At 42.5% G+C, this 44,124-nt stretch carries 41 protein-coding genes and 1 pseudogene; 24 read left to right on the plus strand and 18 right to left on the minus strand.

Annotation, left to right across the window (positions count from 1 at the left end):
• Positions 1-1,626: Ig-like domain-containing protein (locus HGG78_RS14730; protein ID WP_172533345.1), on the minus strand; the 1,626-nt coding region annotated here is incomplete at its 3' end.
• 422 nt (positions 1,627-2,048) lie between these two features.
• On the opposite strand from HGG78_RS14730, the gene HGG78_RS14735 reads away from it, so the two are divergent.
• From HGG78_RS14735 to HGG78_RS14745, 3 genes are all read left to right on the plus strand, one after another.
• Positions 2,049-3,359: a TolC family outer membrane protein gene (locus tag HGG78_RS14735; RefSeq protein WP_053309852.1), complete on the plus strand. Its 1,311-nt coding sequence runs from the start codon at positions 2,049-2,051 to the stop codon at positions 3,357-3,359.
• A 1-nt stretch (position 3,360) separates the two neighbouring features.
• Positions 3,361-3,975 carry an OmpA family protein gene (locus HGG78_RS14740; protein WP_172533346.1) on the plus strand — a complete coding sequence of 205 codons (615 nt, stop codon included), beginning with the start codon at positions 3,361-3,363 and terminating at the stop codon, positions 3,973-3,975.
• A gap of 118 nt (positions 3,976-4,093) precedes the next feature.
• Positions 4,094-4,444, plus strand: a complete 351-nt coding sequence (locus HGG78_RS14745; RefSeq protein ID WP_053309854.1) for a DUF2750 domain-containing protein — start codon at positions 4,094-4,096, stop codon at positions 4,442-4,444.
• Between the two features lie 206 nt (positions 4,445-4,650).
• Here the strand turns inward: HGG78_RS14745 and queC are convergent, their stop codons facing one another.
• Positions 4,651-5,334 carry a 7-cyano-7-deazaguanine synthase QueC gene (queC, locus tag HGG78_RS14750; protein WP_172533347.1) on the minus strand — a complete coding sequence of 228 codons (684 nt, stop codon included), beginning with the start codon at positions 5,332-5,334 and terminating at the stop codon, positions 4,651-4,653.
• Between the two features lie 10 nt (positions 5,335-5,344).
• The gene (gene queE / locus HGG78_RS14755) at positions 5,345-5,995 is read right to left on the minus strand and encodes a 7-carboxy-7-deazaguanine synthase QueE (protein WP_172533348.1); all 651 of its coding nucleotides are present in this window, start codon (positions 5,993-5,995) and stop codon (positions 5,345-5,347) included.
• 191 nt (positions 5,996-6,186) lie between these two features.
• Between queE and HGG78_RS14760 the strand changes: the two genes are divergently transcribed.
• Positions 6,187-6,993, plus strand: a complete 807-nt coding sequence (locus HGG78_RS14760; RefSeq protein ID WP_172533349.1) for a Cof-type HAD-IIB family hydrolase — start codon at positions 6,187-6,189, stop codon at positions 6,991-6,993.
• 47 nt (positions 6,994-7,040) lie between these two features.
• On the opposite strand, the gene HGG78_RS14765 is transcribed toward HGG78_RS14760, so the two are convergent.
• The 8 genes from HGG78_RS14765 to HGG78_RS14800 all read right to left on the minus strand — a co-directional run bounded on the left by HGG78_RS14765 (position 7,041) and on the right by HGG78_RS14800 (position 18,135).
• Complete coding sequence (locus HGG78_RS14765; RefSeq protein ID WP_172533350.1) at positions 7,041-8,459, minus strand: NUDIX domain-containing protein; 1,419 nt, start codon at positions 8,457-8,459, stop codon at positions 7,041-7,043.
• Positions 8,460-8,488: 29 nt separating this feature from the next.
• Complete coding sequence (locus HGG78_RS14770; protein WP_053309859.1) at positions 8,489-8,971, minus strand: GNAT family N-acetyltransferase; 483 nt, start codon at positions 8,969-8,971, stop codon at positions 8,489-8,491.
• 226 nt (positions 8,972-9,197) lie between these two features.
• Positions 9,198-11,075 carry a propionyl-CoA synthetase gene (locus tag HGG78_RS14775; protein ID WP_172533351.1) on the minus strand — a complete coding sequence of 626 codons (1,878 nt, stop codon included), beginning with the start codon at positions 11,073-11,075 and terminating at the stop codon, positions 9,198-9,200.
• Between the two features lie 29 nt (positions 11,076-11,104).
• Positions 11,105-12,280, minus strand: coding sequence for a 2-methylaconitate cis-trans isomerase PrpF (prpF, locus tag HGG78_RS14780; protein ID WP_172533352.1), 1,176 nt, complete (start codon positions 12,278-12,280; stop codon positions 11,105-11,107).
• A gap of 12 nt (positions 12,281-12,292) precedes the next feature.
• Entirely contained in the window at positions 12,293-14,914 is a 2,622-nt protein-coding gene (gene acnD / locus HGG78_RS14785) for a Fe/S-dependent 2-methylisocitrate dehydratase AcnD (RefSeq protein ID WP_172533353.1), read from the minus strand.
• Between the two features lie 78 nt (positions 14,915-14,992).
• A complete protein-coding gene (prpC, locus tag HGG78_RS14790) occupies positions 14,993-16,123 on the minus strand; it encodes a bifunctional 2-methylcitrate synthase/citrate synthase (protein ID WP_053309862.1) in 1,131 nt (376 codons plus the stop codon).
• 266 nt (positions 16,124-16,389) lie between these two features.
• A complete protein-coding gene (gene prpB / locus HGG78_RS14795) occupies positions 16,390-17,286 on the minus strand; it encodes a methylisocitrate lyase (protein WP_053309863.1) in 897 nt (298 codons plus the stop codon).
• Positions 17,287-17,403: 117 nt separating this feature from the next.
• Complete coding sequence (locus HGG78_RS14800) at positions 17,404-18,135, minus strand: GntR family transcriptional regulator (RefSeq protein ID WP_168522287.1); 732 nt, start codon at positions 18,133-18,135, stop codon at positions 17,404-17,406.
• Between the two features lie 243 nt (positions 18,136-18,378).
• Here HGG78_RS14800 and HGG78_RS14805 point away from each other — a divergent pair, with 243 nt between their 5' ends.
• From HGG78_RS14805 to HGG78_RS14840, 8 genes are all read left to right on the plus strand, one after another.
• Complete coding sequence (locus HGG78_RS14805) at positions 18,379-19,221, plus strand: hypothetical protein (RefSeq protein ID WP_254068227.1); 843 nt, start codon at positions 18,379-18,381, stop codon at positions 19,219-19,221.
• A gap of 242 nt (positions 19,222-19,463) precedes the next feature.
• Entirely contained in the window at positions 19,464-20,435 is a 972-nt protein-coding gene (locus HGG78_RS14810) for a tripartite tricarboxylate transporter substrate binding protein (RefSeq protein WP_172533354.1), read from the plus strand.
• A gap of 195 nt (positions 20,436-20,630) precedes the next feature.
• Positions 20,631-21,128 (plus strand): tripartite tricarboxylate transporter TctB family protein, encoded by a 498-nt coding sequence (locus tag HGG78_RS14815; protein WP_053309867.1) that lies wholly within the window; start codon positions 20,631-20,633, stop codon positions 21,126-21,128.
• Positions 21,129-21,137: 9 nt separating this feature from the next.
• Positions 21,138-22,664 carry a tripartite tricarboxylate transporter permease gene (locus HGG78_RS14820; protein WP_172533355.1) on the plus strand — a complete coding sequence of 509 codons (1,527 nt, stop codon included), beginning with the start codon at positions 21,138-21,140 and terminating at the stop codon, positions 22,662-22,664.
• A 125-nt stretch (positions 22,665-22,789) separates the two neighbouring features.
• Positions 22,790-23,491, plus strand: a complete 702-nt coding sequence (locus HGG78_RS14825; protein ID WP_053309869.1) for a response regulator — start codon at positions 22,790-22,792, stop codon at positions 23,489-23,491.
• 59 nt (positions 23,492-23,550) lie between these two features.
• Positions 23,551-24,849 (plus strand): ATP-binding protein, encoded by a 1,299-nt coding sequence (locus HGG78_RS14830; protein WP_172533356.1) that lies wholly within the window; start codon positions 23,551-23,553, stop codon positions 24,847-24,849.
• A gap of 235 nt (positions 24,850-25,084) precedes the next feature.
• Positions 25,085-25,441, plus strand: coding sequence for a diacylglycerol kinase (locus HGG78_RS14835; RefSeq protein ID WP_171981066.1), 357 nt, complete (start codon positions 25,085-25,087; stop codon positions 25,439-25,441).
• Positions 25,442-25,444: 3 nt separating this feature from the next.
• Positions 25,445-27,085: a phosphoethanolamine transferase gene (locus tag HGG78_RS14840; protein WP_172533357.1), complete on the plus strand. Its 1,641-nt coding sequence runs from the start codon at positions 25,445-25,447 to the stop codon at positions 27,083-27,085.
• A gap of 113 nt (positions 27,086-27,198) precedes the next feature.
• Here the strand turns inward: HGG78_RS14840 and HGG78_RS14845 are convergent, their stop codons facing one another.
• Positions 27,199-28,290, minus strand: a complete 1,092-nt coding sequence (locus HGG78_RS14845) for an alkene reductase (protein WP_172533358.1) — start codon at positions 28,288-28,290, stop codon at positions 27,199-27,201.
• A 128-nt stretch (positions 28,291-28,418) separates the two neighbouring features.
• On the opposite strand from HGG78_RS14845, the gene HGG78_RS14850 reads away from it, so the two are divergent.
• Positions 28,419-29,348 carry a LysR family transcriptional regulator gene (locus HGG78_RS14850; protein WP_172533359.1) on the plus strand — a complete coding sequence of 310 codons (930 nt, stop codon included), beginning with the start codon at positions 28,419-28,421 and terminating at the stop codon, positions 29,346-29,348.
• A gap of 58 nt (positions 29,349-29,406) precedes the next feature.
• Here HGG78_RS14850 and mglC read toward each other — a convergent pair whose 3' ends face one another.
• The 3 genes from mglC to mglB all read right to left on the minus strand — a co-directional run bounded on the left by mglC (position 29,407) and on the right by mglB (position 33,154).
• On the minus strand, positions 29,407-30,414 hold the full coding sequence (gene mglC / locus HGG78_RS14855; protein WP_053309875.1) for a galactose/methyl galactoside ABC transporter permease MglC: 1,008 nt from the start codon (positions 30,412-30,414) through the stop codon (positions 29,407-29,409).
• Between the two features lie 10 nt (positions 30,415-30,424).
• On the minus strand, positions 30,425-31,933 hold the full coding sequence (mglA, locus tag HGG78_RS14860) for a galactose/methyl galactoside ABC transporter ATP-binding protein MglA (protein WP_053309876.1): 1,509 nt from the start codon (positions 31,931-31,933) through the stop codon (positions 30,425-30,427).
• Between the two features lie 246 nt (positions 31,934-32,179).
• A complete protein-coding gene (mglB, locus tag HGG78_RS14865; protein ID WP_053309877.1) occupies positions 32,180-33,154 on the minus strand; it encodes a galactose/glucose ABC transporter substrate-binding protein MglB in 975 nt (324 codons plus the stop codon).
• A gap of 568 nt (positions 33,155-33,722) precedes the next feature.
• On the opposite strand from mglB, the gene HGG78_RS14870 reads away from it, so the two are divergent.
• Together HGG78_RS14870 and nqrM are read left to right on the plus strand one after the other, a co-directional pair.
• Entirely contained in the window at positions 33,723-34,196 is a 474-nt protein-coding gene (locus tag HGG78_RS14870) for a NifB/NifX family molybdenum-iron cluster-binding protein (protein ID WP_053309878.1), read from the plus strand.
• Complete coding sequence (gene nqrM, locus HGG78_RS14875) at positions 34,193-34,396, plus strand: (Na+)-NQR maturation NqrM (RefSeq protein ID WP_053309879.1); 204 nt, start codon at positions 34,193-34,195, stop codon at positions 34,394-34,396. The genes HGG78_RS14870 and nqrM overlap by 4 nt, the downstream gene beginning before the upstream one ends.
• On the opposite strand, the gene HGG78_RS14880 is transcribed toward nqrM, so the two are convergent.
• The gene (locus HGG78_RS14880; RefSeq protein WP_053309880.1) at positions 34,393-34,671 is read right to left on the minus strand and encodes a DUF134 domain-containing protein; all 279 of its coding nucleotides are present in this window, start codon (positions 34,669-34,671) and stop codon (positions 34,393-34,395) included. The genes nqrM and HGG78_RS14880 overlap by 4 nt on opposite strands.
• A 38-nt stretch (positions 34,672-34,709) precedes the next feature.
• Here HGG78_RS14880 and HGG78_RS14885 point away from each other — a divergent pair, with 38 nt between their 5' ends.
• The 7 genes from HGG78_RS14885 (at position 34,710) to HGG78_RS14915 (ending at position 39,417) form a co-directional block, all read left to right on the plus strand.
• Complete coding sequence (locus HGG78_RS14885) at positions 34,710-35,135, plus strand: PaaI family thioesterase (protein WP_172533360.1); 426 nt, start codon at positions 34,710-34,712, stop codon at positions 35,133-35,135.
• Positions 35,136-35,232: 97 nt separating this feature from the next.
• Positions 35,233-35,886, plus strand: a complete 654-nt coding sequence (gene nfsB / locus HGG78_RS14890; protein ID WP_053309882.1) for an oxygen-insensitive NAD(P)H nitroreductase — start codon at positions 35,233-35,235, stop codon at positions 35,884-35,886.
• Positions 35,886-36,182: a putative quinol monooxygenase gene (locus HGG78_RS14895; protein ID WP_053309883.1), complete on the plus strand. Its 297-nt coding sequence runs from the start codon at positions 35,886-35,888 to the stop codon at positions 36,180-36,182. The genes nfsB and HGG78_RS14895 overlap by 1 nt, the downstream gene beginning before the upstream one ends.
• A 135-nt stretch (positions 36,183-36,317) precedes the next feature.
• The gene (locus HGG78_RS14900; RefSeq protein ID WP_053309884.1) at positions 36,318-37,256 is read left to right on the plus strand and encodes a LysR family transcriptional regulator; all 939 of its coding nucleotides are present in this window, start codon (positions 36,318-36,320) and stop codon (positions 37,254-37,256) included.
• A 112-nt stretch (positions 37,257-37,368) separates the two neighbouring features.
• Entirely contained in the window at positions 37,369-38,145 is a 777-nt protein-coding gene (gene ompV, locus HGG78_RS14905) for an outer membrane protein OmpV (protein ID WP_168780599.1), read from the plus strand.
• Positions 38,146-38,325: 180 nt separating this feature from the next.
• A complete protein-coding gene (locus tag HGG78_RS14910) occupies positions 38,326-38,622 on the plus strand; it encodes a PTS fructose transporter subunit IIB (RefSeq protein ID WP_053310437.1) in 297 nt (98 codons plus the stop codon).
• A 6-nt stretch (positions 38,623-38,628) separates the two neighbouring features.
• On the plus strand, positions 38,629-39,417 hold the full coding sequence (locus HGG78_RS14915) for a PTS sugar transporter subunit IIA (protein WP_168522301.1): 789 nt from the start codon (positions 38,629-38,631) through the stop codon (positions 39,415-39,417).
• On the opposite strand, the pseudogene HGG78_RS14920 reads toward HGG78_RS14915, so the two are convergent.
• A pseudogene (locus HGG78_RS14920) lies at positions 39,414-40,267 on the minus strand (helix-turn-helix transcriptional regulator). The gene HGG78_RS14915 and the pseudogene HGG78_RS14920 overlap by 4 nt on opposite strands.
• Before the next feature lie 319 nt (positions 40,268-40,586).
• On the opposite strand from HGG78_RS14920, the gene HGG78_RS14925 reads away from it, so the two are divergent.
• Both HGG78_RS14925 and manA read left to right on the plus strand, forming a co-directional pair.
• Entirely contained in the window at positions 40,587-42,485 is a 1,899-nt protein-coding gene (locus HGG78_RS14925; RefSeq protein ID WP_053309888.1) for a PTS fructose transporter subunit IIABC, read from the plus strand.
• 153 nt (positions 42,486-42,638) lie between these two features.
• A complete protein-coding gene (manA, locus tag HGG78_RS14930) occupies positions 42,639-43,835 on the plus strand; it encodes a mannose-6-phosphate isomerase, class I (RefSeq protein ID WP_254068228.1) in 1,197 nt (398 codons plus the stop codon).
• Between the two features lie 109 nt (positions 43,836-43,944).
• On the opposite strand, the gene HGG78_RS14935 is transcribed toward manA, so the two are convergent.
• A partial coding sequence (locus tag HGG78_RS14935; protein WP_216835620.1) for a hypothetical protein occupies positions 43,945-44,124 on the minus strand: 180 nt, incomplete at its 5' end.

Raw genomic sequence — 44,124 nt, forward strand, 5'->3', positions numbered from 1 at the left:
TGTCACTTCACCGCCTTCAACCAACTCGGCGTGGTTCACGTCAACCTTCACTTGAACCTGGTCATTACCCAGCTCGTCTTTGTTGATCACGCCATCGTCTGGATTGTTGTCATCCACGATGCTCACGAGCGGTGCGTAGTCACCGTCATTGATGAACACCGTATCAACCGTCGCGTTGTCGCTGCCTTCCTTCGACACGTTGCCGTCGCGGTCGGTCTGCGTCGCATCCACTTTGATGCTCGCACCCTCGGCCACGGTTTCTGTCCAGGTGATGGTGCCATTCTCGTACGTGTATTCTGTGCCAAGCTTGCCTTCGTCGTTCAGGCTCAACGCCACTGTGCTCTCAACGCCACCATTGCTGATGGTCAGGTTCACTGAACCGCCTTCCGCAAGCTCTGCACTGTTCACCGATACGCTCACCTGAACGTTGTCGTTACCCAGCTCGGCTTTGTTGATCACGCCATCGTCTGGATTGTTGTCATCCACGATGCTCACGCTTGGTGCGCCAGCATCTGCGAACATGTCCACTAAATAATCACGGCTAGTACTACCGATAAATTCATTACCAACTCGATCGCTACCGGTAACTGTTGCAGTGATTTGAGTATCTTGAATTAATTCAGAACCTTGAACTTCAACTTCCCATGTTTTGTCACTTAATACACTCGTTTGGTACGAAGTGCCGTTGATGACGACAGTCACCTGATCACCAGGTTCAGCATCACCACCTACAGAGCCAGAAACGCTTACTGTATTCTCACTCTCATTTTTGTTTATTAGGTTGTCTTCAGTAACAGAATTAATAGTGATAGTGCCACGAGAAAATGTATCGACGAGATAAAATTCTGTTGAAGTTGCAGAACCGATATTACCCGCTTGATTAGCTACTTCTACCCTGGCATCTACAACATTATCCGAATCAGCCTGCAGATCTCTTCCATTCACCTCGATGCTGTATCTTCCGTCAACCACACCACCAGAGTATTCAACACCATTGATAATAAGTGTCACCGTTCCAGACGAAAACGATTCGCCAGAGACACTACCAGTCACAATAACCGTCGAGTTTACATCTTGTGCGGTAACGATCGAATCCGATGTGATTGGATCAATATCAATATTGACGTTAATAGGAGTGTTATCAAATGGAGTCGTTTCTATATTCTGTTGATTAAGAAAATATTGCTCTAGTAAGCCTAAACTTTGTGTCTCAGATAAGCCTAATGAAGTCAGTGCTGATGTGTCGAAATTTGTTACAGCGATTATTTCAGCAGCATCACGTGCGATACTGACCGAATCAGTAGGGCTAGATCCATTTGACTCACCAGCTGCGGTTGCAAATTCTTCTCCAAGCTGAGTTGGATCTATCCCTTGCTCTAATGCTGCAAGGATTGCATTTACATCGTCGGTAATATCAGTACCACTACCATCTGGAGCAATTTGACTAATTTGAACATTGGGATTGAGTGTTCCATCATTTTCCCCAAGACTATTCGGGTTCATGATGATCTCACCAGGTAAGGCTTTTTCGCCAGGGTTTAGGATTCGGACATTACCGTTAACATCAACCGCAATGCGTTGGCCAACAGCCAAATTTGAACCCAACAGAAAAGTACTACGTCCCATAGAAAGCCTCATTCAATCCTAGTTATTACAAAAAACCAACAATTTCATACGTCAATCTATTGGCAGTACAATTTGACATTCATAACTTATATAAATTAGCACTTAACACTTAGAAAACAAAGTATGCAGGCTCATACAACATCATTAAAATTGACGGTATAGCGACTCAAGTCACATATTGATATATTGAACTAACATCACATTAAATGATGTTTTTTTGGCATTGCTAGACTAATCTAAATTTTGTTAGTGATTCCTCTCACCTTAATTGAACAAATTTATGTTATATGCTTATGTATTAGTGGCGGATTATTGTTTATTAATGTTATTTTATTTGCGTTTTCGATAAATCGTCTCATTAATGAGACAGCTAATGCCGTAGTATTAGATAACAAAATGTAAGCACCTTGAGGAGCTAGAAAGTGAATTGGACGAAAGTTAAGGTATTAGGCTGTGCTACAGCACTAAGTTTTCCTATTTCTGCGTATAGCCAGACTCTTGAACAGGCAGTATCAATAACGCTTGCAACCAATCCAAATATTAAGAGTTCATTCAACGAGTACGTAAGCAAACGTTACAGCTCTGATGCTTCGTCTGGGGCTTACTTACCAAAGATTGATTTAGATGCTGGCATAGGCTATGAGGCTGTAGATTTAGCATCAGGTATTGATAATGAATTAACTCGCAAAGAGGCGACGATAACATTAACTCAGTTGATCTGGGATGGCTCATCTACATTAAATGATATCGATCGAACAGCTGCAGATGCTGAATCAGTGCGCTTTCAACTACTCGCCGACGCGCAAGACATCGCATTAGAGGTTACCAAGATCTACCTCGACTCAACGAAAGCTTTTGAGATTCTAACGCTTTCCGAAACCAACCTCGCAGTGCATAAAAAAATATATCGTGACATTCAAAAACGCGTTGAGTCAGGAATAGGTTCTACAGCTGACTTATCTCAGGTTGAGGCTCGTTTAGCAAAAGCACACGCAAATTTATTAGCCGCGCAGAATAACTTGTTTGATGTACATACTCAGTTCAAACGTATTGTTGGTCAGACACCTCAAGGGTTAATTTTCCCTCGCGCTGACCAATCAGCTTTGCCTTTTACTATAGATTCAGCGATTGCCAAAGCGTATGAGAATCATCCGGTAATTAAAGTCGCACAGGCCGATGTCGATTCAGCCAAGTTTCAATATAAGCAAACTCAAGGCACAAACTACCCTACGCTCTCTTTTGAAGCAGCTCAGACATGGCGTGATGACGCGGGTGGTATCGAAGGTAGCAGTGATGAATTTTCTGCCATGCTTCGGATGAGATATAACTTGTACAACGGTGGCTCAGATTCAGATCGTACCCAAAGTGCAGCCTATCAAATGAATAAAGCAAAAGATTTAAGAGACAGGACCTATCGCACGGTTGAAGAAGGATTACGTTTGTCTTGGAGCGCACTGGATTTAACTTTACAGCAAAAAGAATTTTTGGCTGATCATGTTGATTCTGCATCCGACACTGTTATCGCATATGAAAAACAATACCGCTTGGGTAAACGTACATTGCTTGATGTATTGAATACCGAGAACGAGCTTTTTGAAGCTCGCAAAGGCTACTTAGATGCGAAATACGATGAACAATATGCAAAATACCGTGTCATGAATGCAACTGGTACACTATTAACAGCATTAAGAGTTGACACTCCGAAAGAATGGCACGAAGCGGTGGAGTATTAAAATGTTAAAATATTTATTGCCGATCATGGCCAGTTCAACACTCATTATTTCTGCAACTTCATACGCTGACGATGAGTATGAGTATATCACCACGCCTTTGGCGACACAGATTGATGATTTACAAGACGACGACAGAGATGGGGTGATTAATGCTCGAGATTTATGCCCTGATACTCCTTTAAGATCAGATATTGATAACGATGGCTGTGGTACCTACATTAAAACCGAAGACCAGCTTCAATTAAGGATCTTGTTTGCTAATGACTCTGCGGATATTAATCCTGTATTTCGTGGACAAATCCGTTCAATGTCAGAGTTTTTAAAACAGTATCCATCGACGTCTATTGAGCTGCAAGGCTATGCAAGTAAAGTAGGAAGCGCTGAGTACAATTTAGCACTGTCGAAAAAGCGAGCTTACAATGTGGAAAATACCTTAATTAGCTATGGTATTAGCCAAAGTAGGATTCGTATCGTTGGCTTTGGTGATACTAACCTTGCCGAAAGTGGCGATGATGAAGTTAGCCATGCTATGAACAGAAAAGTGATTGCAACCGTTGTTGGTCATAAAGGTTCAATTAAGGAAGAATGGTCTATTTTCACTAAACGCGATCAGTAGTCAACAAACGGTATTGATATAAAGGGCATTTTTGCCCTTTTTACTTTCCAAAATTGTAATGTGTTTGACGGCACAAAATGCTATCCTTGCCACGTCGTAACCTTATGAGATAAAGATAATGAGCAAATTAACTGCTGACCTTCAAGCAAACTTAGAACTGTTTGTAGCACAAACAAAAGAAACCCAATTAGTTTGGGGTCTAAAAAACGAAGATGGTTGGCTTGCATGCGACTCTACGGAATTCGAAAACAGTGAAGTGATGCCTTTTTGGTCTGCGAAAGAAGATGCTGAAACTCACAATGTAGAAGAGTGGTCTGATTTTGAAGTGTTAGAAATTCCTTTAGATATTTTTGTTGAAGATTGGCTCATTACGCTGGATGAAGATGGTGTGTTGATCGGTACAAACTGGAATGCAAGCCTAGAAGGTAAAGAGGTTGAGCCTGCTGATCTGGCTAAAATGTACCTTTAACCGTTAGCTGTTATCTTAGATAAATGCTCCGCCTAAGGCGGAGCATTTTCGTTTTATCCTATCAACTATACCTAAACCACTTGAAGTTGCAGGTAGGCGGCAAGTGAGTTCATCCCCATGAGCATAGATACACTATGTGATTGGGGTGAGCGAACGTAGCCAACACCGCTGCAACTTCAAGTCGGAAGGGTATAAGCACTTTCGGTTCACTGCTTGCGTCTGAGTTCATTCATTATTTCAGACTTATTGCTAAGGTAATTATTTAAACCAACCTTGCGTAATTCACATGATGGGCAATCGCCGCATCCATTACCAATAATGCCGTTGTAACAGGTCAACGTTTCATTTCTCACTAGCTCTAGTGCATCGTACTGATCAGCCAGCGCCCACGTTTCTGCTTTATTCAACCACATCAGTGGTGTACTGATCTTAAATTGACGATCCATACCTTGTACTAAAGCACTATTCATTGCTTCAACAAAGTCATTGCGACAGTCCGGATAGCCTGAAAAATCAGTTTCACAAACCCCAGTAATCACAGTATCTGCACCAATTTGGTAGGCGTAAATACCCGCTAAAGTTAGAAATAAAATATTGCGGCCAGGTACGAAGGAGTTTGGTAGACCGTTGTCTTGCAACTCATGCGATACAGGAATATCGTCTCTGGTCAAAGAGCTGATCGCTAATTCATTCAATAGGCCAACATCCATGACTTTATGTGCCGCCACACCTAATTTTGTTGCTAACGCTTTAGCAATCTCAATTTCTAATTTATGACGCTGCCCGTAATCGAAAGTAATTGCATGCACTTCATCAAACTCATTTAAGGCTTGAACCAAACAAGTGGTCGAGTCTTGTCCACCACTAAATACAACAACGGCTTTTTTCATGATTTATCCTTTATGCAATACTGAGATACTTATGAGTTTGGATTGATAAGCGCCAATTTCTCGCAATACATGTATCAATACACAATTGCGTTGCTCTCTCTTTCTGGCTAATCGGTTGCAGAGCGATAATGGTCGATGAAGGTACATTGGCTCTTGAGAGTAACTCATCTAATTGTTCGATATCTTTGGCTGTAGCTACTGGGTGTTTAATTTCATTCGCCCTAAGCAGCGCCGAATCTAAAACGGGTAATTTACCTTTCATGGCCACTTTGGGTGACACCGTAACCCAGGTGCTTTCTGTAGTTTGTATCGGCGATGTTCCACTTGTTTCAATTTGGCACCGGCAGCCTATTGCTTCAAATGCTTGCGCTAGCGGTCGTAAATCATAGATACAGGGCTCGCCACCAGTAATGACAATATGATTAGCTTGATAGCCTTGTTTTTTATAAAGCGAAATAATATCTTCAGCACTGGCTGAACACCAAGTTGGGTTGTCTTGAGTCTTAGCTAAAATGTCATCTGTGGAGCGCTCATCTTGCGGCGTAGCATCCCAAGTTTGTTTCGTGTCGCACCAAGCACACCCTACAGGGCATTGTTGCAGACGAATAAAAACAGAAGGCACACCAGTATAAACACCTTCACCTTGGATGGTTTCGAACATTTCGTTAATTTTGTACAACGTAAACTCAGCCTAACTTGGTATCAAAAATATAGGTCGCTGACCTTAATGGAAGCCTAGCTTCAGGTCAAATTAATCCCCCGCTATTAACTAAAAAATTGCTTAAATCAGTGGCACTGGAATCCTAACTTGAATAAGCTGCACACTTCTTCTTTTTTAAATTTAGGTAAGACATGTACAAACTCATCGCATTAGACATGGATGGCACACTGCTCAATAGCAAAAAGCAAATTACAGAAAGAACCAAGCAAGCTATCGCCAAAGCTCGGGAGCAAGGTATCACCGTGGTACTTGCATCTGGTCGCCCAATAGACGGTATGCGCGATAAATTGGAAGAACTTAATCTGAACTCTAACGATGATTTTGTACTCTATTACAACGGCTCTATGGTGCAAAACATTGGTACTGGTGAAATCATCCACCACCAGATCATCGACGGAAAATCAGCAAAACAAGTAGCAAAACTGGCAAGCCAATTTGGTGTAAATACGCACGCCTTCAGCCAAATACACGGTCTAATTACACCACATATCAGTGAATACACTGAACTGGAAGCAAGAATCAATGGGTTGTCTATCACTGAAATGGACTTTGATGCACTGGAAGATGACCACCCAATTATCAAAGCTATGATCGTCGCCGAACCAAGCCTACTGAGCGATACGGTGGCTAAATTGCCTAAAGAACTGTACCAACAATTTACCATTGTTCAGAGTGCGCCATTCTTTTTAGAGTTTCTCAACACTCAGAGTAATAAAGGTGTTGGCGTTAAAGCGATTGCTGATCACTTAGCAATAGCGGCCGATCAAGTAATATGCATGGGTGATGCAGAGAATGATCACCACATGTTGGAGTTTGCCGGGCTCGGCATAGCAATGGCCAACGCGATGGAGCAAACCAAGAAAATTGCAGATCATATTACGCTAAGTAATGATGAAGATGGTGTTGCTATTGCTATTGAGAAATTTGCGCTCAATTAACGCTGAAGTATTAACCGAATAAACGCCTCATCGTCAATTGGGGCGTTCTATTTATACGCTTTTTTTCTCCATGAGAGAGCAAAAATAACCATCAATACTGGAAAGCGTAGCGTTTCAGCGACTAACGATAGCAAGCCGCTATAGGCAATAAATGTTGCTGCATACGAAATGAGGTAGTTGCCCCCGAGTAACACGATAACGGCTAACCACATTTGCGTCTCCGTCATACGGAACTCTATTTTTTTCATAACCAGCACCAACATTGAAGCAGTGGTCAATATTGCAAGCCACAAAGTGAAAATAGGAAACGGCCATATCACGGTCAAAATCGCGACTGAAATCGTTAAGCCCCACCAAACACCCCGTGAACTCAACAGAGTATTGATATCAACATCAGGCTTCAACTCTAAACGAATGATATGCCATGCTATCAAAAAGCCGAGTAATCCGCCCATTGCCATATCCGTCAAGAATGCTTCACCAATATAAAATTGACTCAACATAAACAGTGACATTATCGCCAAGCATAAGGCAACCCATCGATTCCAATACAACCTTCCATAAGATCTAAGTAAGATAATCCCGACACCAACCCATAACGCCATCGGTAAACTAGGAAATCCATTGCCATAGCCTTGGTGTTGCTCCAAAAAGGGAATATAAGCATGCGGTCTTGGCAAGGTAAAACCTTGCTCTGCAACCAAAGAAAGTATCGATGTCACGGAGACAACAAAAAACATTTTGAAAACGGATTGTTTTCCAAAATAGCCTGCAATCAATGGAAATAAAACAATCAAAAATAAAGGGCTTGCCAATTTTGTCAGCCAATTAGCCATTAGGTTGACACCATTCAACAGTGGTTCTGGCAATAAGGTAACCGCTTGTTGCAGTGACACTATCCAATGTAATTGAATTTGGTGGATCTTAGGCGCTGCCGCCATAAGCTCAGAGACATAATTAACTGGCTGATCCTCAGCTTGAGTAGCCATGTCTATGATAAATTGCCACTGTTCTGGGTAGCGGTACTGGGATGCATTTATTTCATTCGGGTCAACCAACATTGCGCTGGCGACTTCAACTCCGTAATGAGGCGCAAACCAGATCGGTAATTCATGCCCATCGAATACATTCTTGGACTTAAACGCAATAACGTCCGAATCGCTGCGACAGCTATAAATAACCGCACTATCGGTATAGCCTAATACTGCTCCAACCGTCACCACTAAACCGGTTTCTTCCCATGTTTCTCTCTGAGCGGCTAGCTCTGGTGTTTCTCCTGGGGTGATGGTGCCACCAGGTAACGAAATCTGTTTTGTGATGATCTCATTGACCAATACAATCTTGTCATCGGCTTTAACCAAACATAGGGCACCACGAATATTCTTACCCTGTTCTAGCGCAAGACCACTCGTTGAAAACAGCAGTGAAAGTAATATCCCGCTGATCAATAAAAACTGCTTAAACACATTAAAACCTATCAATATCAGCCACCGACCTATTTGTTATCGATTGACTTACGTAACCAATGAATATGATGAGAAAAACCTGACTGCTGATAAAAAGACTGCGCACCCTGATTAAAATCCCACACTTCAACAAAAACTTCGCTTACACCATAGTCTTCAAAAGTTTGTTCTATTTTGTTTAGCAACATCTGCGCGATCTTTTGTTGGCGCTCTTTTGGCTCAACATAAAGCTCATCAATACTTCCCATTTGCACAGGTTGGCTAACTGTCGAGATCAGCTCACAAAAATGCCCCGTAATAAAACCGACAATCGCCCCTTGCTTTTTTGCGACATAAACTAAGCATTCTGGATCATCGAGATAGCGAGCAATGCTTTTCTCTTGTTCTATCTCTTCTGCGGTTTTGAAATATTGCGGGCAAGCGAGATGATGTTCATGGTGAAGGTCATACATTAGTTGGTTCAATGATGCCAAATCGGTATCACCGGCTGGGGCAATCGTTATTTGCGACATATTTTGCACCATGAATGAAGAAAGCTGGGGCACGATTTTATAAGATAGCTCTGAAAAAATACATCTCGACGTAGTCACTTTTCATGCAAACACTTTCTAAAGCTGTCTCATTGTTAAGATATAGAGAACAAAGTACCCTAATAATAATTTAAGTAAATCACTATTTGCTACTCACATTGAAAAACGCCTCACAGCATGTGAGGCGTTAATACCATCGTTAATAAACCTAGTGATGCAGCGCTTTTTCAAGCTCACTAAGGCTAGCTGGATCATCAATTGTTGAAGGTACGGCGTATTCATCGCCATCGGCAATTTGACGAATCACCCGTCGTAGAATTTTACCTGAACGCGTTTTGGGTAAACGTTCGACCACCAAGGCATGCTTAAAGCAAGCGACTGCTCCAATCTCACTACGCACTTTACCAATTAACTCTTTTTCTAATTCCAGCTCATCGAGCTTGATACCATCTTTAAGTACCACCAAACCCAATGGCAACTGCCCTTTCAGTTCATCGTACACACCAACGACTGCACATTCAGCAACAGCAGGATGCGCACCGACAATTTCTTCCATTTCACCCGTCGATAATCGATGCCCAGCGACATTGATCACATCGTCAATTCGCCCCATGATAAACAGATAACCGTCTTCATCGAGATAACCACCATCACCGGAAACATAATAACCTTCAAATTGCGCTAGGTAGCCGGATTCAAAACGATCATGGTTGCGCCACACTGTCGGCAAACAGCTTGGTGGTAGCGGTCGTTTAAGTGCAACAAACCCTTGTTGATTTGCGGGTAATATTTCACCAAATTCATTGAGAATTTCAACCTGATAACCGGGAAGCGGCTTAGTTGCAGAGCCGGCCTTAACTGGCATAAGTTCTAAACCAGTAGGGTTACCCGCTATCGCCCAGCCGGTTTCGGTTTGCCACCAATGGTCAATAACTGGTTTGTTGGTGTGCAGTTCTACCCACTCTAAGGTCGGTGGATCAAGCCTTTCTCCGGCCATAAAAATAGTTTTTAACTTGGACAAATCATAACGCTTCAAACCATCGCCATTAGGATCTTCTTTCTTAATGGCCCGAAAAGCGGTAGGGGCAGAGAATAGCGCTTCGACTTGATACTCTTCACACACTCGCCAAAACGCGGCAGGGTCTGGTGTCCGCACCGGTTTCCCTTCATACAAGATAGTGGTACAACCATGAATAAGCGGCGCATAGACAATATAGGAGTGCCCAACAACCCACCCCACATCCGAAGCTGCCCAGAATACTCCGTTTTGCGGCATGTTATAGATAGTCGACATCGAATACTTCATCGCTACCGCATGACCACCGTTGTCACGCACCACGCCCTTCGGCTTACCTGTCGTACCAGAAGTATAAAGAATATAAAGCGGATCAGTTGCTAACACCGGAACACAACCGTGAGGAAGTGCAGCTTTAACCGCGCTATTCCATTCAATATCTCGCTCATGGTTTAGTTCAGCCACATGCTCGGAGCGTTGCAATACCAACACTTTTTCTGGCTTCCAGTGACTGTCTAAAATCGCGCGATCCACCAGCGGTTTATAAGGCAGAATCTTATCGACTTCGATACCGCACGATGCCGTCATGATCACTTTCGGCTCGGCATCTTCAATTCGCACTGCCAGTTCATTGGGGGCAAAACCACCAAAGACCACAGAATGAATCGCGCCGAGTCTTGCACATGCGAGCATTGCCATCGCAGCTTCAGGGATCATCGGCATGTAGATGATTACCCTATCGCCTTTAGTCACGCCTTGTTCAGCCAGCATGCCAGCGACTTTTGCCACTTGGTTACGTAATTCGGTATATGTATATTGGCGTTTTCTGCCCGTTACAGGAGAATCATAAATCAAGGCGGTTCGTTCACCTCGCCCTTGTTCACAGTGATAATCCAACGCCAGCCAACAGGTATTAAGCACACCATCAGCAAACCAGCGTTCAATACCGTTGCTGTCTTTTTGTAATATGGTTTTCGGAAATTCAAACCAATCAATCTGTTTAGCTTGCGTTTGCCAAAATGATTCTGGTTCGGATTGAGCCCATTGATATTCCTTTAAATATGCAGACATAACATTTTCCTTCACGTCATTTTTCTATTTTAAAGATGGACTCTCACCCAACCTTCCATTAATACTCGCGCACTACGACTCATTACCGCCTTTTCTACCGTCCAATTATTATTGATTCTGGTAGCACTCGCCCCCACTTTCAATGAGCCCGATGGATGACCAAAAGTGACCGACTCTTTTTCGCCGCCACCGGCCATCATATTCACCAAAGTTCCGGGCACACAAGCGGCTGATGCGATGGCGACCGCCGCCGTACCCATCATGGCATGATGCAGTTTGCCCATCGATAAGGCTCTGACCAGAATATCCACTTCGCTTGCAGAAACCGCTTTACCGCTCGATGACAGATAGTTTTGCGCTTTTGCCACAAACGCGACCTTTGGCGTATGTTGACGTTGCTGTGCCTGTTCGAGATGTTCAATCAATCCCATTTTTAATGCGCCATAAGCACGAATCGATTCAAACATCGCCAACGCTTTTTCATCGCTATTGATTTGATCTTGCAGCTCAATACCTTGATAACCAATCGCATTCGCTTCAACAAAAATGGTTGGAATGCCTGCATTAATCATGGTGGCTTTTAAGGTGCCTAAACCGGGTACTTCCAGATCATCAACCAAATTTCCTGTTGGGAACATGGAGCGATTATCATCTGCCGCTGTATCTGCGGGGTTGATAAAATCAACCTGAATTTCGGCAGCAGGGAACGTCACGCCGTCTAATTCAAAATCGCCCATTTCTTGTACTTCACCATTACAAATCGGCACATGCACTAAAATGGTTTTTCCAATATTCACTTGCCACACGCGCACCGTTACCACACCATTATTGGGAATGCGCTCTTCGTCGATAAAGCCACTATGAAGGGCAAACGGGCCTACTGCAGCGGAAAGATTGCCGCAATTTCCACTCCAATCGACAAACGGTTTATCGATAGAAACTTGTCCGAACAGGTAATCAACATCGTGATCGTCTCGCTCGCTTTTACTGACAATGACGGTTTTACTGGTGCTCGATGTAGCCCCCCCCATGCCATCAATCTGCTTAGCATAAGGATCAGGGCTACCAATCACACGTAGCAACAGCTGGTCTCTGATTTCTCCAGCTTGTTGCGCAGCTTGTGGTAAATCTTCTAATCGAAAGAAAACGCCTTTGCTCGTACCACCACGCATATAGGTAGCTGGGATTTTTAATGATTTACTCACTTATCTTTCTCCCTACTGAGCCAGAAAATCTTGCGCGAAACGTTGTAATACACCGCCTGCGTTATAGACATTCACTTCATCAGCCGTGTCTAAACGACACGTCACCGCAACGTCTAGTTTCTCACCGTTTCTTTCGCCTTGAGTACGAGTGATAACCAAAGCTAAATCGACACCCGGTTTGATCTCACCTACAACATCATAAAGTTCAGTACCATCGAGCTCTAATATGTGACGATCAGTCCCTGCTTTAAATTGCAGTGGTAGCACGCCCATACCGACTAAATTGGTGCGATGAATACGTTCAAAACCTTCAGCCACAATCGCTTCAACGCCAGCTAAACGCACTCCTTTAGCCGCCCAGTCACGAGATGAACCCTGACCGTAATCGGCTCCTGCGATAATAATGAGCGGTTGTTTACGATTCATGTAGGTTTCAATGGCTTCCCACATACGTGTTACCTGCCCTTCAGGCTCAATGCGCGCCAGTGATCCTTGCTGAACCTTACCCCGCTGTTGCACCATTTCATTGAATAACTTGGGGTTAGCAAAAGTGGCACGCTGCGCGGTGAGGTGATCGCCTCGGTGGGTTGCATACGAATTAAAATCAGCTTCTGGAACCCCCATCTGGGTCAGGTACTCACCTGCGGCACTAGAAGCTAAAATAGCGTTCGATGGTGATAGGTGGTCGGTAGTGATATTGTCACCCAAAATCGCCAGAGGACGCATACCAGACAAACTTCTCTCACCAGCTAGTGCACCTTGCCAATAAGGAGGACGACGGATGTAGGTACTCATTGGCCGCCAATCATAAAGCGGATTGTTGTTTGCTGCTTCACTCTCTGGCTTAAACATCTGAATATAGATTTGATTGAACTGTGCCGGTTTTACGTGATGATTAACAACAGCATCAATGTCTTCATCGCTCGGCCACAAGTCATTGAGATAGATCGGGTTACCTTGCACATCAGTGCCCAATGCATCTTTTTCAATATCAAAACGAATCGTTCCCGCCAACGCGTAAGCCACCACCAACGGTGGTGAAGCTAAGAATGCTTGTTTGGCATAAGGGTGAATACGACCGTCAAAGTTGCGGTTGCCCGATAACACTGCAGTAGTGTAAAGGTCGCGTTCGATGATTTCATTTTGGATGAGCGGATCCAGCGCACCACTCATACCATTACAGGTGGTACATGCATAGCCGACAATCCCAAAACCAAGCTGCTCTAACTCTGGTAGTAATCCCGCATCTTCTAGGTATAACTTGGCCACTTTTGAACCTGGAGCGAATGACGTTTTCACCCAAGGTTTACGCACCAAACCAAGCTGATTCGCTTTTTTGGCCAACAGCGCTGCTGCAACCACATTACGTGGGTTACTGGTATTGGTACACGACGTAATGGCGGCGATGATCACTGCACCATCTGGCAATTCACCCTCTTTTTCTTGCCATTCACCAGCGATACCGCGCTGAGCGAGTTCGGAGGTGGGTAAGCGACGATGTGGATTAGAAGGTCCTGCAAGATTGCGTTGTACTTGTGATAAGTCAAATTCCAAAACACGCTCATATTCCGCGTGTTGCAAATCATCCGCCCACAACCCCGTTTGCTTTGCATATTGCTCCACTAACGCCACTTGCTCGGCATCTCGTCCCGTTAGCTTTAGGTAATTGATAGTCTGTTCATCAATGTAAAACATCCCTGCGGTTGCGCCGTATTCAGGTGTCATATTAGAGATGGTAGCGCGATCACCGATGGTCAAATTACGCGCCCCTTCACCAAAAAATTCCAGATAACACGAAACCACTCGCTGGTTACGCAGAAATTCTGTTATCGCGAGTACAATATCGGTAGCAGTGATACCGGGCTGACGGTTCCCGGTTAATTTCACCCCAACAATATCGGGTAAACGCATCATTGATGGGCGACCGAGCATCACTGTTTCGGCCTCTAGGCCGCCAACACCAATCGCTATCACACCTAATGCATCGACATGCGGCGTGTGGCTGTCGGTGCCAACACACGTATCTGGAAAGGCAACACCATCTTTGACTTGAACCACAGGCGACATTTTTTCTAGATTAATTTGGTGCATGATGCCGTTACCCGCAGGGATGACGCTGACATTTTCAAACGCGGTTTTACACCATTCGATAAAATGGAAGCGGTCTTCATTGCGACGGTCTTCAATTGCGCGATTTTTCTCAGAGGCATTAGGCTCAAAGCCTGCGTGCTCCACCGCTAAGGAGTGATCGACTATTAATTGCGTCTCCACCACTGGATTAACCTTGGCTGGATCACCACCTTGTTCGGCAATCGCATCTCTTAAACCAGCTAAATCAACCAATGCGGTTTGGCCTAAAATATCGTGACAAACGACACGCGCTGGATACCAAGGAAAATCAAGGTCACGCTTGCGCTCAATCAATTGCTTTAAAGAATCAACCAATGCATGCGGCTCGCAACGACGGACTAAGTTTTCCGCCAAAATTCGCGAGGTGTAAGGGAGTTTTTCGTACGCACCCATTTGAATTTCATCAACCGCTTGGCGCGCATCAAAATAATCCAGTGTTGTACCTGCCAATGGTTTTTTGTATTGGCTACTACTCTGAAATTGGCTAACTGTTTGATTATTCATTACTTCCACCCATCACATTATTCCTCCCCCAAACCATCCCCAAAGTGGGGAACGCTTTATATTTCACACAACTGAGCGTTATTTACGTTGCTCTATCGGTAACCATTGTTGATGCTCTGGGCCATCGTAGTCGGCACTTGGGCGAATGATTCGGTTATTGGCACGTTGTTCAAAAACATGCGCAGCCCAGCCTGTTAAACGACTCATCACAAAAATAGGGGTAAAGAGTTTGGTGGGAATATCCATAAAGTGATAAGCCGAAGCATGGAAGAAATCGGCATTGCAGAATAAGCCTTTTTCGCGCTTCATCACCGCTTCGACTCTCTCTGACACGGCATACAGATGAGTATCGCCGACGGCTTCAGACAGAGTTTTAGACCAGCGTTTGATCAGCGCATTGCGCGGGTCACTTTCACGATAAATTGCATGACCAAACCCCATGATTTTGTCTTTATTAGCGAGCATTTGCAGGATGTTGGACTCTGCTTCTTCAGGTGTTTGCCAATTTTCAATCATTTCCATTGCAGCTTCATTGGCACCACCATGCAACGGGCCACGCAATGTACCAATAGCACCAGTCACGCAAGAGTGGATGTCTGACAAGGTAGATGCACACACTCGCGCTGCAAACGTTGAAGCATTAAATTCATGCTCAGCGTACAAAATTAGTGAGCAATGCATCACTTGCTTATGTAGCTCGCTTGGGGTTTTCCCGGTCAACATTTTCAAAAAGTAACCACCGATGCAATCTTCACTTTGATCTTCGGTATCAATGCGAACGCCATCGTGGCTAAAACGATACCAGTAACAAATAATGGCCGGAAACAGCGCCAACATGCGCTCAGTCGCACTGAGTTGCTCATCAAAGCTGTGTTCAGTTTCAAGATTACCAAGTACAGAACAGCCTGTGCGCATGACATCCATTGGGTGCGCATCCGCAGGGATAAGCTCTAGTGCAGCCTTCAGTGACTGTGGCAAACCACGTAGACCAATTAAACGAGTTTTGTATTGATCCAGTTCGGCTTGGGTAGGTAAATGTCCAACCAATAATAAATGCGCGACTTCTTCAAATTGTGCGTTATTGGCGAGGTCAGTAATATCGTAACCTCGATAAGTTAAGCCAGTTCCGGTTTTTCCTACGGTACACAAAGCAGTAACGCCCGCGCTTTGTCCGCGTAGACCTGCGCCGCCGAGTGGTGCATTTGACATGTTGAACTCCTTTTCTTGCTCTCACGCCCTATCTCGTGTGGATGTGCTTTTATCTTCATCATGTCTTGTCTTTCTAAAAACCTGAAGTTGTAGAAAAACACATAATTAGGTAGCGGGTCGTTCAAGCTATTTCACGTTATTGAATATGCTCATTTAGAGCTTGTTATTTCTATTTATCTTGTTAGTGGCCGATAGTTAATTCAGTCCATGCTGTATTCTGTTGATTTTTATTTGATGCATTGCGCTTTTCATTCAACGCACTTCACTTATTCTTTCTCAGAGAACAGCTGATCGAGTTTGTCTTCATAATCGTGGTAATTGAGATAATCATAAAGTTCGTTGCGGGTTTGCATCGTATCGAGTAAGGCTTCTTGGTTGCCATGTTCGAGTAAATGGCGATACACCATTTCAGCCGCTTTATTCATTGCTCGGAACGCACTGAGTGGATAAAGCACCATGTCAACTTTCGATTTGGCTAAGTCCTGACAGCCATAAAGTGGCGTCTGACCAAACTCAGTGATGTTGGCCAAAATAGGCACGTGTTTGCCACTGGCCGCAGCAAGGGCGGTCGAGAAACGGTCATACTGCTCTAGAGTGGTCATCGCTTCCGGGAAAATCATGTCTGCGCCAGCGTCCACACAAGCAATCGCACGCTCTATTGCGCTATCAATCCCTTCCACCGCTAACGCATCCGTTCGTGCCATGATGACAAATTCAGGATTGATTCGCGCATCGACAGCCGCTTTCACGCGATCCACCATTTCTTGCTGACTGACAATAGCTTTGTTTGGTCGGTGACCACAGCGCTTCTGCGCTACTTGATCTTCCATATGGATCGCGGCTGCACCGGCTTTTTCCATCGCTTTGATCGTGCGGGCAATGTTAAATGCACCACCGAATCCGGTATCTATATCGACCAGCAAAGGCAAATCACACGCATTAGTAATGCGTTCCACATCCACCAGCACATCGTTAAGCGTTGTTATGCCAAGATCCGGCAATCCATAAGACGCATTGGCAATACCGCCACCGGAAAGATAAATCGCTTGGTGACCTAAACGTTTCGCCATCATGGCGCAATAAGGGTTGACGGTGCCGACAATTTGCAGCGGGTCATTACTTTGCACGGCGAGTCTAAATTTCGCCCCCGGACTTAAGCTCATGAGATTCTCCTAATCAGTGCGCTTTAGATTTCGATTCTTTTCGTCTTGAAGTGGTTCTACACTGACACTCAGCCTGTACCACCACTATTTATTTAATAACTTCAAGCCATTGGCTATCTACTGTTCGTTCGCAATCTGCTGCTCAATCAATTTCCGGCTACCGGAGATATGGCGTCGCATTAACATTTCAGCCAATTCTTCATCGCGGTTTTTTATCGCTTGCAGAATGTATTTATGCTCATCTAACGCCTCTTTAGGGCGTGAATGTGAACGCGGTGATTGATAGCGATACATACGTAATAAGTGATAAAGCTCATCGCACAATAAAGTGATGAGTTTCTGATTGCGGCTCGCTTTGATGATGCAGTAATGAAAGTCGAAATCACCATGCTGGTGAAAGTAAGACGCCCCTTCCACTTGGTCGATATGGTGAGAATGTGTCGACAATAACCCTTCAAGTCTAATTAACTCGTCGGTGTTGATATTGCGAGCCGCAAGCCTGGCGGCCATTCCTTCAAGAGCCTCGCGCACCGCGTATAACTCAACTAATTTGTCGGGTGATAGTTGAATAACTCGTGCGCCAATATGTGGGATACGCTCGATCAAGCCTAACCCTTCCACTCGCATAATAGCTTCACGCAGTGGACCTCGGCTGACTTGAAAGTGTTTGGCAAGTTCCGGTTCTGAAATCTTACTGCCGGGTGCGATTTGCCCTTCAACAATCGCTTCAATCAAATACTCAGTGAGATTCTCAGATTTAGTGCTTTCTTTTTCTGGCTTAACCATCAACTCTTTTTGACGCTCAAGAGTGCTTGTTTTTAGCGCTTTATTTTGGACTATTGTATTCATCGTTTCGCCTTACACAGTTCTTCACTAGCCGGTTTACATCACTAAAAAGAAAATGTGTTAACAATTAATCAAACTAAACACAAAATAGACCACCAAAGTGTCGACAATCAAGATAATTGTCGACACTTTAGACTAATGTATAATAAACCGACTCAATGTCTAACCAGAATATAAGGTTAGATAGCAAGGTAACTCTGTGAGCTTGGAAAGGGAAAAACAATCATTGAACCGATAGAATAACAAATGCAAACAATCACCTATGACATGGTAGTCACTATGAGTCTTTGGAAGACAAGCACAACTGCACAATATTTTGCCTCACTACTCACTATTCCTTTGCTATCGGGATGCATTGCTTATTCGTTAGATGAATACCACTCAATGACCTATTCCACTTTAAGTGAGGCTTACTACTCAGAAAACGAACTTACTGTTGCGGATAACCCAAATGTGGTTCGAAGCGCGGTGGAGCAAAATCACTTGGTATGGACAACCGACCTCAAATCTGTCGAAGATGAATTACCTACGCTATTTCCAGAATTAAATTTGCACGAACAAAATAGCCATCCCTTCGATGTACAGATCTTCCATGTTGCATTGAATCACCTGATTGGACGTTTTGGTTGTGAATTATACAGCAGCGTGCAAAACGAAGATTCTGTTCAAACCTGTGACAATCAAGGGACCATCGCTGCAAACAATTTAGGATATTTACCTTTTAACAAAGGGAAATATTTAGGCGAACGACTACAAGTGCATCAACAATCCAACCAGCAGAGATTCGCAATTGATCTTTACTTAAAGAGTACTTTTGAGCGTTCGCTAGACTCTGTGTGGGGAGCCGTCCATACCTTAGGTCATTTTAACCATTCACAACTGTCACCTGATAGCTTGGTGTTAACCGTCTACTTAAACAGTTATACACAAAATAGCGAGAATGCATTGTGGCAACCACTTCACGCAGAGCCATTGATCTTTTTTGTACTGCTACCAAATATTGATTCAATTTTAAGCCAAGAGAATGAAATGGCAGCTTCTGATTTTTCTTACAATAACAGCAAGTTATTGCTCGTAAAAAGTCAATAAGCCCCTTCATATAAAGTTCACATCAAGCCTGCGAAACCGAGCGTGAACTTTATGAACAAAACTTCCTTTATGCTCAATATTGTTTTTATCTACGCATTAGAGACAAAACGGCAACAAGTTATTAACTTAATATTATCCGCAACAAGCTACATTTAGCGGAATAATGATAATAACAATAAGCATCATTGTCGTCAGCCAGCTTACGCTGACGACAATGATGCGCCGACATAAGGAACGTGAATATGTTTAAGCATTTTAAACCAACCCTCGCCGCATCCATTTTGGCTGCAGCCTTTTCTTTCAGTAGCTTGGCGGCTGACATAGAAAAACTGCACATTTTAATTCCTGGTGGTGCCGGTGGTGGTTGGGACATGACGGCTCGTGGTACTGGTGATGTGCTGATGAAAGCCAATATTGTCAGTAATGTTTCGTACCAAAACCTCTCTGGCGGTGGTGGCGGCAAAGCCATTGCACACTTAATTGAAACAGCAGATCGTCAACAAGATACGTTGATGGTCAATTCGACCCCTATTGTGGTGCGTTCTTTATCTGGCGTATTTCCTCAATCATTTCGAGATTTAACCCCCATCGCTGCCACCGTTTCTGATTACGGTGCTATCGTTGCAGCCGGCGATTCAAAATATAATACTTGGGAAGATGCCGTTGCAGACTTCAAAGACAATCCACGAAAAGTAAAAGTAGCTGGTGGTTCCGCGCGCGGTAGTATGGACCATTTGGTCGTTGCAGCAGCATTTAAAGGACAAAACCTCAACCCGAAAGAAGTACGCTATATTGCGTATGATGCGGGCGGCAAAGCCATGGCTGCTCTGCTTTCTGGTGAAACTCAGTTGCTTTCTACTGGCCTAGGTGAAGTACTAGAGATGTCGAAATCTGGTCAAGTGAAAATTCTTGCTATTACCGCACCAAAGCGTCTTGAGGTGGCACCAAACATTCCGACACTGACTGAATATGGCAACCCAACCGTATTTGCTAACTGGCGTGGTTTCTTTGCCGCTCCGGGAACTAGCCAAGAAAAAATCAATGAATGGAATGCCGCTTTGTCGAAAATGTACACCACTGATGAATGGAAAGTTGTCCGTGACCGCAATGGTTGGATAGACAACTACAAGGCAGACAAAGAGTTCTACTCATTCTTGGAAGATCAAGAAAAACAAATGGGTGATCTAATGCGCGAGCTAGGTTTCCTAAAATAGTAACGTTTCGGGGGCGCACGTTGTCCCCGCCTCTAAATCACCTTTTGCCGTACTCCACTATGTTTATACTCCTTTGTTTATTCGGTCAGGTTATTGGTTGCTAATCACGCCCTTTAATTTACCGCTTAGTTAATACATTTATTAACTCGCTGGTGTGCGGTTTTTTCTATCCATTATTTTGCAACGGAGTTGGATATGTCGGATCTGCCAACCAATTATTTCAGTAAGGAGTACCTACTGTGCCGCGATCGTGTTGGTGCATTAGTCTTTCTTGCTCTGAGCCTATGTTACGGCTATCAAACCACCAATATTCCCATGTTTCCCGGTGATGAATACGAACCGTTTAATGCGCAAACACTACCGAACTTACTCACCTACGCCGGTGTGTTTTTATCACTGATGTTATTGGTGATGGGCAAACCGGATAAAGACAGTGGAGCGGTACTCGACTTTAACTGGAAGTTATTAATTGGCTTTTTAGTGTTGATGGCACTTTACGGGCTGGGACTGACATACATTGGTTTTGTACTCGCCACCAGCTTCTTTCTCCTCGCCGGCTTTTTTATCTTGGGTGAAAGACGTAAATCCATTCTTCTTGGTGCGTCTTTCCCGTTTGTGATCGCCTTTTATCTTCTCTTGACTCAAGGCTTGGATATTTACCTTGAGCCAGGGCTTATTTTCACACTTTGGTAGGAACAGATTATGTTAGATGGAATTTTACAAGGGCTTTCTACCGCCATGATGCCAATGAATATCTTCATGGTTATCATTGGTTGTTTTGTTGGTACTTTTATCGGTATGCTACCGGGACTGGGGCCGATTTCGGCTATCGCGCTGATGATCCCCATTACCTATGGTCTTGAACCATCCTCAGGCCTAATTTTAATGGCTGGTGTATACTATGGCGCTATTTTTGGTGGTTCCACCTCATCAATTTTAATCAATGCTCCGGGATGCTCATCCACTGTTGTTACCGCATTCGATGGCTACCCAATGGCGCAAAAAGGCCAAGCAGGTAAAGCGTTAGCCCTTGCAGCTTATGCTTCATTCACTGGCGGCACACTTTCAGCCATTATGTTATTGGTCGCAGCCCCTGCACTGGCGAAAGTCTCACTAAGTTTCCAATCATCTGATTATTTTGCACTGATGCTATTAGGTTTATCGGCCGTTGCAGCTTTTGCAGGCAAAGGACAAGTAATTAAAGCTTGGATGATGACCATTCTTGGCTTAATGCTTTCAACGGTGGGTATCGATAAAGGGGTTGGCGTTGAACGTTTTACTTTCGGCTTAACTGATTTAATGGATGGCTTTAGCTTCTTATTACTCGCGATGGCTACCTTTGCCTTAGGCGAAACGTTGATGGGCATTTTAAAACCAGATGGCGATACACGTTCAGATGAACAAAATAAACTCAGTAATTTAGGTAGCATGAAAATCTCCAAAGAAGAGTTTAAGGAAGCGGCTCCGGTTTCTATTCGTTCTTCTATCCTTGGTTTCTTTACGGGTGTCTTACCTGGTGCTGGTGCAACCATCGCCGCATTTTTGAGCTACGGCATGGAGCGTAACTTAGCGCCAAAAGATAAAAAAGAACAATTTGGCAAAGGTTCAATTCGAGGATTAGTCGCACCAGAGTCTGCCAATAACGCAGCATCCAGTGGCTCATTTGTACCGCTTTTAACTCTGGGCATTCCAGGCTCAGGAACGACGGCAATTATGCTAGGTGCACTTTTGTCATACGGCATTCAACCCGGCCCTCGCTTGTTTGTGGATCACCCCGATGTTTTTTGGTCTGTCATCATTTCAATGTACTTGGGTAATATCGTACTGATTATTTTAAATTTGCCGCTTATTCCCTACATATCAAGATTACTTGCCGTACCAAGAACAGTATTACTACCGATGATTTTGTTTTTCTCAATTACTGGTGTGTACTTGGTGTCCTTCAATACTATGGATGTCTTCATCATGCTGTTGGTCGCCATGGGAGCAATTGCATTGAGGCTGGCTAATTTCCCACTCGCACCTTTGTTACTCGGCTTTATTTTGGGAGGCTTAATGGAAGAAAACTTACGCCGCGCCTTGATGATCAGCGATGGTGAATTAAGTTTCTTGTGGGAACGTCCGATTACCCTTGCTTTTACAGTTCTTGCGGTATTGATTCTCAGTAGCCCATTTGTAGTGGCATTAGCAAATAAACTACGAGCACAACCGACTAAAGCGGCGGAATAGTCACCCATCGAATGATAACTCATCCAACCATAAAAAGGCCTAGCGAAATTGCTAGGCCTTTGCGTTATGATTACCGCAATATTGAAAATTGACAAATATTGTCAGACTAGAGCTCTAAGGTTTTCATGACAGAAAAATATTCCTTGCTCATCGTCGAAGATGACCAAAAATTGAGAGAAATGTTAACGGAATACTTTGAAGATAAAGAGTTTCATGTGACGAGTTTAGCTGAAGGAAGCAATGCGAGTGATGTCATCAACACTCTACAACCCGACTTACTTCTGCTCGACCTTATGCTTCCCGGTGACGATGGCCTGACAATTTGTAGACAGATCCGTTCAATATATAAAGGTAAGATATTGATGTTGACGGCAAGTGATGACGATTTTGACCATGTCGCTGCACTAGAAATTGGGGCGGATGACTTTGTCACCAAACCGATTAAGCCTCGTGTGCTACTAGCACGTATGCGTATGTTACTAAGACGCCAAGAGGTACAAACCAGTCAGCCGATTAAGGGAACACTTGAATATGGTAAATTAACCTTGAATCAATCTCGCCATATCTGTGAACTAAATGGTGAAGCTATTGCAATGACTGACAGTGAGTTCGATTTACTTTGGCTACTTGCTTCAGAACCGGATCAAGTGCTGTCTCGTGATATTCTTACCAAAGCGTTACGTGGAATTGAATATGATGGTATTGATCGAACCGTTGACAATAAAATTGTCCTTTTACGTAAAAAATTGGGGGACGACTCTTCCCCTCCCAAACGTATTATTACAGTCAGAGGAAAAGGTTATCTTTTCGTCCCTGATACGTGGTAAACCGTCTGATTGATAAAAACAGTTCCATTAAAAAACATATTTTTTAAAAGAGCCTTGTTATGCGCCGTATTTATATTGAGTCTTTTGTAGGACTAGTACTGTTTTTTATCGCAAGTTTAGCGACGATTGAGGTCGTCATCTATCAGCTCAATACCGATTATGATTATGTGTTAGCCGATTATCAGGCTGAGGCTTGGCACGACCTCATAGAAGTAATTTATCAACATGAAGGGGATGAATCGGCTGTAGCGGCTGTCGAAAAATATGCACAGAAAACGAGGCAGATACTCACCAAATTTTCAACGCAAGAATTACCTTCGGATATCAGTCAATTTTTTTTTCATGACCACTCTCAAGCTTATACTTTCCATGATAATGATAGAAATCTGTGGTTTCGAGTCCATTTAGGCTCTGATATTTATCAACTCAAACCAGATTTAAATACACCTCTTCGTCAAGCTATCAACTTTAGTGACAATATCACTCTAATTTTTTTGTTGGTTGGCTTCGCACTCTATTGCGTAGTCTTTATTTGGTTCTTAAGTCGTCGTGTACGTGCATTAGAAAAAGTAACGCTCGCCTTTGCAAGTGGGGATCTAACGGCTAGAGCCTCCATTGATAGCAACAAACGGGTTGGTTCCTTAAATCGGAGTTTCAACTTCATGGCAGACAAAATTTCAGATTTAGTTACCAGTAATAAAGCGCTGACCAATGCCATCGCCCATGAACTCAGAACACCAATCTTCCGTATTCAGTGGCAAGCCGAAATGCTTGCGGATTATCAGTTAACGCCCAAACAAGCCACCAAAGTCGCTAGTATCATTGAAGATACAGAAGAAATGGAAACCATGGTAAATGAGCTTCTATACTATGCAAAAGTAGAACGTCCAGAAAGTGAACTGAATATTCAACCCATACCGCTTAATAGTTGGCTTGAACCGTTGCTTGATAAGTGGAGAACCGACTCATCAAATCATATTGAATATACTCAGCCAAAAACCTTGTTCACGCTCACCGCAGACCCGTATCTTCTCAAAAGGGCACTCGACAATTTATTGGGTAATGCACAAAAGTATGCTCAAGGGAAAATTGGCGTTTCTCTCTCGCTCTCTCCCGATAACAAACAACTTCTTATTTGTGTTCATGATGATGGACGAGGCATAGAAGAGAAACATTGGCCTTTTATTTTCGATGCCTTTTATAGTGCAGATTCTTCTCGGGGAGAAAAACACTCAGGGTTTGGTTTGGGACTTGCCATAGTTAAACAGATTGTCCTGCGCCATCACGGTAAGGTTTCCGTTTCAACCAGCCCTCTAGGTGGTGCTTGTTTCACGATTTTCCTACCCTATTCAAAATAAAGGTTAGTGCTAAACGGCAAGCAACAGAGAGCCAATTAAAAGTATGATTGTATTCCCAAAATGACATTTCCTGACGAATCCATACAAACCAACACTACCGACTAACAAAAAAACACTGCACAATTAATCTCACTACACTAAAAGGGTGATTTTTCCTCAACAAATTTTTCACACTTATGGTGCTAGTCTAATTTAATCTTATTTCCCACATAATTATTACTAGGTTGTTTGAACTATGAAACCAGGTCGTACAGGTATCAGTCGTCTCTTTTATGCCACCGGTTATTCAATGAAAGGTCTTCATGCTGCATGGCAGAATGAAGCAGCCTTTAGGCAAGAAGTGGTTGCTTCTCTTTTATTAATCGCGCTTACATTCTTTCTCCCTGTCACGAAAATAGAACAGCTATTAATGATTGGCAGCTTGGTATTGGTCGTGCTTGTTGAATTGATGAACTCCGCCATCGAAGCTGTGGTTGATCGAGTCGGTAGTGAATGGCATGAACTGAGTGGACGGGCAAAAGATATCGGCTCTGCCGCCGTTCTCGTTGCATTAATTTTCGCAGCATTCACATGGTGTTTTATTTTGGTGTAATCAATGCATAGATCATTCAAAGGAATTAACCTCTCTTACGTAGGCATTAGTTTTTGTCTTGCGTTATATTTTGTAGTCATTGTTAACCTTCCAGTTTATTCTGCGCTCAGTGATGTTTTGAGTAAATTAGACGGGGTAAAAATTGGTTTTGTTATTTCAATTCCAATCTTCTTTTTGGCCACATTTAATTTCTTATTTAATCTATTTAGCTGGCCTTGGCTCACCAAACCCTTTTTCGCGCTTTTAATCCTATTGTCAGCTGCCGTCAGTTACGCTGGTTTTAATTATGGCACTCTGTTTGATTCGGACATGATAGCCAACATTGTAGAAACCGATAGCAGTGAAGCGAACTCTTATTTTAGTCTGTACTCTTTGGTATGGATGATCGGCATGGGAATAATTCCAACCCTACTACTAATCATCACTCCGATTCAAAAAAACAAGTCATTCTTCAATCTGATTTTGCGAAAGTTGACCTCCATGGCCATTTCTTTGGTAGTGATTGGCACTGTCGCAATGATGTATTATCAAGACTATGCCTCGGTTGGCCGTAACAACTCTTATTTAAGACAGCTTATTATCCCAACACAGCTTGTATATAGCATTGGGAAATATGTACATCGTACGTATTTAGCGACACCGATTATTTATCGAGAAATAGGGTTAGATGCCAAACAAATGCCACAAGCTCTATCTGCTGCGACAGATAAACCGACCTTAGTGGTATTTGTACTTGGCGAAACGGCTCGTTCACAAAACTATCAGCTCAATGGCTATAATCGACCAACCAATAGCTACACCAAAGCACTCGACGTTATTTCATTTCAAGATGTCAGCTCTTGTGGTACAGCAACAGCGGTATCTGTCCCTTGTATGTTCTCGTCTTTTACTCGTGATAATTACAGTCGCCAAGCCGCGGATAACCAAGATAACTTTTTGGATATATTGAAGCGTGCACAGGTTGGTTTATTCTGGATTGAAAATGATGGTGGTGACAAGAATGTAGCCAAAAACATCGACAAAATCGAAATTGATCGCAGCCGCGTTGATGAGCTGTGTAATGGACAGACCTGCTATGACATGGCTATGCTAGAAAATTTCGAGAAGAATATCGACAAAATGCAGGGTAACCGTATGTTGCTCATGCATTTAATTGGCAGCCATGGCCCAACGTATTTTCAACGTTATCCGCAAGACAAAAAGGTATTTCAACCTGATTGCCCGCGAGCGGATATAGAGAACTGCACTGTTGATCAAATAATCAATACATATGACAACACCATCTTGTATACCGATTACGTTATTGCCCAAACCATCGAAAAACTCAAAACATTAGAAGATAAATACAATACTGCATTGATTTACATTTCTGATCACGGTGAGTCACTCGGTGAAAACGGTTTGTTCTTGCACGGTATGCCTTATGGCTTGGCACCAGCATATCAAACGCAAGTTCCAATGATGTTTTGGACATCCCCTGGTTTTGAGCGAGAAAAATCACTCAATACAACCTGTTTACGGAATAATGCTCAACAAAAAACCTATTCACAAGATAATCTGTTCCATTCAATGCTTGGCATCATGGATATCACCACCGAAGTTTATAATCCACATATGGATCTGTTCGCAAACTGTCGCAGCTAACCCAAGTCAGCATTCAATTGAGACAATAGATGTAAGAGAGGCTCCAAATGGAGCCTCTGCGTTAAATGATTAGGTTCATTAGCGTTCAAAAGATAGAAAAAGGCCAACACGACCTAGCTGCGACTTGGATAATCTGTATACCCTTTAGCATCTCCGCCGAATAGTGTCGTTGGATCAAGCTCAGCTAACGGAACTCCCTCTTTTAGTCGCTCAACTAAATCTGGGTTTGCAATAAATGGGCGCCCAAAAGCGACCAAATCTGCATAGCCAGCATCAAGTATTTCGTTAGCTCTTTTCACATCATATCGTCCAGCAACAATAATAGTGTTGCTAAAAACTTCACGTAAATGGCGGCGAAAATTTTCGGGGATCTTCGGTGCATCATCCCAATCTGCCTCTGAAAGGTGCAGGTAAGCGATATTCAAGGCCTGCAATTGTTCAGCTGCTTGCAAAATGGTTGGTACAATGTCAGGGCAATCCATATCTTTAAATGTAATGTAAGGTGCGAGTCTTACGCCAACTTTATCCGCACCGATAGCATCAATAACCGATGTCACCACCTCTATTAAAAAACGTAAACGATCCTCTCGACTGCCACCATATTGGTCATTTCGTTTATTGGAATTAGTTCGCAAAAACTGATCTATCAGATATCCATTTCCACCATGAATTTCTATACCATCGAATCCCGCATCAATGGCATTTGTAGCAGCGTGAGTGAAATCAGCGATGACACGCTGGATATCTTGGTGGGTCATTTCCCTAGGTTCAATGCAATCAATCATCAGCCCTGCTTCATCTTGATTGGCTATCCACACTTTCGTGTCTATAGGTGCGATAGCAGATGGTGCCATCGGTTTTTCTCCATTTTGAAAAACTGGATGAGATACTCGCCCGACATGCCACAGCTGATTAAAAATTTTAGCGCCTTTTTTTTGGCTAGCTGTGGCTACCATTTTCCAACCAACAACCTGCGCTGGCGTATAAACACCAGGAGTAAATGAGTAACCTTGGCTATCGTCGGAAATTTGCGTCGCTTCAGTGATGATAAGGCCTGCACTTGCGCGTTGTGCGTAATATTCCGCCATCATCTCATTCGGTACATTACCCGGCTGGCTACTTCTTGCTCTCGTCATAGGCGCCATAACAATACGGTTTTGAACGTCAAATGCATTCAAAGATGCGGAAGAAAATAGTTTGCTCATTAATTAGTCTCTATGTCATCAAACTCAGTGTAATAAGGTTAAAACAAAAGAAATGATTAATAATCTAGTAAATTTTAAAAATAGTATTTAGATTTAATAAACAATAAGCATAAAGGGGAGCAGAAAAGATGAATAAATTGGCTAATATGGAATTGTTTGTCGCCATTGTAGAGCACCAAGGGTTAGCTGCAGCAGCCAAGTCCTTAAACATCTCAGCTGCATCTGTCACCGTAAAACTCAAAGAATTAGAACAGTACTACGGTGTAAAACTGCTTCAAAGAACAACGCGTAAAATTGCGCTCACCGAAGCTGGAGAACATTTTTACCAGCTTAGCCAACAAACGCTAGCCAATATTGCTGAGTTAGAATCATCACTATTAACAGAGAAAACACAGTTTGAAGGTAGTATTAGGATCTCTGCACCTAAAGATCTGGGTCGCCAGCATCTATTACCAATAGTAGATAAATTTTTGCTCAAGCATCCTAAAGTTATTCCACATATTACTTTTAGCGATACGATTTTAGGTCTCTATGAATCAAAACTCGATTTAGTACTTCGTTATGGATCACTGAAAGATAGTCAATTAATTTCAAGAAAATTAATCCAAAACCGACGTGTATTATGCGCATCACCTAATTATTTAAAGCAACATGGTATTCCACAGGTTCCGGATGATCTTAAGCATCACCGTTGTTTAGGCATGGTTCGTGGTAACGAATCACTGACTCGCTGGTCATTCTATGACAATAATATACAGCAAGATGTACTTATAAAACCGGCACGACTTTCTAATGATGGTGGCATCATCCGCCAATGGGCGACTGAAGGTGCGGGAATCGCCCTCAAATCCCAACTAGATATCCAAGCTGACTTAACATCAGGAAGACTTGTTACCGTATTAGATAATTACCATCAAAGCTTTCATGCAGCGGATCTCACTTCTGGGTCTGATTTACATTTGATTTACCCAAATAGAGAACATCAACCTTCTCGAATAAAAGCGTTGATTGAAGAAATATTGATTTATTTTGAAACACTCGGTATATCAAAAGATTAAAAGAGAGTTTACATAAGATAGAAAAGAGCGCCACTAACCGTGACGCTCAGGTAGGTAATTATTTTTTATTTGCGTATTTCATTGAATCCAAGGCAACAGCAAAGATGATAATGCCACCTTTAATAATGTACTGCCAGTAAGGGCTTACGCCGATATACGTCATACCATAGTTAATAACAGTAAAAATAAGTACCCCAGTCACAACGCCTGCAATACTACCAACACCACCAGCAAACGAAACACCGCCTACCACACATGCTGCGATCGCATCAAGCTCGTACAAGAAGCCTAAGTTATTCGTGGCACTGCCAATACGGCCAGCTTCTAACATACCACCAAAGGCATAGAACACACCGGACAACGCATACACTTTAAGCAGTGTCATTGGTACGTTAACACCAGAGACTTTCGCCGCTTCTGGGTTACCGCCGACAGCAAAAATGTTTTTGCCGAAAACTGTTTTGTTCCACAAAATCCACATAAAGATAATCGCGATAATGGCGTAAAAGGTTATGTAAGAGAACCTAAAGTCACCAAACCGGATGAACCCTTGGGTAAATGTAGAGAAACGCTCATCAAAACCAGCAATCGGTGAAGCACCTACCGAGTCGTAGTACAATGAGTTCACACCATATACGATAATCATCGTACCCAAGGTCGCGATAAATGGAGTCACTTTTAAATAAGCAACAATAATACCATTGACCAAACCAAGGATTGCACCAATAGCACACACACAAAGTATCACCGCAATAATTGGCACTTCACCAATACTTGGAAATACTTTATTCACGTTATCAATCGACTGTAAAAGTGTGGCTGAAATAACTGCAGCCAAACCAACTTGGCGACCCGCTGAAAGGTCAGTACCTTGTGTAACAATTAAACCAGCTACTCCGAGTGCAATAATAACACGCACAGAAGATTGCGTTAAAATATTACTGAAGTTGCGCAAGCTTAAAAATGAAGGTTCCTGAATAATAATAATAGCAAGAAGAATAAATAGAACCGCATAGATCGCACCTTCCTTAAGGTGCTTCATTGCAAATGTTTTAACCGAATCCATAATAATTTCCCTAGAGGTAACGAGAGGCCAGCTCTAATATTTCATTCTGTGAAGTGTCTTTAGTATTAACGATCCCTGCGGCACGGCCATTACTCATAACCAAAATTCGGTCAGTAATACCTAACAGCTCTGGCATTTCAGAAGAAATAATAACAATACCTTTATTCTTCTTCGCTAATTCCAATATCAACTGGTATATTTCAAATTTAGCACCCACATCAATACCACGAGTAGGCTCATCTAACATTAATATTTCAGGTTGGGTTAATAACCAACGACCAATAATTACTTTTTGTTGGTTACCACCAGACAAGGAACCAATCGATGTTTCATGCGATGGTGTTTTTACACTCATGGAGTCAATCACCCACTGAGTATCGCTTTTCATCTTTTTGTTGCTCAACAATCCCAATTTGGTTTTGTATTCATCAACGTTAGCGACTAAGGAATTAAAAGTGATATCTAGATTGCCGTATATTCCCGTTGATCGACGCTCTTCAGTCACTAAAGCAAAACCGTTATTAATGGCTTCATGAGCATCTCGGTTTTTCATTTCACGACCGTGTAAAACAATATGCCCACCACTGCGCTCACGTACCCCAAAAATCGTTTCGACTATATCAGTCCGCCTTGAACCAACAAGCCCAGCGACACCGAGAATTTCACCTTCTCTTAGTTCAAATGAAACATCTTGAATCGAAGGTTGGTTCAGCGCTGTTAAGTTTTTAACCTCTAAAATCACTTCTTTGGGTACGTTTGTTTTTACAGGGAAGCGTTGAGTAAGTTCTCGACCAACCATCATCGAGATGATTTTGTCCATATCTAGACCTTGCAGTGGTCGAGTGTCTACCCATTGCCCATCACGTAGGATCGTAATCTCATCACAAATGGCGAAAATCTCTTCCATTTTGTGTGAGATATAAACCACGCCACAGCCTTTCTCTTTTAACTTCTTAATAATAGTAAAGAGATGCGATACCTCTTTCTCAGTCAAAGATGAAGTTGGCTCATCCATGATCACGATACGAGCGTTATAAGAAAATGCTTTGGCAATTTCGACCATCTGCATTTGAGAAACTGACAATTTCGCCACTTTAATTTTTGGGTCAATATCAATATCTAATTCATCAAAGATTTCTTTGGTATCACGATACATTTTATCGTGATCAACAAATAACCCTTTTTTTGGATAGCGACCCAACCAAATATTGTCCATAACCGAGCACTGTAATACTTGGTTTAATTCTTGGTGTACCATGGAAACACCAGCTTCCAAAGCTTGTTTAGACGATTGGAAATTAACATGCTCGCCTAGAAATATAATATCACCTTCATTCTTCTCGTAAATTCCAAATAGGCATTTTAATAGTGTCGACTTCCCTGCTCCATTTTCTCCCATTAATGCATGAATAGAGTGTGGTCGAACTTTTAAATTTACTTTATCTAATGCCTTAACCCCAGGAAACTCTTTACTCACTCCTGTCATCTCTAACAGAAATTCATGTTCTTGATTTACCATGGCATCACTTATTTCATTTTAGGTTGTTATTATCAATTACGCTTATTTTACTATAACCAAACAAATTAAACTTTCGATTAAGCAGAGCATAGAATCATTCCCATTAACATAGAAAAACTATGTAATTATGAGCAATGAACGCCACTAACATCTCTGCAGTTTAAAATATGAATGGTCTCTCGATAATTGATTGAATAAACACGCTGCATTGGGATAAAGGGGGAATAACTCCCCCTTTAAATTAGATTACTCAAGCGTAGATCTATCAACACCTACGTAAGGAACGCGGACAATCTTGTCCTTCATTTCCCACTGAGTGCCTTCTGTTACAGGTTTACCGTTCGCTAGGTTACGCGCTAATTCAAATGTCGCTTTCGCTTGTGAATCAGCATCGTTTAATACTGTACCAGCCATATCGCCAGATTTAACCAATGCAAGTGCTTCTGCCAAGGCATCTACACCAAATACTGGAACTGTTGCACCTGCGCCACGTAATGCTTCGATTGCACCCATTGCCATACCATCATTGTTGGCAATAACAACTTCAATTTTGCTACCGTTAGGGCCTGACAACCATGCATCCATTTTGTCTTTTGCCATTGCGGTATCCCACATACCAGTATCCATGTGAAGTTCTTCAGTTTTGATGCCGTTTTCATTGATCATTTTCACTGAGTAAGATGTACGAGCTTCTGCATCTGGATGGCCTGGTTCACCTTTCAACATGACATATTGAAGAACACCATCGCCATTTTTATCCCATGATGGATTTGCCTTCCAATGTTGAGCAATTAAGTCACCTTGGATGATGCCAGACTCTTTAGAATCCGTACCCACATAATACGCTTTGTCATAGGAAGCCAACGCTTTCGCACTTGGTTCTTTGTTGTAGAAAACGATTGGAACATCGTCCATTTTCGCTTTGCTAATGATACTCGGTGCTGCCGCAGGGTCTACAAGGTTGATAGCAAGGGCTTTAACACCGCGTGCGAGCATTACATCTACTTGGTCATTTTGCATGGATTGGCTGTTTTGAGAATCATTCATCAAAACTTTGGTATCACTGTCGCCGTCTGCTTGTTTCTCAATGGCTTGACGCACAACCGACATGAAGTTGTCATCATATTTATAAACAGTAACACCGATTGTTGTATCAGCCATTACTTGAGAACCAAAACTCATACCGGCAGCAAGCATTGCTAAAGTAGTTAACTTTCTCATTGAACAAGTCCTATTTGTTAGTGTTGTTATTACGTTATATGTAGGGGGAAAACGCTATCTAACTGATAAAAAAGGCATCAGTGAAAACGTTTACCTTTCGAAGTATAGTAATAATAAGAACAATTAATGTGAACTGGTTAAAATTTTGATGGCGAACGTGTCAAATTGTAAGTTTTTATGTAAATAATTTGATGAGACCTGCAAAATTAAGTAAGGCTACGTAACGCAATGTAACAGCGAGATCATATTCTCGTTTTCTTAGCCAAATGAACAAACAATTACGTTCAAACTCTCAAATAACCAAATGTTAACGTTTACACTTAATATTATGTATATGCAATCAAGATTCATGGGTTTGTAGCTGACAAAGTGTAGATTAAAATTGTTACATACGTGAAACAATTGAGGAAAACTTGACAAGTAATACTCGGTCTATTTGCTATATCCAAATAATTTTACGCGCTGTTTTCATCCATGAATTCTAATTTTTCACCTCATTGTTATTGGCATATGCCAAAAATAGAGAGTATATTGACTTGAAAACGAAATGCGAATTTTAGGAGTTCTTATGATTTACGCGATCCCTTGCCAGCAAAACGCCCTCTTCAATCACTTTGCTAAAGCACCACAATTGATGATTGTAGATAATGTAAAATCAACTAGTACGTTAATTGATGTACCGCTTTCAAAGGAAAACTGTGGCAAGAAAAAAACATTATTTAATATTCTAAACCATCATCACGTCGATGCCGTCATTGTCCGTAGTATTGGACAAAATATGTTGTCAGCACTCTTCAATAAAAACATTGCTGTATATAAAGCTCCGAGAGGGAGCGTTCTATCTTCACTTAACCCAAATCAGCTGCAACCAGTGACTGATCTTGCTTTTGGCAAACCGTCACCGAATAAAGCAAAAAAAACATGTGCTAGTAAAAAAGAGTGCCATACCAAGAATAGCCTCAATAATAAGCTTTCTCCTCGGACCATGGTTGCATTAAAAAAAGTACTTAAATTGAATGTGATTAGCAGGGAAACAGTATGACTTACCTGTTAGCATTTGTGCTTTTTGTTGGCTTGATTGTATTGATGGCACTGGGCGTTTTATTTCGCAGAAAATCTTTACAAGGTAGCTGTGGTGGACTGGCTAATATTGATATTGAGCGAGAATGCAATTGTGTTGATGTATGCGATGAGCACCAAAAAGTACTCTATCAAATTGAAGAACCTACATCACATGGCTAGTATTGAACAAGCATCAGTGCGCATCCCTCCACTAGGCAAGTAGCGACTTTGCTTCGGGCACGATTAACAATATTACCAAACGTTTGTCTTGATACGCCCATTTGAGTCGCTGCATCTAATTGACTTAGCCCTTCTTTGTCTGCCAGCCGTAGTGCTTCTAACTCTTCCGGCAGCAAATCGACCTGAGCTAACTCTGTAAGCTTAACGCCATTGGGTTTGAAACAAGCATATGCAGCCTGCCCACAAATATTACGTGCTTTTTTCGGTCTAGCCATTATCTGTTCCTACTCCTCATTCATAGATTGGAAACATTATGTTGATTCAGCATCCACCACACCATTGTCACTGCGCAGTTTGTTGCGAACCTTTTTTTTCAAATCACCAACCTATTGAATTTCAGTCGTTAACTGATGATCGTGTGACCGCACAGATTGTAGCAACTGAAAAGATGCAAGGCTATCGCGGCGTAATGCAAGGAGGGTTGATCAACACCCTGCATGATTCGGCAATGACTCATTGTTTATTTGCTAAAGATATCCACGCCATGACAGCAGAATTAACCGTAAGATATCTTTCTCCAGTGCCCCTTTACCAATCGCTCACGGTTGAAGCAACGCTCATTAAACAAAAACGAACGATTTACTATCTTGATAGTTCGATATTTTGTGGTGAACAATGCCTTTCAACCGCTACTGCCAAGTTCATGTGCCAAGGGAATAACGAGTATTTTAAAAAATAATTTGAAAGTGATGATGAACAGGAGCACTGTTTCATGCTCACAAGGTAGCTTATTGTATATCAACAATAAGCTACCTATTTAGAAACAAGGATATATGATGAACATAACCGCTCATGCGAAAACTCGTTATTCAACCAAAGCCTTTGACTCAACAAAACGTATTTCTGACCAGCACATTGCTGAAATTAAAGAGCTGATCCGTTTTAGCCCTTCGAGTACCAACGCTCAACCTTGGCATTTCATTCTCGCAAGCAGTGATGAAGCCAAGCAAAAAGTGGCACAAGCGACACAAGGCTTCTACTCATTTAACGAAGGGAAAATCCTTAACGCCTCTCACGTTTTAGTCTTCTGCGCGAAAACCAGTATTGATGAAAATTACTTACTTGATCTACTTGAAGTTGAAGACCAAGATGGGCGATTTTCCAATGATGAGGCAAAGCAAGGTCAACACAGAGGTCGTTCTTACTTTGTCAACATGCACAGATTTGACTTAAAAGATGCTCAACATTGGATGGAAAAACAAGTTTATTTGAACGTTGGTACAGTACTACTAGGTGTCTCTACATTAGGCATTGATGCAGTACCAATTGAAGGCTTCGATGCCAAAGTGCTTGACGAAGCGTTCGCTTTAAGAGAACAAGGCTTGTCTAGTGTTGTGATTGTTCCTTTAGGTTACCGCAGTGAAGAAGACTTCAATGCCAAGCTGCCTAAATCTCGCTGGCCTGAAACAACAATTATCACGGAGTGCTAATGGCAAGTGTGAATCTAATCGCGGAAATCAAAGCTAGTCAGGGTAATGAAAAAAGAGTTGAAAGACTGCTTACCGAATTATTGGAGCCTTCTCGTGCAGAAACAGGTTGCTGTCAATATGAGCTTTACCGAGATCAATCCATTGACGGCTTGTTTGTAATGCAAGAAATTTGGTGTTCTGAAGCATCATTACTTCAGCATCAACAAAGCAAACATTTTCAGCATTTTCTTGCTATCGTCAATGAAGAAGCGTTGATCGAGTATATACAGCCACGCCCATTGATATTCATTGCTTAAATAGCTAAATGTTTCTAATAAGCTTAATGAGTTGTCGCCTGACAAACTACAACTCATTGCTCTTCAATTATCAGACTTTGCAAACCACTCTCTTTATGTTGTTATGGCTATCACACCAACTAGAAAGTCCTACCAATGAAAGCCTTAAACGATCTAAATATTTTTGTTGAAACGGCAAGACAAGGCGGCTTTTCACAAGCTGCTCATGGCCTGAATTTAACGCCTGCGGCTGTAAGCGCAGCAATTAAACGACTCGAATCACAGCTTGGTTTCGCTCTGTTTGTGCGATCAACACGAAGTTTGCGACTCACCGCCGAAGGCGACATTTTCCTTACTCAAACCACCAGCGCATTACAGATTTTACAAGATGGCTTAGATATGATTTCGGAAGCAAAAGGTGAACTTTCTGGCACCATTTCCCTTTCAGCACCTTCCGACCTCGGACGCAATCAACTGTTGGATTGGTTGGATGAATTCATGACCATGCACCCGAAAGTTTCTATCCGCTTAGAGCTCTCTGACAGTATTACCAATATGTACAGTAAACCAATTGATGTTGCTATTCGCTATGGTATTCCACCCGATTCAAACCTTGTAGCACTACCACTGTGCAAAGAAAATATTCGTGTCGCTTGTGCATCACCCACTTACATAAAAAATAGCCCCCAAATTGTGCAACCCACTGATTTACTCTCGCATCACTGTTTATGTTTTATGCTTTCTGGCAGTTATCACAATAAATGGGTATTTTGGAAAAACGGTCAAGTTGAGACGGTTTCAGTATCAGGGCAATTAGCCGCGAATGATGGTGACGCCGTAAGGCAATGGGCTATAAAAGGGAAAGGAGTCGCTTACAAATCGCTGCTCGACATTAGCCAAGATCTTATAGATGGGTCGTTAATCTCGCTCCTCCCCGATTGGCAAAGTGAAGTAACGCCTGTTTATTTGGTTTGTGCCGATAAACGCTTAATGAGTCCGACAACGCGTGCACTTCACCAATTTCTTCAACAAAAATGTGAACAACAATTACGTCATACCATTCATTTTATGAATGGAAATGCTGGCGGACAATAACGATTCATGACACATGAATGACATATCCATACAAAGTGTCGATATTTTTTTGCATTCTCATTTTGTACAGTGTCCATAACATAAACAAACCACACTATAGGATATTTCAGGCATGAAAAAACTGACTCTTCTCGTTGCAACGACACTCCTTACCGGACAAGCATTCGCAGCTGAAACATACATTAGAAACGGTCAGATCTATACTCACGAAGGTCGTTGGGTTGCAGAAGCTGGAGCGGTTATCGGTAGCAAACTGTATAAAGGGCAAGATCATACCGTCGCGCCACTACTCAACTTTGGTTACCACGGTGAAGATTTAAACGTTGACTTTGGTGGAATCAACTACCGCTTTTTAGGACAAACTGGAGATACTGTTAATGTCAGCGCCTACCTCGGTAGCAGCGCCTTAGGCTACAAAAGCGACGATGCAGACATCTTAAAAAGCATGGATAAACGTGATATCAGTCTAGACCTTGGCCTTAATGTAGACTTTGCCGTAAGCCCACAAGGTACCATTTCTACCTATTTCCAACATGATGTGACCAATGCTTATGGCGGTTACCTAGCTGGAGTGAAATATTTCCATGTTATGAACCTAGGAAAATTGGATCTTGTTCCTTTTGCAGGCGTCACTTATCAAAGCTCAGACTATGTAGACTATTACTTTGGCGTTAAAGATAAAGAAGCCAACTCAACTCGTAAAGCATACGAAGGTGGAAGCGACTTTGCTTATAACCTTGGCTATAAAATGATACTGCCTCTTTCAACAAACTGGGAAGTCACTCAAACTACTACCTACACTCGTTTAGGCTCAGATATTTCCGATTCGCCGTTGGTCGACAGTGCAAATCAATGGCTATTTGGCGCCACTGTCGCCTATCACTTCTAATGGCTAAACAAGGTTTCCGTTACTCTCTGTGACCTTGTAGTTAGCTTCAAGAAAGTAATCCCGCTAAATGTGGGATTACTGTTATTTGATGCAGATAACAGCTTTAACTCTGAACTTAGGTTGAGCCTAGCTTCTAACCTCCTTATACTCACTTATTATTTCCCTACTCATTTTAATGTTATGAAAATTATAGCGGTTACCGCTTGTCCAACAGGTATTGCTCATACCTATATGGCGGCTGATGCCTTGAAAAAAGAAGCAGCAAAACGTCACTTATCTATCAAAGTAGAAACACAGGGGGCGATGGGCGTAGAGAACCCACTCACCGTTTCAGATATTGTCAGTGCTGATCTTATTTTAATTGCCTCTGACATTGAAATAGAGCGACGTGAGCGTTTTGCTGGCTGTAAAACTATTCAAGTTTCGATTGAAGAAGTTCTAACAAATGTTCAGTCTGTGCTTGACCGTTATCTGTAAGTATCCATGATCACCACCCGAATCAATTTTGTCTTAAAACCTAACGGGTTAGTCGGTTGGCAGCTCAATGAGCTGAAGACGTTAAGCCATCATTTCCGCTCAGTGGTGGTGGTATTCAACCTCACCAGAGATAAAAAAGCACTACTTACACATACGCTGCAAGTCTTAAGTATGGGGTCAAATCCTGGTGACTTATGCCAGATCGCGATAGAAGGGTTGGATGCTGAGTTAGCATGTATGGTAATCACTGAATATTTACGTGATCACTCACTGTTAATCTCTACATCCCATAAACAAAACCGTCACGCCGAACATATTTTCAATACACATTCTGCTTTTAAACTGCCTTTTTCGTTAAAGTGGCATTATTCAAATTCACTTTCTTGCCCGACAAAGCAAACCGCTCTTTATGAGATTTCACAACAACTCGTGCCCCACAATCCGATTGACATTCTGCAAGCACTTGAACAACGAGAAACCGTCTCATCAACACTCATTGGCTCTGGTATCGCTCTACCTCATATTATGCACCCTAGCATTACACACCCAACATTAGCAGTTCACGTCGTAGATAATGAATTGAATTGGTCAGCTACATTAAGCCCGGTCTCCATGATCATTACCCTGCTTTTGCCTTCCGCTTGTGATAAGACTGTTTTAAAACCAATCACAAAATTAACTCGCTGGTTATTAGATCAGGATCACCGACAATTGTTGATAGATGCACAACGCGAGGAAACCATAAAAGCTATTTTGCTGCACGTAATGGTGAAAGAAGAAAGCTTCGCTAACTAAGTATTATTGACCGTTGCACGGTATTCCGACGGTGTCATTCCTGTTTTGTTTTTAAAGACACGAAAGAAATAATTGACATCGAGAAACCCACAGCGCGTTGCTACTTCGTTCAGGCGAAATGCGTATTTCTTTAACATGAATTTGGCCCGTTCAATTCGTACCCAAGCGATATAGTCAGCCAATGTCATGTGACCCTGCTGGCGAAACATACGTGAAAGATGGTTTGCTGAAATATTAAAGCGATGGGCGATGCTATCGCGCGTAATGCTACGATGAAAGTTTTCTTGTATATAGATACAAATACCTTGGTACAGGTCTTCACTACGTTTTTCGGCGAAGCATCTGGCTGGTCAAGCATGGTGGCACTGTAGCTTAGTAATGCCAGCAGTAAATGTTCATCCATTGGACTTTTTGTCGGCTCTTGAGCTAACGCATTTAAGCCTGCTAAAATATGGTCAATCGCATGACCGGTTCGGGTTGGAATACTGTGTTTTTGCACGTCATAAAATCCACTATCCCCTTTATGTTTACTCACTAGGCTAAAGCCCATTTGGCGACGACCAAACAATAAACTCAATACCGAGCAGTCCTCTTCCCAATCCGGTTTATTCCAGCAATTTGGCGGAATGTAAAGCGCGTCCCCTGCTAAAATATTCACCTTGGCGATATTGTGCTCTGCCTCTTCAATTTCATTACTGTATACCCCACTGACTACTAATTCTAAACGAGGAAAATTGACTTGGTAGCTAAATGCAGGCGGCGTAATGTTATCGCTAGCAAACCAAATTCGATTAAAGCTCTCGCGCTCAGACAATAGGACTTCAATGACATTCTTAAAAACGGGGATCACATAACAAACCTTACAACACGCATTAGAGATGCAACTATAATCCAATAATCAATACTGTACCAAACATAAGCTTGGTTTGACCAACTATAAAAAACACAAGAAAATCAATATATTCACCTGATTTTAAAGGTGTTTTATGAAAATCATTAAGATGACAATCAAAAAACAGAAACAGGACACTGATCACGTTTAGTAACTAAGGGTACAATAATCCAGTAAATGCATTTTTCGTACACTACCGAATCATACGTTATCCGTTCACAATATCGTCAACAAAGCGTCATTTACAATAACGATAAAACTATATAGGGAACGAACGATGATCACTCAACTCATTAATGAGAAATTGATCCGTCTTGATCTTCAAGCAACATCAAAGGATGAGGTGTTTTCTGAACTCATCGATGTACTGGCAGAACAAGGCCGTATCAACGATAAAGAACAATTCTTAGCCGATATTTATGCCCGTGAAGAACTTGGCAATACCGGTTTTGAAGATGGCGTTGCACTGCCACATGCTAAAAGCACTGCCGTTATTGAACCTGCCGTTGTGATTGGCGTTAGCAAAACGGGCATCGAATACGGCGCTGAAGATGGCCTACCATCAAAACTCTTCTTTATGATTGCTTCACCAGACGGTGGTTCAAACCATCATATTGAAGTGCTTGCTGAACTCTCTTCTAAGCTGATTGAAGATGGCTTTATTGAACAATTTTTATCAGCAACGACAGAGCAAGAGGCACTCACCTTACTATTGACCAAAACTGAGAAAGAAAACACGGTAAAAGCCGATCAAGGCTTCTTAATTGGGGTAACTGGTTGCCCGGCTGGTGTTGCGCACACTTACCTTGCCGCAGAAGCCCTTGAAAAAGGAGCCGCTGAACTGGGCTACCACATCAAAGTAGAAACCAACGGCTCTATTGGTGTGAAAAATAGCCCAAGCGATGAAGAAATTGCCAAAGCAGACGCCATCATTGTTGCGTGTGACAAACAGGTCGATATGGCACGTTTTGCTGGTAAAAAACTGGTCGAAACTGGTGTAAAAGCACCGATCCGCGATGCAAAAGGTTTAATTGAAAAAGCTTTAAATGCCCCTAAATACAACGCTGATGCCAGCGCTAATGTGTCAGATGGAAAAGGCAAAGCGGCGCAAGCGCGTTCTGATTTATACCGCTACTTAATGAATGGCGTGTCACACATGATCCCATTTGTTGTTACGGGTGGTTTGTTGATTGCCTTGGCTCTAGCTATCGGTGGTGAGCCTACCGAGGCGGGAATGGCCATTCCTGATGGCAGTTTGTGGAACCAAGTACTCAATGTGGGTGTGGTTGCCTTTACATTGATGATCCCGATTCTTGCTGGTTACATCGCATACGCGATTGCTGACCGCCCCGCATTAACTCCAGGTTTAATCGGCGGTTGGATCGCCAATAATGGTTCATTTTACGGTGCAGATGCCGGTACCGGTTTTATTGGTGCAATTATCGCGGGTCTTCTCGTGGGTTACTTTATTAAATGGCTAACCAGCATTCATTTTCACAAATTTTTGCAACCACTTGTGCCAATTATGATTGCCCCAATTGCAGGTTCGTTATTTATCTCTAGCCTGTTTATCTTTGTTATTGGTGCACCTATCGCAAGCTTAATGGATGGCTTAAACGCGCTACTGACGGATATGAGCTCGGGTAACGTTATTCTATTGGGCATTGTGTTAGGTGGGATGGCTGGTTTTGATATGGGTGGACCATTCAACAAAGTGGCATTTCTATTCTCTGTAGGGATGATTGCTAGCGGTCAAACTCAATTTATGGGTGCAATGGCATGTGCTATTCCAGTAGCTCCTCTGGGTATGGCCCTAGCAACCGTACTTGGTCGCAAACTCAACTTATTTGAAGCATCAGAAATTGAAGCAGGTAAAGCCTCTGGCGCTATGGGTTTAGTGGGTATATCTGAAGGTGCCATTCCATTTGCAGCGCAAGATCCGATGTCAGTAATCCCGGCAAACGTACTCGGCTCAATGGTTGCAGCGGTCATGGCTTTCACTTTTGGTATTACAAACAGTGTTGCTCACGGCGGTCCTGTAGTAGCATTACTCGGCGCAATGAACAAACCGCTACTTGCCCTTCTGTGTATGGCAACCGGTGCAGTCGTTACTGGTCTTATCTGTGTGACGCTGAAAAAAATGCGCCAAGAGAAATTACAACAAACAGCAGCATAATACTTAACCAACCACCCCGTCCCCCGTGGGGTGGTTGATGCGAATCAAAGCGATGCTCCTTCGTTTATGTTGTACTCCCGCTTCACCTCGGGAGTTTTTTAGTTCTTGTTTTCGCTCTTTTTTCTTTATTTTTGATTTTCGTGAGATGCCATAATGACCAACAACCCACAACATTTTTTTTTGATGAACAATGTCATTCAAAATTACGCTTGGGGCAGTACAACTTCTATCAATCAATTGTTTGATATTCCAAACCCAACTAAAACTCCGCAGGCTGAAATTTGGATGGGTGCACATCCCAACGGATGTTCTCAGGTTGAAATTGATGGTAAATCTATTTCATTGTTAGAATTGATCAACCAAGATAAATCGACATTCCTTTCCGCTTCAACTGCCACAACATTTGCTGAATTACCTTATTTATTCAAAGTATTAGCCGCAGAAAATGCGCTATCAATTCAAGTTCATCCAAGCAAGCAAGAAGCTGAGGTCGGTTTTGAGAGAGAAAACAAGGCCGGTATTCCACTCAATGCTGGGCATCGTAATTATAAAGATCCAAACCATAAACCTGAGTTGGTTTACGCATTAACACCTTACCAAGCTATGAATGGCTTTCGTGCACTTTCAGAAATCGTAGCACGTTTTCAAGCATTACAAATTGACGTCATTTCTGACCTCGTTGAGCAATTTGAGCTAAACCAAACATCAAAAGGCCTACAAGATTTCTTTACTGCCTTATTATCGCTCTCCGGCGAGCAAAAAGAGCAAGCCGTTAATGCGCTACTGACTCATGCCAATCACTACTCAAACGACGAAATATTTACTCTTATTTTAGAGCTTGCTCAGCAATATCCGGGCGATATTGGCTTGTTTTCACCGCTGATGTTAAATGTATTAACCTTGGCTCCTGGTGAAGCGATGTTTTTGGATGCCAGAACACCACACGCTTACTTAAAAGGAACAGGCCTTGAAATCATGGCAAACTCCGACAACGTATTGCGTGCCGGTTTAACCCCAAAACATATGGACATTGCAGAACTTGCATCATGCACACGGTTTGAAGAAAAACCTGCTGCCACGTTGTTATTGCAACCGATAGAAGAACGTGGTGCACTACTTTTCCCTGTGCCAGTAACGGACTTTAAATTTGCGATTTATCCGCAGTCAAATAATGTCACAGTGGAAGTAACGAGTGCTGAAATTATTTTGCCGATCGATGGTGACGCAATATTAACTCATCAAAATGGCGAAAAGATTACCATCGCCAAAGGCTGCTCGGTATTTATTCCGGCATACACGGGAGAGTATCAATTATCTGCTGAGGGCCGAGTGGCTCGTGCTTATAACTGAGCAAGCAGTTCCTACCTCTATTGCAGTGCTACTCTATGACTAAAAAATAAAGCGAGCCTATCTAGGCTCGCTTTATTTTGGGATGGAATTAAAAAGTTAAATTTCTTAATTAGTGGCTTTGGTTTCGTTTCCAAACTGCTAATTCAATCCAGATCTGTTCGAGTTGTTGAATTTCTTCTTCCGTCAAAAGGGCAAGTGTTGTTTGAGATGAAGGCGAAGAACTTTCTTTAGGAGAATCAATCTGCGCATAAAAGTCTTTTTTTAATTGCATTATCACGGAGTTCACGAT

The sequence above is a fragment of the Vibrio aestuarianus genome, from assembly GCF_012395185.1.
Classification (GTDB): domain Bacteria; phylum Pseudomonadota; class Gammaproteobacteria; order Enterobacterales; family Vibrionaceae; genus Vibrio; species Vibrio aestuarianus.

Excerpts from the sequence above, each read along its gene's own strand:
- HGG78_RS14740 (WP_172533346.1), top strand. The coding sequence starts at position 3,361 with ATGTTAAAATATTTATTGCCGATCATGGCCAGTTCAACACTCATTATT.
- HGG78_RS14745 (WP_053309854.1), top strand. The coding sequence starts at position 4,094 with ATGAGCAAATTAACTGCTGACCTTCAAGCAAACTTAGAACTGTTTGTA.
- queC (WP_172533347.1), bottom strand. The coding sequence starts at position 5,334 with ATGAAAAAAGCCGTTGTTGTATTTAGTGGTGGACAAGACTCGACCACT.
- queE (WP_172533348.1), bottom strand. The coding sequence starts at position 5,995 with ATGTTCGAAACCATCCAAGGTGAAGGTGTTTATACTGGTGTGCCTTCT.
- HGG78_RS14760 (WP_172533349.1), top strand. The coding sequence starts at position 6,187 with ATGTACAAACTCATCGCATTAGACATGGATGGCACACTGCTCAATAGC.
- HGG78_RS14770 (WP_053309859.1), bottom strand. The coding sequence starts at position 8,971 with ATGTCGCAAATAACGATTGCCCCAGCCGGTGATACCGATTTGGCATCA.
- HGG78_RS14775 (WP_172533351.1), bottom strand. The coding sequence starts at position 11,075 with ATGTCTGCATATTTAAAGGAATATCAATGGGCTCAATCCGAACCAGAA.
- acnD (WP_172533353.1), bottom strand. The coding sequence starts at position 14,914 with ATGAATAATCAAACAGTTAGCCAATTTCAGAGTAGTAGCCAATACAAA.
- prpC (WP_053309862.1), bottom strand. The coding sequence starts at position 16,123 with ATGTCAAATGCACCACTCGGCGGCGCAGGTCTACGCGGACAAAGCGCG.
- prpB (WP_053309863.1), bottom strand. The coding sequence starts at position 17,286 with ATGAGCTTAAGTCCGGGGGCGAAATTTAGACTCGCCGTGCAAAGTAAT.
- HGG78_RS14800 (WP_168522287.1), bottom strand. The coding sequence starts at position 18,135 with ATGAATACAATAGTCCAAAATAAAGCGCTAAAAACAAGCACTCTTGAG.
- HGG78_RS14805 (WP_254068227.1), top strand. The coding sequence starts at position 18,379 with ATGCAAACAATCACCTATGACATGGTAGTCACTATGAGTCTTTGGAAG.
- HGG78_RS14810 (WP_172533354.1), top strand. The coding sequence starts at position 19,464 with ATGTTTAAGCATTTTAAACCAACCCTCGCCGCATCCATTTTGGCTGCA.
- HGG78_RS14815 (WP_053309867.1), top strand. The coding sequence starts at position 20,631 with ATGTCGGATCTGCCAACCAATTATTTCAGTAAGGAGTACCTACTGTGC.
- HGG78_RS14820 (WP_172533355.1), top strand. The coding sequence starts at position 21,138 with ATGTTAGATGGAATTTTACAAGGGCTTTCTACCGCCATGATGCCAATG.
- HGG78_RS14825 (WP_053309869.1), top strand. The coding sequence starts at position 22,790 with ATGACAGAAAAATATTCCTTGCTCATCGTCGAAGATGACCAAAAATTG.
- HGG78_RS14830 (WP_172533356.1), top strand. The coding sequence starts at position 23,551 with ATGCGCCGTATTTATATTGAGTCTTTTGTAGGACTAGTACTGTTTTTT.
- HGG78_RS14835 (WP_171981066.1), top strand. The coding sequence starts at position 25,085 with ATGAAACCAGGTCGTACAGGTATCAGTCGTCTCTTTTATGCCACCGGT.
- HGG78_RS14840 (WP_172533357.1), top strand. The coding sequence starts at position 25,445 with ATGCATAGATCATTCAAAGGAATTAACCTCTCTTACGTAGGCATTAGT.
- HGG78_RS14845 (WP_172533358.1), bottom strand. The coding sequence starts at position 28,290 with ATGAGCAAACTATTTTCTTCCGCATCTTTGAATGCATTTGACGTTCAA.
- HGG78_RS14850 (WP_172533359.1), top strand. The coding sequence starts at position 28,419 with ATGAATAAATTGGCTAATATGGAATTGTTTGTCGCCATTGTAGAGCAC.
- mglC (WP_053309875.1), bottom strand. The coding sequence starts at position 30,414 with ATGGATTCGGTTAAAACATTTGCAATGAAGCACCTTAAGGAAGGTGCG.
- mglA (WP_053309876.1), bottom strand. The coding sequence starts at position 31,933 with ATGGTAAATCAAGAACATGAATTTCTGTTAGAGATGACAGGAGTGAGT.
- mglB (WP_053309877.1), bottom strand. The coding sequence starts at position 33,154 with ATGAGAAAGTTAACTACTTTAGCAATGCTTGCTGCCGGTATGAGTTTT.
- HGG78_RS14870 (WP_053309878.1), top strand. The coding sequence starts at position 33,723 with ATGATTTACGCGATCCCTTGCCAGCAAAACGCCCTCTTCAATCACTTT.
- nqrM (WP_053309879.1), top strand. The coding sequence starts at position 34,193 with ATGACTTACCTGTTAGCATTTGTGCTTTTTGTTGGCTTGATTGTATTG.
- HGG78_RS14880 (WP_053309880.1), bottom strand. The coding sequence starts at position 34,671 with ATGGCTAGACCGAAAAAAGCACGTAATATTTGTGGGCAGGCTGCATAT.
- HGG78_RS14885 (WP_172533360.1), top strand. The coding sequence starts at position 34,710 with ATGTTGATTCAGCATCCACCACACCATTGTCACTGCGCAGTTTGTTGC.
- nfsB (WP_053309882.1), top strand. The coding sequence starts at position 35,233 with ATGAACATAACCGCTCATGCGAAAACTCGTTATTCAACCAAAGCCTTT.
- HGG78_RS14895 (WP_053309883.1), top strand. The coding sequence starts at position 35,886 with ATGGCAAGTGTGAATCTAATCGCGGAAATCAAAGCTAGTCAGGGTAAT.
- HGG78_RS14900 (WP_053309884.1), top strand. The coding sequence starts at position 36,318 with ATGAAAGCCTTAAACGATCTAAATATTTTTGTTGAAACGGCAAGACAA.
- ompV (WP_168780599.1), top strand. The coding sequence starts at position 37,369 with ATGAAAAAACTGACTCTTCTCGTTGCAACGACACTCCTTACCGGACAA.
- HGG78_RS14910 (WP_053310437.1), top strand. The coding sequence starts at position 38,326 with ATGAAAATTATAGCGGTTACCGCTTGTCCAACAGGTATTGCTCATACC.
- HGG78_RS14915 (WP_168522301.1), top strand. The coding sequence starts at position 38,629 with ATGATCACCACCCGAATCAATTTTGTCTTAAAACCTAACGGGTTAGTC.
- HGG78_RS14925 (WP_053309888.1), top strand. The coding sequence starts at position 40,587 with ATGATCACTCAACTCATTAATGAGAAATTGATCCGTCTTGATCTTCAA.
- manA (WP_254068228.1), top strand. The coding sequence starts at position 42,639 with ATGACCAACAACCCACAACATTTTTTTTTGATGAACAATGTCATTCAA.